This is a genomic window from Devosia sp., from assembly GCF_028290435.1.
GTDB lineage: Bacteria > Pseudomonadota > Alphaproteobacteria > Rhizobiales > Devosiaceae > Devosia.
This window is the reverse complement of the sequence record NZ_JAQGJV010000040.1, coordinates 1-45,358: the sequence shown is the minus strand read 5'-3', so window position 1 is coordinate 45,358 and position 45,358 is coordinate 1. Positions and strand designations below refer to the sequence as shown.

Annotated in this window: 49 protein-coding genes and 1 other RNA gene; 28 read left to right on the top strand and 22 right to left on the bottom strand. The window is 62.8% G+C overall.

Going from position 1 to position 45,358, the window contains the following annotated elements; translation table 11 throughout:
• The 7 genes from JWP26_RS10500 to JWP26_RS10470 form a co-directional block, all read left to right on the top strand.
• A partial coding sequence (locus JWP26_RS10500) for a MucR family transcriptional regulator (protein ID WP_367184113.1) occupies nucleotides 1-520 on the top strand: 520 nt, incomplete at its 5' end.
• Between the two features lie 125 nt (nucleotides 521-645).
• Nucleotides 646-1,383 carry a hypothetical protein gene (locus tag JWP26_RS10495; protein WP_299726896.1) on the top strand — a complete coding sequence of 246 codons (738 nt, stop codon included), beginning with the start codon at nucleotides 646-648 and terminating at the stop codon, nucleotides 1,381-1,383.
• 44 nt (nucleotides 1,384-1,427) lie between these two features.
• Nucleotides 1,428-3,842: a glucan 1,4-alpha-glucosidase gene (locus JWP26_RS10490; RefSeq protein WP_299726894.1), complete on the top strand. Its 2,415-nt coding sequence runs from the start codon at nucleotides 1,428-1,430 to the stop codon at nucleotides 3,840-3,842.
• Between the two features lie 14 nt (nucleotides 3,843-3,856).
• Entirely contained in the window at nucleotides 3,857-4,867 is a 1,011-nt protein-coding gene (gene gnd, locus JWP26_RS10485) for a phosphogluconate dehydrogenase (NAD(+)-dependent, decarboxylating) (protein WP_299726892.1), read from the top strand.
• A gap of 2 nt (nucleotides 4,868-4,869) precedes the next feature.
• Nucleotides 4,870-6,246, top strand: a complete 1,377-nt coding sequence (gene zwf / locus JWP26_RS10480; RefSeq protein WP_299726890.1) for a glucose-6-phosphate dehydrogenase — start codon at nucleotides 4,870-4,872, stop codon at nucleotides 6,244-6,246.
• A gap of 11 nt (nucleotides 6,247-6,257) precedes the next feature.
• Nucleotides 6,258-6,938, top strand: a complete 681-nt coding sequence (locus JWP26_RS10475; protein ID WP_299726888.1) for an ROK family protein — start codon at nucleotides 6,258-6,260, stop codon at nucleotides 6,936-6,938.
• A 394-nt stretch (nucleotides 6,939-7,332) separates the two neighbouring features.
• Nucleotides 7,333-8,256, top strand: coding sequence for a helix-turn-helix domain-containing GNAT family N-acetyltransferase (locus JWP26_RS10470; protein WP_299726886.1), 924 nt, complete (start codon nucleotides 7,333-7,335; stop codon nucleotides 8,254-8,256).
• Here JWP26_RS10470 and JWP26_RS10465 read toward each other — a convergent pair.
• Nucleotides 8,250-9,188 carry a glyoxylate/hydroxypyruvate reductase A gene (locus tag JWP26_RS10465; RefSeq protein WP_299726884.1) on the bottom strand — a complete coding sequence of 313 codons (939 nt, stop codon included), beginning with the start codon at nucleotides 9,186-9,188 and terminating at the stop codon, nucleotides 8,250-8,252. The two genes, JWP26_RS10470 and JWP26_RS10465, sit on opposite strands and share 7 nt — an antisense overlap.
• A 79-nt stretch (nucleotides 9,189-9,267) precedes the next feature.
• Complete coding sequence (locus tag JWP26_RS10460; RefSeq protein WP_299726882.1) at nucleotides 9,268-10,104, bottom strand: cytochrome c family protein; 837 nt, start codon at nucleotides 10,102-10,104, stop codon at nucleotides 9,268-9,270.
• 254 nt (nucleotides 10,105-10,358) lie between these two features.
• Here JWP26_RS10460 and JWP26_RS10455 point away from each other — a divergent pair, with 254 nt between their 5' ends.
• The 5 genes from JWP26_RS10455 (at nucleotide 10,359) to recR (ending at nucleotide 14,037) form a co-directional block, all read left to right on the top strand.
• Nucleotides 10,359-11,186, top strand: coding sequence for a prephenate dehydratase (locus tag JWP26_RS10455; protein ID WP_299726880.1), 828 nt, complete (start codon nucleotides 10,359-10,361; stop codon nucleotides 11,184-11,186).
• Between the two features lie 45 nt (nucleotides 11,187-11,231).
• Nucleotides 11,232-11,327, top strand: an RNA gene (gene ffs, locus JWP26_RS10450) — signal recognition particle sRNA small type.
• Between the two features lie 54 nt (nucleotides 11,328-11,381).
• On the top strand, nucleotides 11,382-13,121 hold the full coding sequence (locus JWP26_RS10445; RefSeq protein WP_299726877.1) for a DNA polymerase III subunit gamma/tau: 1,740 nt from the start codon (nucleotides 11,382-11,384) through the stop codon (nucleotides 13,119-13,121).
• The gene (locus JWP26_RS10440; RefSeq protein ID WP_299726874.1) at nucleotides 13,118-13,441 is read left to right on the top strand and encodes a YbaB/EbfC family nucleoid-associated protein; all 324 of its coding nucleotides are present in this window, start codon (nucleotides 13,118-13,120) and stop codon (nucleotides 13,439-13,441) included. Before JWP26_RS10445 ends, JWP26_RS10440 begins: the two co-directional genes overlap by 4 nt.
• Before the next feature lie 2 nt (nucleotides 13,442-13,443).
• A complete protein-coding gene (recR, locus tag JWP26_RS10435; protein WP_299726871.1) occupies nucleotides 13,444-14,037 on the top strand; it encodes a recombination mediator RecR in 594 nt (197 codons plus the stop codon).
• 6 nt (nucleotides 14,038-14,043) lie between these two features.
• Here the strand turns inward: recR and JWP26_RS10430 are convergent, their stop codons facing one another.
• On the bottom strand, nucleotides 14,044-14,535 hold the full coding sequence (locus JWP26_RS10430) for a hypothetical protein (RefSeq protein WP_299726868.1): 492 nt from the start codon (nucleotides 14,533-14,535) through the stop codon (nucleotides 14,044-14,046).
• Between the two features lie 130 nt (nucleotides 14,536-14,665).
• Between JWP26_RS10430 and JWP26_RS10425 the strand changes: the two genes are divergently transcribed.
• On the top strand, nucleotides 14,666-14,881 hold the full coding sequence (locus JWP26_RS10425) for a DUF2945 domain-containing protein (protein WP_299726865.1): 216 nt from the start codon (nucleotides 14,666-14,668) through the stop codon (nucleotides 14,879-14,881).
• A gap of 66 nt (nucleotides 14,882-14,947) precedes the next feature.
• Nucleotides 14,948-15,529, top strand: coding sequence for a hypothetical protein (locus JWP26_RS10420; protein WP_299726862.1), 582 nt, complete (start codon nucleotides 14,948-14,950; stop codon nucleotides 15,527-15,529).
• A gap of 4 nt (nucleotides 15,530-15,533) precedes the next feature.
• On the opposite strand, the gene JWP26_RS10415 is transcribed toward JWP26_RS10420, so the two are convergent.
• Nucleotides 15,534-16,679: a DNA recombination protein RmuC gene (locus tag JWP26_RS10415; RefSeq protein WP_299726859.1), complete on the bottom strand. Its 1,146-nt coding sequence runs from the start codon at nucleotides 16,677-16,679 to the stop codon at nucleotides 15,534-15,536.
• 119 nt (nucleotides 16,680-16,798) lie between these two features.
• Here JWP26_RS10415 and def point away from each other — a divergent pair, with 119 nt between their 5' ends.
• The 3 genes from def (at nucleotide 16,799) to truA (ending at nucleotide 19,112) form a co-directional block, all read left to right on the top strand.
• A complete protein-coding gene (gene def, locus JWP26_RS10410) occupies nucleotides 16,799-17,314 on the top strand; it encodes a peptide deformylase (protein WP_299726856.1) in 516 nt (171 codons plus the stop codon).
• Between the two features lie 139 nt (nucleotides 17,315-17,453).
• A complete protein-coding gene (gene fmt, locus JWP26_RS10405) occupies nucleotides 17,454-18,374 on the top strand; it encodes a methionyl-tRNA formyltransferase (protein ID WP_299726853.1) in 921 nt (306 codons plus the stop codon).
• Complete coding sequence (gene truA / locus JWP26_RS10400) at nucleotides 18,375-19,112, top strand: tRNA pseudouridine(38-40) synthase TruA (protein WP_299726850.1); 738 nt, start codon at nucleotides 18,375-18,377, stop codon at nucleotides 19,110-19,112. It begins immediately after the preceding gene.
• A 215-nt stretch (nucleotides 19,113-19,327) separates the two neighbouring features.
• On the opposite strand, the gene JWP26_RS10395 is transcribed toward truA, so the two are convergent.
• The 8 genes from JWP26_RS10395 to JWP26_RS10360 form a co-directional block, all read right to left on the bottom strand.
• Nucleotides 19,328-19,888, bottom strand: a complete 561-nt coding sequence (locus JWP26_RS10395; RefSeq protein ID WP_299726847.1) for a hypothetical protein — start codon at nucleotides 19,886-19,888, stop codon at nucleotides 19,328-19,330.
• 12 nt (nucleotides 19,889-19,900) lie between these two features.
• On the bottom strand, nucleotides 19,901-20,443 hold the full coding sequence (locus JWP26_RS10390; protein WP_299726844.1) for a hypothetical protein: 543 nt from the start codon (nucleotides 20,441-20,443) through the stop codon (nucleotides 19,901-19,903).
• A complete protein-coding gene (gene dapE / locus JWP26_RS10385; protein ID WP_299726841.1) occupies nucleotides 20,440-21,603 on the bottom strand; it encodes a succinyl-diaminopimelate desuccinylase in 1,164 nt (387 codons plus the stop codon). The genes JWP26_RS10390 and dapE overlap by 4 nt, the downstream gene beginning before the upstream one ends.
• Before the next feature lie 21 nt (nucleotides 21,604-21,624).
• Nucleotides 21,625-22,161: a DUF805 domain-containing protein gene (locus JWP26_RS10380; RefSeq protein ID WP_299726838.1), complete on the bottom strand. Its 537-nt coding sequence runs from the start codon at nucleotides 22,159-22,161 to the stop codon at nucleotides 21,625-21,627.
• Nucleotides 22,162-22,305: 144 nt separating this feature from the next.
• Entirely contained in the window at nucleotides 22,306-22,677 is a 372-nt protein-coding gene (locus JWP26_RS10375) for a DUF805 domain-containing protein (RefSeq protein WP_299726835.1), read from the bottom strand.
• A gap of 120 nt (nucleotides 22,678-22,797) precedes the next feature.
• Nucleotides 22,798-23,349 (bottom strand): DUF805 domain-containing protein, encoded by a 552-nt coding sequence (locus JWP26_RS10370; protein ID WP_299726832.1) that lies wholly within the window; start codon nucleotides 23,347-23,349, stop codon nucleotides 22,798-22,800.
• 28 nt (nucleotides 23,350-23,377) lie between these two features.
• Nucleotides 23,378-24,220, bottom strand: coding sequence for a 2,3,4,5-tetrahydropyridine-2,6-dicarboxylate N-succinyltransferase (gene dapD / locus JWP26_RS10365; protein WP_299726829.1), 843 nt, complete (start codon nucleotides 24,218-24,220; stop codon nucleotides 23,378-23,380).
• Between the two features lie 22 nt (nucleotides 24,221-24,242).
• Nucleotides 24,243-25,136: a DUF817 domain-containing protein gene (locus JWP26_RS10360; RefSeq protein WP_299726826.1), complete on the bottom strand. Its 894-nt coding sequence runs from the start codon at nucleotides 25,134-25,136 to the stop codon at nucleotides 24,243-24,245.
• Nucleotides 25,137-25,251: 115 nt separating this feature from the next.
• On the opposite strand from JWP26_RS10360, the gene JWP26_RS10355 reads away from it, so the two are divergent.
• The 4 genes from JWP26_RS10355 (at nucleotide 25,252) to JWP26_RS10340 (ending at nucleotide 29,497) form a co-directional block, all read left to right on the top strand.
• Nucleotides 25,252-26,109, top strand: a complete 858-nt coding sequence (locus JWP26_RS10355) for an LOG family protein (protein ID WP_299726823.1) — start codon at nucleotides 25,252-25,254, stop codon at nucleotides 26,107-26,109.
• A 38-nt stretch (nucleotides 26,110-26,147) separates the two neighbouring features.
• A complete protein-coding gene (locus tag JWP26_RS10350; RefSeq protein WP_299726820.1) occupies nucleotides 26,148-26,537 on the top strand; it encodes a GFA family protein in 390 nt (129 codons plus the stop codon).
• Nucleotides 26,538-26,639: 102 nt separating this feature from the next.
• Nucleotides 26,640-28,058: a Si-specific NAD(P)(+) transhydrogenase gene (sthA, locus tag JWP26_RS10345; protein ID WP_299726817.1), complete on the top strand. Its 1,419-nt coding sequence runs from the start codon at nucleotides 26,640-26,642 to the stop codon at nucleotides 28,056-28,058.
• Between the two features lie 59 nt (nucleotides 28,059-28,117).
• Nucleotides 28,118-29,497 (top strand): FAD-containing oxidoreductase, encoded by a 1,380-nt coding sequence (locus tag JWP26_RS10340; protein ID WP_299726814.1) that lies wholly within the window; start codon nucleotides 28,118-28,120, stop codon nucleotides 29,495-29,497.
• Between the two features lie 153 nt (nucleotides 29,498-29,650).
• Here the strand turns inward: JWP26_RS10340 and JWP26_RS10335 are convergent, their stop codons facing one another.
• The 9 genes from JWP26_RS10335 to JWP26_RS10295 form a co-directional block, all read right to left on the bottom strand.
• Nucleotides 29,651-30,484, bottom strand: coding sequence for a sugar phosphate isomerase/epimerase (locus tag JWP26_RS10335; protein ID WP_299726811.1), 834 nt, complete (start codon nucleotides 30,482-30,484; stop codon nucleotides 29,651-29,653).
• Between the two features lie 62 nt (nucleotides 30,485-30,546).
• A complete protein-coding gene (locus JWP26_RS10330; RefSeq protein WP_299726808.1) occupies nucleotides 30,547-30,999 on the bottom strand; it encodes a MaoC/PaaZ C-terminal domain-containing protein in 453 nt (150 codons plus the stop codon).
• Entirely contained in the window at nucleotides 30,999-32,126 is a 1,128-nt protein-coding gene (locus JWP26_RS10325; protein ID WP_299726805.1) for an extracellular solute-binding protein, read from the bottom strand. The genes JWP26_RS10330 and JWP26_RS10325 overlap by 1 nt, the downstream gene beginning before the upstream one ends.
• Nucleotides 32,123-33,280, bottom strand: coding sequence for a CaiB/BaiF CoA-transferase family protein (locus JWP26_RS10320; protein ID WP_299726802.1), 1,158 nt, complete (start codon nucleotides 33,278-33,280; stop codon nucleotides 32,123-32,125). Before JWP26_RS10320 ends, JWP26_RS10325 begins: the two co-directional genes overlap by 4 nt.
• Before the next feature lie 3 nt (nucleotides 33,281-33,283).
• On the bottom strand, nucleotides 33,284-33,835 hold the full coding sequence (locus tag JWP26_RS10315) for a MaoC family dehydratase (RefSeq protein ID WP_299726799.1): 552 nt from the start codon (nucleotides 33,833-33,835) through the stop codon (nucleotides 33,284-33,286).
• A complete protein-coding gene (locus tag JWP26_RS10310; RefSeq protein WP_299726796.1) occupies nucleotides 33,832-34,896 on the bottom strand; it encodes a Gfo/Idh/MocA family oxidoreductase in 1,065 nt (354 codons plus the stop codon). The genes JWP26_RS10315 and JWP26_RS10310 overlap by 4 nt, the downstream gene beginning before the upstream one ends.
• 80 nt (nucleotides 34,897-34,976) lie before the next feature.
• On the bottom strand, nucleotides 34,977-35,306 hold the full coding sequence (locus tag JWP26_RS10305) for an L-rhamnose mutarotase (RefSeq protein WP_299726794.1): 330 nt from the start codon (nucleotides 35,304-35,306) through the stop codon (nucleotides 34,977-34,979).
• 1 nt (nucleotide 35,307) lies between these two features.
• Nucleotides 35,308-36,129, bottom strand: a complete 822-nt coding sequence (locus JWP26_RS10300; RefSeq protein ID WP_299726791.1) for an amidohydrolase — start codon at nucleotides 36,127-36,129, stop codon at nucleotides 35,308-35,310.
• Between the two features lie 12 nt (nucleotides 36,130-36,141).
• Nucleotides 36,142-36,915: an IclR family transcriptional regulator gene (locus JWP26_RS10295; protein ID WP_299726788.1), complete on the bottom strand. Its 774-nt coding sequence runs from the start codon at nucleotides 36,913-36,915 to the stop codon at nucleotides 36,142-36,144.
• Nucleotides 36,916-37,125: 210 nt separating this feature from the next.
• Here JWP26_RS10295 and JWP26_RS10290 point away from each other — a divergent pair, with 210 nt between their 5' ends.
• The 6 genes from JWP26_RS10290 to JWP26_RS10265 all read left to right on the top strand — a co-directional run bounded on the left by JWP26_RS10290 (nucleotide 37,126) and on the right by JWP26_RS10265 (nucleotide 43,390).
• Nucleotides 37,126-38,460: a sugar ABC transporter substrate-binding protein gene (locus tag JWP26_RS10290; protein WP_299726785.1), complete on the top strand. Its 1,335-nt coding sequence runs from the start codon at nucleotides 37,126-37,128 to the stop codon at nucleotides 38,458-38,460.
• A 267-nt stretch (nucleotides 38,461-38,727) separates the two neighbouring features.
• Nucleotides 38,728-39,594 (top strand): carbohydrate ABC transporter permease, encoded by an 867-nt coding sequence (locus tag JWP26_RS10285; RefSeq protein WP_299726898.1) that lies wholly within the window; start codon nucleotides 38,728-38,730, stop codon nucleotides 39,592-39,594.
• Nucleotides 39,591-40,448, top strand: coding sequence for a carbohydrate ABC transporter permease (locus JWP26_RS10280; protein WP_299726782.1), 858 nt, complete (start codon nucleotides 39,591-39,593; stop codon nucleotides 40,446-40,448). The genes JWP26_RS10285 and JWP26_RS10280 overlap by 4 nt, the downstream gene beginning before the upstream one ends.
• Nucleotides 40,449-40,457: 9 nt before the next feature.
• Nucleotides 40,458-41,543 (top strand): ABC transporter ATP-binding protein, encoded by a 1,086-nt coding sequence (locus JWP26_RS10275; RefSeq protein WP_299726779.1) that lies wholly within the window; start codon nucleotides 40,458-40,460, stop codon nucleotides 41,541-41,543.
• A complete protein-coding gene (locus JWP26_RS10270) occupies nucleotides 41,543-42,649 on the top strand; it encodes a mandelate racemase/muconate lactonizing enzyme family protein (RefSeq protein WP_299726776.1) in 1,107 nt (368 codons plus the stop codon). Before JWP26_RS10275 ends, JWP26_RS10270 begins: the two co-directional genes overlap by 1 nt.
• 9 nt (nucleotides 42,650-42,658) lie before the next feature.
• Nucleotides 42,659-43,390, top strand: coding sequence for an SDR family oxidoreductase (locus tag JWP26_RS10265; protein ID WP_299726773.1), 732 nt, complete (start codon nucleotides 42,659-42,661; stop codon nucleotides 43,388-43,390).
• A gap of 2 nt (nucleotides 43,391-43,392) precedes the next feature.
• Here the strand turns inward: JWP26_RS10265 and JWP26_RS10260 are convergent, their stop codons facing one another.
• The gene (locus tag JWP26_RS10260) at nucleotides 43,393-44,184 is read right to left on the bottom strand and encodes a GGDEF domain-containing protein (RefSeq protein ID WP_299726770.1); all 792 of its coding nucleotides are present in this window, start codon (nucleotides 44,182-44,184) and stop codon (nucleotides 43,393-43,395) included.
• A 128-nt stretch (nucleotides 44,185-44,312) separates the two neighbouring features.
• On the opposite strand from JWP26_RS10260, the gene JWP26_RS10255 reads away from it, so the two are divergent.
• The coding region (locus JWP26_RS10255) for an enolase C-terminal domain-like protein (RefSeq protein ID WP_299726767.1) at nucleotides 44,313-45,358 on the top strand (1,046 nt) is incomplete at its 3' end.

Genomic DNA, 45,358 nt, shown 5'->3' with positions numbered 1-45,358 from the left:
GCCGTGCCGGGCGCAACACCGCCCGCCTATTTTGCGAGAAGGCCAATCCTTGATGAACGATGTGATCGACGATGCGATGATAGATGCTGACCTGCTGGACCAAGTGGCTGAGATCGTTTCAGCTTACGTTTCGCACAACTCTATTTCGACGGCGGACCTGCCGGCGTTAATTGCAAGCACTTACAGCGCCCTGCGCTCGCTTTCCGAAGCACCCACCGTTGAAGTTGCGGAAGACCTTAGGCCCGCGGTGCCGGTAAAGAAGTCGATCACGCCAGACTTCATCATCTGCCTCGACGATGGCAAGAAGTTCAAATCGATGAAGCGGCATTTGGCCGGTCTGGGTATGACACCCGACGAATATCGGGCAAAGTGGAACCTGCCATCTGACTATCCCATGGTGGCGCCGAGCTATTCAGTCGCGCGCTCTTCCATGGCTAAGAGCATTGGACTTGGGCGCAAACCTGCGGCACACGCGTCGGCACCAGCGAAGAAAAGTCTGACATCCAAAGTCGGGGCTTAGGTGGCCTGTTGAATTGCCTCCTTGATGTCGAGTTTGGGGGCTTGCGTTTGGGCAGAGTTGACGCACCAGCAGCTTAGTACCACGCAGGCCGTCACAGTCGGGTAGGCGCCTACGGCGCCACGGACATGACCATTGTCGATGGTGGCAAAGTAAAGGCGACTTCCACTGCTATCGGTGACAGCGCCGGCGTGACCGGTGTCGTGACAATCACCGGCGCCAATTCGATACTGTTGAGTACGAACCCCCTCAATCTCGGCGGGGCGGGCACCGGCGTGATCAATCTTGGGTCGGCTGCGGGAGCCGCCGCGAGCGAAGCCGGGCAGATCATCGGCCCACGGATGACCTTCGGGGCGTCGGGGGGAACAGGCACCCTGGTATTCAACCATACCGGGGCTGGCTATGACTTTTCCCTGGCGATGGCGACCGGCTCCTCGGGTAGCGCGAACAGGATTCTGCAAGTCGCCGGCACGACGCTGTTGTCTGGAGACAGCTCTGCATTCAATGGTATAACAAATGTCTCTGGCGGTTCGCTACGGGTGAACAACAAGCTCAGCGGCACAGTCAATGTTGACGGCGGCAGCCTAGGCGGCACCGGGCAGTTGCTCGGTGACGTCACCGTGGCGTCCGGTGGCACACTTGCTCCGGGCAATTCGATTGGTACGGTCAATGGCGCGGGGACCGTGGATTTTTCTTCTGGTTCGACTCTCGCGGTGGAGGTCGATTCCGTCGGCAATGCAGACAAGCTGTTGATCGGTGGCACGGCAACTATCGCCACTGGCGCAAATGTGGCTGTAAGCGCTGCAGCAGGCAGCTACGCACCTCTGGTCCAAGCCCTCCATGGGCGTCCGAAATCGTCCGACTAAGAACCGCCACAATGGGGGACCTTCTCCTCCATCGGCAATCGCGAATGGACAATGACGTGAACAGGCTTATCGACTTTGCTGTCGGCGCCCCAGGCATTCCGGCGCGCTGGACGTCCAGTGCCAAAAGCGGGGTCGGAACCGCCTTGTCGGCGAGTTCGCCGGTTTGGTTCACCTTGAGCCACGGCATTCTCAACGAGGTCTATTATCCGCGCACCGACAGCGCCTGTATCCGCGATCTTGGCCTGCTAATTACCGGTCCAGACGGGTATTTCTCCGAGGAGAAGCGCGACTGCACCACGGTGACCACACATCTGGAGGATGGCATACCGGCCTTTCAGGTGGTCAACACAGCCAATGACGGCCGCTATCGCCTCGACAAGCTCATCATTTCCGATCCTGCCCGCCCCAGCGTGCTGCAGCGTATCACCTTCACCCCGCTGGTGGGCAAGCTGTCGGATTATCGGGTCTATGCCTTGCTGGCGCCGCACCTGGTCAATGCCGGGATGAACAACTGTGCCTGGATCGGTGAGCAACACGATGTGCCCCTGCTGTTTGCCAGCGGCCGGTCGCGCTATCTGGCGTTCGGAAGCTCGCTGCCGTGGGGGGCGCGCTCAGTCGGTTATGTCGGGCAATCGGACGGTTATCATCAATTGTCCAAGACCGGCGTGATCGAGCCGCAATATCAGCGTGCCGACGATGGCAATGTCGCCCTGGTCGGCGAAATCGGCTTTTCCGAGGATCAAAATACCGCCGTGTTGGCGCTTGGCTTCGGCCAGTCGGAAACCGAAGCGGGCGCCCACGTGCTGTCCAGCCTGCGCGATGGGTTCGACGCCGCATTGCTGGCCTACTCAGCCAATTGGCGGGCATGGCAGCAGAGCCTGCAACCGCTGGATCGAGGGCGAAGCGGCACGGCCTATCGTGTGTCCACCGCCGTGCTGGCGACGCATCGCGCAGCGGATCGTCCGGGCGCCGTGGTGGCCAGTCTGTCCATCCCCTGGGGGGCGAGCAAGGGCGATGACGATCTGGGGGGCTATCACCTGGTCTGGCCCCGAGATCTGGTTGAGACCGCCGGAGGATTTCTCGCGGCTGGTGACGACAGGGAAGCGCTGGCGATCCTGCAATATTTGCGTGACGTGCAACTGGCCTCGGGCCGCTGGCCGCAAAATATGTGGCTTGACGGGCGACCCTATTGGTCCGGCGTGCAGATGGACGAATGCGCCCTGCCGATCCTCTTAGCGGATTTGTTGAACCGCCGCGATCATCTGACCGGCAAGCTGCTCGACCGCTTCATTCCGATGATCCGTCGCGCGGCGGGTAATATTGTCGCCAATGGACCGGCAACCAGCCAGGATCGCTGGGAGGAGGATGGCGGCTATAGCCCCTTCACGCTGGCGGTCGAGATTGCGGCATTGCTGGCAGCGGCCGACTTGCTGGAACAGCGCGATGACGCTGCGGCAGCCCAGCACCTGCGCGAAACGGCCGATTGCTGGAACGAGCAGATCGAGGACTGGACCTATGCCGGCGACCCCGACATTTGCGCCGCTGCGGGTGTCGCGGGCTATTACGTGCGCATCAGCGGCAATGCCATCACCGACGTGGCGGGCGCGATGGAAGGGCAGACGCCGATCCGCAACCAGATCACGGATAAATCGAGGCTCCCAACGCGCGATGTGCTGAGCCCGGATGCGCTGGCGCTGGTGCGCTTCGGCCTGCGCGCCCCGGACGATCCGCGAATTCTCGACACGGTCAAAGTCATCGATCACGCCTTGCGCGTGGAGTTGCCGCAGGGCTCGCTCTGGTATCGCTATACCGGCGATGGCTATGGCGAAAATCCTGATGGCAGCCCTTTTGACGGTATTGGGCAAGGGCGCGCCTGGCCATTGTTGGCGGGGGAGCGGGCGCATTACGAACTGGCAGCGGGCAATCGGGAAGCGGCAGAAAAGCTGCTGGCGACGCTTGAGGCCTCGGCGAGCGTGGAAGGGCTGCTGCCCGAACAGAGCTGGGACACGGCGGACGTGCCCGAGCGCGAACTGTTCCGGGGCGGCCCCACCGGCAGCGCCATGCCGCTGGTCTGGGCGCATGCCGAGCACATCAAGCTGTTGCGCTCGCTGGCCGATGGCGCCGTGTTCGATATGCCGCCGCAGACCGTGGCACGCTATGTGACCCGCCAGACGCCCTCGACGCTGCGTATCTGGCGGTTCAACAACCAGCTTTCGCACATTCCCCACGGCAAGATGGTGCGGCTGATCGTGGGCGAGCCGGCAATGGTGCATTGGAGCCTAGATTTCTGGCACAGCGCGACGGACACGCCAACTACGCAGACCGCCTTTGGCAGCCACGTGCTGGATCTCGATACGAGTTCGCTCGCAGCGGGGTCCGCAATAGTGTTCACATTCCAGTGGCTCGATGGACCGCGCTGGGAAAACGCTGACTTTGAAGTCCACGTCATCGCCAAATAGAACAGGAGTTGCCAATGCAACTGGGAATGGTCGGGCTGGGTCGCATGGGCGCCAACATGGTGCGGCGGCTGCTGAAGGCGGGGCACCAATGCGTGGTCTATGACGTCAATCCGCAAAGCGTGGCGGCCTTAGTGGCCGAAGGCGCCATCGGCGCTGCCAGCTATCCGGAGTTTTTAGGCAAGCTGACCCAGCCGCGTGCAGTCTGGCTCATGCTGCCGGCCGCCATCACCGGCCGGATCGCTCGCGACCTCGCCGCACAGATGAGCGCCGGCGACATCCTCATCGATGGCGGCAATTCCTACTACCGTGATGCCGTTGACCTCGGCGCCGAGCTCGGCCCGCGCGACATTGCCTTCGTCGACGTGGGGACCAGCGGTGGCGTCTGGGGACTGGATCGCGGCTATAGCCAGATGATCGGCGGCGCCAAGGCAGCGGTGGAACGGCTCGACCCGATCTTTGCCGCGCTGGCGCCCGGCGCGGATGGCACGGGCGGCACGCCCGGCACCGCGCAAACCGCGGGGCAAGGTTATCTGCATTGCGGGCCCACCGGCGCCGGCCACTTCGTCAAGATGGTCCACAACGGCATCGAATATGGCATGATGGCCGCCTATGCCGAGGGGCTCAATATTCTCAAGGCCGCCGACGCGGGCAATGAAACGCGCGATGCCGACGCCGAGACCGCGCCGCTGCATGATCCGCAATATTACCGGTTCGACCTGGACCTTGCGGCGGTCACCGAAGTGTGGCGGCACGGCAGCGTCATCGGGTCGTGGTTGCTCGATCTGACGGCCACGGCCCTCAAGCAGGATCCGGAACTGTCGAAGTTTGGCGGCCGGGTTTCGGATTCCGGCGAGGGAAGATGGACGCTGCGGGCCGCGGTGGAAACCGGAGTGCCGGCGCCTGTCCTGTCCTCGGCGCTGTTCGGCCGGTTTGCCTCGCGCGACAATAATGAATTCGCCAACAAGCTGCTATCGGCAATGCGCTACTCCTTCGGTGGCCACACCGAAAAGCCCGAGGGGAAGTGAGCATGGCGCAGAAGCGGTCTGATGCGTTGGTGGTGTTCGGGGCCACCGGCGATCTGGCGCACAAGATGATTTTCCCCTCGCTGTACCAGATGGTGCGGCGCGGCCATCTCGACGAGCCGATCATCGGCGTTGCGCTGGGTGACTGGAATGTCGAGCAACTGGCGGAACGGGCGCGAGACGGCATTGCCAATCAATTCGGCACGGTGGATGAGGCGGTCTTCGCCAAGCTCAAGGGGCTGCTGCGCTATGTGAGCGGCGACTATAAGGACGCGGCAACCTTCGTGAAGCTGCGCGACACGCTCGGCAAGGCCCGGCGCCCGCTCTACTATCTGGCCATCCCGCCCAGCCTGTTCGGCACAGTGATCGATGCGCTCAAGGCGGCCGGGATTGCCGAAACGGCGCGGCTGATGGTGGAAAAGCCGTTCGGCCACGATCTGGCATCGGCCAAGGAACTGAACGGGGTCCTGCGCGCCGTGTTCGACGAAGAGGCGGTGTTCCGCATCGACCATTTCCTAGGCAAGGAGGCGGTCCAGAACCTGATCTATTTCCGTTTTGCCAATGCGTTTCTCGAACCGGTGTGGAACCGCACGCACGTCGAAAGCGTGCAGATCACCATGGCCGAGGATTTCGGCATTACCGGGCGGGGCAAATTCTACGACGAGGTGGGCTGTATCCGCGACGTGATCCAGAACCATCTGGTGCAGGTGCTTCTGCTGCTGGCCATGGAGCCGCCGGTGAGCAGCGAGTCCGATGACCTGAGCGACGAGAAGGTGCAAATTCTCAAGGCCATCCGGCCCCTGACCCGGAAAAACCTGATCCGAGGACAGTTCGAGGGCTATCTCGACGAGCCGGGCGTCGCCGCAGGCTCGACGGTGGAGACGTTCGCCGCCGTGCGGCTGTTCGTAGATACCTGGCGCTGGAAGGAGGTGCCCTTTTATATCCGCGCCGGCAAAAGCCTGCCGGTACGCGCCACCGAAGTCGTGGTGCGCTTCCGCCGTCCACCGGTCGCCCTGTTCGATACTGTGCCAACGACCGATGCCAACTATGTGCGCTTCCGGGTCGGGCCGCAGGTCACCATCGGTATCGGCGCGCGCCGCAAGGCGCCAGGTGGCGACATGATGGGCGAGAATGTTGAACTCGATGCCGTCGATGACACCACCGATGACATGATGCCCTATGAACGGCTGATCGGGGACGCCATGAACGGGCGGCGGCAGTTGTTCACGCGGCAAGACGCGGCGGAGCTGGCCTGGCGGGTGTTCGACCCGATCCTCGACCTGACCGACAAGCCGGCGCCCTATGCCCCCGGCACCTGGGGACCGCTGGACGCCATGAAGGGCTTCGCCCCGCCAGGCGGCTGGGTCGATCCACAACCTTAGGGAATTGACGCATGGATGACGAACCCAAGATCGTCCTCGCCATCGATATCGGTGGCTCACATGTCAAGATCATGAGCAGCGCTGGCGGCGAAGAGCGCAAGGCCCCTTCAGGGCCGGACATGAACGCCGCGGCCATGGCCGACATGGTCGAAAAGCTGGCCTCCGGCCTGCACTACGACGTGATCGCCATGGGGTATCCAGGGCCGGTCGTCCACAACCACATTCTCTCCGATCCGCACAATCTGGCGCCGGGATGGACGGGGTTCGATTTCGCGCAGCGCTTCGGCAAGCCGGTCCGCATCATCAACGATGCACTGATGCAGGCCATCGGCAGTTATGAAGGCGGTCGCATGCTGTTTCTGGGGCTAGGCACGGGCCTGGGTGCCGCGATGGTCGTCGATAATGTGGCCCAACCGATGGAGCTGGCGCACTTGCCATACAGGAACGGTCGAACTTTTGAGGACTATCTCGGCGAAGTAGGGCTGCTGAAACGGGGACAAGCCAAGTGGGAGAAACACGTTTTTGCAGCGGTGGAACAACTGAGTGCGGCTCTCGAGCCCGACTACGTGATGATCGGCGGCGGTAATGTAGAGGTGCTGAAAACCCTGCCGCCAAATGCGCGTCGTGGTGACAATGCCAACGCCTTCAAAGGCGGTTTCGCGCTTTGGCTGGACAAGAAATTGCAGACTTAACCGTGCTGGTTAGGCGCAAACTGCCCGTACTGAATTGGCTGGCTGTCTAGCGTCTGGAATAATCAGGGTTTGATCAACATCCGAAAATGGGTACCTGCCTCAGTGAGCCAAACTGTCCCAACTTCGGGGCCACGCGCCGTAAACGGGAAGGTACAGACGGCTTTTGGCTCCACATAGACCGTCGGTACGGCAGTGTCTGCTTCCGGCAGCCCGACACCTAAGACCTGCCAGTCAGCCTTCGGCCCCATTTCAGATTGCGTTCTGATTCTGAGGATCGCCCATAGGTCTTGGCGCTAAAACAGCGGACAGCGGCCATAGCCGTGCTTGGTTGCCACGACAGTTGACTTTGACAACTAAATAATTGACTATCTCAAGCATCAGCGCGAGATAGCTCATGACCATGGCCGACGACATTGCCGCGATGCGAGCGTTCAACCGGTTTTACACCCGTATTATCGGCCTGCTCGAAGAGGGGATGCACAGCAGTCCCTATGCGCTGAGCGAAGCGCGCGTAGTCCATGAAATCGGCAAGCGCAGCGCCACCACGGCCAGCGAACTGTGCGAGGCTTTGGCGATGGACCGTGGGCAGATGAGCCGCCTGGTCTGGCGCCTCAGCGATCTGGGCTTGCTGGCGAGCCTGCCCGGCGCCGACAAGCGCTCCAACAATCTGGCGCTGACCCCGCAGGGCGACACGGTCTATCGCGACCTCAACGCGGCCAGCGACACGGATGCGGAAAACCTGCTGACCCCGCTCGATCCGCTTGGCCGGCTGGATCTGGTCGCCGCCATGCGCCGCATCGAGGCCATTCTGGCCGGACCGATGCAGGGCGGCACACTCACCCTGCGGCCGCCCCGCATTGGCGAAATCGGCCAGTTGATCGCACGGCAGGGCCTGCTCTATCACCTCGAACAGGGCTGGAACCGCGAGTTCGAACTCCTGATCACCCGCATCTATGCCGAGTTCGATGCCGCGCCAGACCCTGCCACCAAGGCGCTGTGGGTTGCCGACTACGCGGGCGAGCTGGCCGGCTCCATCTTCGTGTTGCCGGCCCCGGGCGAGGAGCGCACCGCGCAGTTGCGCATGCTCTATGTCGAGCCAGCCTTTCGCGGGCTGGGGATCGGAAAGACGCTGGTGGATGAGGTGGTGCGCTTCAGCCGCGCCGCCGGCTATCGCCGCATCATCCTGTGGACCCAGGATTGCCTGGCCTCAGCACGCCGCATCTATCAGGGAGCTGGGTTCGAGCTGGTCGAGGAGGAAAAGCACCATTCTTTTGGCGCGGACCTCAACGGGCAATATTGGGCGCTGGACCTTCAATAACCCCGGCTGCGATCCACCACGTTGATCAGCGGCTTGCCCGCCTCATGCGCCTTGATGATTGCCGCGTAATAGGCCACCCCCGCTTCTTCGTTCGAGATCGCCGCGATATGGGGCGTGATGTAGCAATTGGGGATATCCCAGAGCCGGCTATCGGCGGGCAGGGGTTCCACCTCGAATACGTCGAGGCTGGCTGCGCCCAGCGTGCCATCGCCGAGGGCCCTGACGATATCGGCCTCGCGCTGATGCCCGCCCCGCGCCGGATTGACGAGCACCGGCCCGCCATCGAGCCCGCCGCGCCGTAGCTTGCCGAAGGTTTCGGAGTTCAAAATGCCTGCCGTGTCTGGCGTCAGCGGCAGCAGATTGACCAGGATATCGGTACCGCCCAGGAACGCGTCGAAGCTCTCGGCTCCGGCAAAACCCTCAACGCCCTCGATCGCCTTGGGCGTCCGGCTCCAGCTCCGCACGGTGAACCCCAGCGGCAACAGCCGTCGCGCGGCGTCCTGCCCCAAAACGCCCATGCCCATGATGCCGACGACGGTCTGCGACGCGGCCGGCGGATAAAGCTGCACCCAGCGCCGCGCCGCCTGATCGGCCTGGAACCGTGTGTGGAGGCGGTGGTGCATGGTTACATGCGCCACCACATAATCGCTCATCCGCTGGCTGAGATCCTCATCGACGAAGCGCACCACTGGTGCAGCCGGCAGGCGCGGATGCTTGAGCAGCGCATCGACGCCCGCGCCGAGCGACAGGACGGCCCTGAGGTTATCCAAACCGTCGAACGCGTCGGGCTTGGGCTTCCACACAAAAATATAGTGCACGGCTTTGGGATCGTAACTGTCGCCGCGCCGCACGACGGGGTAGGGGGCCAGCGCCGCACGAAATTTTTCGGCCCAGCTCGCCTCGTCGACATCGCTCAAATGCAGCAGCAGCATTGTGGTCTCCCCAGCTCAAACAAATAGAGCCGCGCCCAGGGGCGCGGCTCTCAAAATACTATGAAGTCTCAACCCGGCCTTACGGCGTGGCAGGGGCCGCAGCCGGAGCCGGAGTGGCTGCCGGAGCAGGCGCTGCCGGAGCAGGCGTTGCGGCGGGAGCTGGCGTCGCTTCGGTGGTCGCCGGAGCAGGCGCAGCCCCGGTAGTGCCACTGGTGGTGGCAGTACCTTCGACCGGCGTTTCGCTCTGCGTCGTAGTGGGTGTCGCAGTAGCGTCAGCCGGAGTGGCCGCTGCTGGCTCGGCACCGGCCGCCGGGGCGGTCGCATCGGCCGGTGCCGCAGGGGCATCGGCCGCGGGAGCGGCGGCGTCGGCAGTCGGGAACGGTACCGGTGTGGCCGACAGCGTCTGCAGATAGGCCAGGATGTCGGCGCGTTCTTCCGGTGATTTCACGCCGGAGAAGTTCATCTTGGTGCCTTCGACATAGGCCTTGGGCGCGGTGATGAAGGTGTTGATGTTCTCATAGGTCCAGATATCGCCTTCGGCGTTATGGGCCTTCATGCCGTCCGAATAGGCGAAATCGGCGATGCTGCCTTCGGGACGGCCGACCACACCATAAAGATGCGGACCCTGCTTGCTGGGCTCACCCTCGCCGAAATTGTGGCACGACTGGCACTTGCGCACGGCGGCTTGGCCGCGCGTGGCGTCGGCGCTGGCCAGCAGCGTCGCCAGCGGCACAGCGGCTACTGCCGGTGCGCCAGCTTCGGCAGCCACAACCGGCTCAGGCTCGGGCAGGGCATAGCCCGGCCCAACGTCTTCACGCGGTGCATAAATGGCTTCGGCAACGAAGCCGACGCCCATCACGAACAACAGGGTGCCGAGGACGGCGCCGATGATCTTGTTAAATTCGAACGAATCCATTTGGTCTCTCTGCCAGTCCATCCCCTGCGGACGATGCGCCGATACCGCTAAACTTTCGATTCCGCATGCGAAATCGCCTCAACAACGAGCCCGGCGCGCGCGGAAGATAGTATCTAGGAACGCCCCGCGCAACAGCCCTTTCCTACCTGCGACAATTCCCCACCGCCGATTAGCCATCGTCCGGGAGGCGCGCTCAATTGACTCGCTATCCCACCGGGTTCAAAAGCCTGCCCATCAGATCAGGATGCGTGTGAATGACCTATAAGATTGCCTTTCAGGGTGAGCCCGGTGCCTTCAGCCATGCGGCCACGAACAACCTGTTCCCCGGACAAGAAGCGATCGGCTGCGTCACTTTCGAGGAAACCATCGCCGCCGTGCAGACTGGCAAGACCGATTTCGCCGTCGTCCCGGTGGAAAATTCGCTCTATGGCCGTATCACCGATATTCATCACCTGCTGCCCAATAGCGGTCTCTATATCGTCGGCGAGACCTATCTGCGCGTCGAGATGACACTTTTGGCCGTGCCCGGCGCGACCCTGGACGATATCAAATCGGTACAGTCGCTCTCGGTCGCCTTGGGCCAGTGCCGTAAGTTCATCGCCGATCACGGCTTCCGCACGATCAACTCCATCGATACCGCCGGCTCCGCCCGCGAAGTCTCCCAAAAGGGCGACAAATCCGTCGCCGCCATTGCGTCGCGCTTTGCCGGTGAGCTCTACGGCCTCAACGTGCTGGCCGAAAACATCGAGGACGCCGCCCACAACACCACGCGCTTCCTCGTGCTGTCGCGCGAAAAGACCGAGGCCGCCCCGGCCCCGGGCGTCAAGACCACCTTCGTGTTCCGCGTCCGCAACGTGCCCGCCGCGCTCTATAAAGCCATGGGCGGCTTCGCCACCAATGGCGTCAACATGACCAAGCTGGAAAGCTATATGGTCGGCGGCGCCTTCACCGCCACGCAATTTTACGCCGATATCGAAGGCCACCCCAGCGACCTCAGCGTCCAGCACGCCTTCGAGGAATTGGGGTTCTTCACCGACCAGTTCCACATTCTGGGCGTCTATCCGGCCGCGAACACGAAGTAGCGCCACCCTCTTGCCTTCGCCGCATTTCTCTCACATATAGCCGTTGGGAGGTTGGCGCGGACGTGTTCCTCGCCAACCGGGTCAGGTCCGGAAGGAAGCAGCCCCAACGAGACCTTCACGGGTCGATGCCAGCCTCCTACTATGCTCCAATGACAGCGAGCAGATTCTCCCCCACAGTGGTCGCGAAAGGGCAATATGGCTTCGCCTGACACGCCATCGTCGCCCTATCTGGTCCTGGCGCGCAAATACCGCCCGGTCAGCTTTTCGACGCTCATCGGCCAGGACGCGATGGTCCAGACGCTGGGCAATGCGTTCAAGCAGAACCGCATCCACCACGCCTTCATCCTGACCGGCGTGCGCGGCGTGGGCAAAACCACTACGGCCCGCATTCTCGCCCGCGCTTTCAATTATGAGGACGCCTCCGGCAAGCACCCGACGCTCGATCTCGATGTCGAAGGTATCCACTGCCGCGCCATCATCGAAGGCCGCCATGTCGACGTCATCGAAATGGACGCCGCCTCCAATACCGGCATCGGCGACATTCGCGAGATCATCGACTCGGTCAAATACGCGCCGGCCTCTGCGCCCTATAAAGTCTACATCATCGACGAAGTGCACATGCTCTCGACGGCGGCTTTCAACGGCCTGCTGAAGACGCTTGAAGAGCCGCCGCCCTATGTGAAGTTCATCTTCGCCACCACCGAAATCCGCAAAGTGCCGGTCACCATCCTCAGCCGCTGCCAGCGCTTCGACCTGCGCCGGGTGACGCCCGATGTGATGACGCGGCATCTGGAAGACCTGCTGGCCAAGGAGGGCATTCCCTCCGAGCCCGAGGCCTTGTCGATGATCGTGCGCGCCGGCGAAGGCTCGGTGCGCGATAACCAATCCCTGCTTGATCAGGCAATCGCCCATGGCGATGGCGCCGTCACCGCGCCCACCGTCAAGGCCATGCTCGGCCTGGGCGATCGTGCCCGGATTATCGATCTGTTCGAAGACCTGCTGGGCGGCCGCATCGGGGAGGCGCTCGATACCATGCGCGCCCTCTACGATGCCGGCGCCGATCCGCAGACGCTAGTCGCCGACCTGGCCGATTTCACTCATCTGGTGACGCGCATCAAGGTCGTGCCTGCCGCGGCCGACGATGTCTCGCTGACCCCAGACGAGCGCAATCGCGGCGCTGACCTTGCTGGCAAGCTGCCGATGCGCGCGCTCACCCGCGCCTGGCAAATCCTGTTCAAGGGCTATGACGAGGTCGCCCGCGCCGGCAACGCCATCCAGGCCGCCGAAATGGTGCTGATCCGCCTGGCCTATGCAGCCGATCTGCCCAGCCCCGACGATGTGATCGCCAAACTGTCCAACCAGCCTGCGCCCGCTCTGCCGCAGATGGCGCCATTACCGCCGCGCGGACCCTCTGGCGGCTCGTCAGCCATGCGGCAGGAAGCCCCGCAACAACAGCAGGCACCCGCAATTTCCGCGCCGGCGCCGCAGCCGACGGTTCCCTCGGCTCTGGCCCGCATCGAATCCTATGCCGAACTGATCGCCTTGGCGGGCGCCAAGCGCGACATCGTGCTCAAGATCGCGCTGGAATCCACCATGCGGCCGGTTTCGTTCGGCCAAGGCAGCATCGAGGTGGCGCTGGTGGACGGCACCGATCCGGGCATCATCGCCACGCTGTCGGCGCGGCTGCAGGCCTGGACCGGTGAGCGCTGGCTGGTCAACGTCTCCAACAAGGCGCCCGAGGGCAAGACCGTCCGCGAGGAACGCGTCGCCCGCGAAAAGGCCGCTCATGACCAGGCTCATGAAGACCCGCTGGTGCAGGCCATTCTTGAGACATTTCCGGGCGCCAAGGTCGTCAACGTCAAGTTGCGCGACGACGCGGTGGTCGTTGCGCCCGAAACCGTGGCCCCGCCAGAACCTGAAGAGGACGACGAATGAAAGATCTCATGGGCATGATGAAGGCCGCCGGCGAGATGAAGGCCAAGATGGAAACCATGCAGGCCGAACTGGCCGACATGGTCATCGAAGGCCGCTCCGGTGGTGGCCTGGTCACCGTCTCGCTTTCGGGCAAGGGCGATATGAAAAGCCTCAAGATCGATCCGTCGCTGTTCAAGGAAGACGATGTCGGCGTGCTGGAGGACTTGATCCTTGCCGCCCACAATGACGCCAAGAGCAAGGTGGAGTCAGAGACCCAGTCGCGCATGGCCGAAGTCACGGCGGGTCTCCCCATTCCCCCAGGTATGAAGCTGCCGTTCTAATCATGGCCGGCGGACCCGAAATCGAACAACTGATCCAGCTCCTGTCCCGCTTGCCGGGGCTGGGGCCGCGTTCGGCGCGTCGCGCTGTGCTGCATCTGATCAAGAAGAAGGATCAGTTGATGATCCCGCTTTCGGCCGCGCTCGACCGCGCCGTGCTGGCTGTCCGCGTCTGCGAAGTCTGCGGCAATGTCGATACCCAAAGCCCCTGCGCCATCTGCGCCGATCCGCGCCGCGCCGAAACCGGTATGCTGATCGTGGTCGAGGATGTGGCCGACCTGTGGGCGCTCGAACGGGCTGGTGTCGGCGCCGTGCGCTACCATGTGCTGGGGGGCGTGCTGTCCCCGCTCGACGGCGTTGGCCCGGACGATCTCTCCATCGACCAATTGCTGGCCCGCGCCCCAGACTATCGCGAGGTCGTTCTGGCGGTGAATGCGACCGTCGAAGGCCAGACCACGGCCCACTACATCACCGACCGTCTCGGTCCCGACGGCCCAAAAATAACCCGCCTTGCCCACGGCGTACCCGTGGGCGGCGAGTTGGATTACCTTGATGAGGGCACGCTGAGCCAGGCCCTCAAGGCGCGCACGCAGATTTAAGCAACTTTAGTGTACGCCGCGCTCGGGCTTGAAGTCGTAGCCTTCGTCCCACTCGGTCTCATCGAGAATGCCCGGCTCCTCGGCCTCGTCATCGAGATAGACGTCTTCGTCGGGGCCCTCGATCGCTTCGCGCGCCTCGACATCGTCAGGCGATAGGCTCTCCAGATCCGCCTCCTGTTCCAGCGCCGGCGCCAGATTGGCATAGTCGTCTGTGTCGTCGGCATTATCCTCGTCGGTGGTCAGAGCGTCGATCGCGCGATCAACCTCCCCCAGCAGTGCGGCCGGGTCTTCGTCGCCCCAATCGGCACTTTCGCGCCCGGCAAGTTCGCTGCGAATGTCACGCAGCCGCTGCAAGCGCTCTTCCACGGGGCGGTCGTCGCCAAACAGCAATTCCTCAATTTCGGTCTGGCTATAGGGCTGCGAAATACCGGGCTGGTCGGAATTATCGAAGTTGATTTCCTGCGGCATCATGCTGCCGTGATTATGATTTTGGCTCATGCTGGTCGTCCCTCGCTGGTGAGCTATCGAGCAGACAGAACGCCCCAGACCGCCCGAAGGTCGCAAAATAATTGGCCGCGGAACCAAGGCGCGGCCCAAAAGTTGGTCTCCCATCAACCCGGAGCACACCATGGCCAACCTGCGCAAAGGCTCAAAAGTCAGCTGGACTTGGGGCGAACACCAGGCCCATGGCAAGATCGTCGACCGCTTCACCGCGAGGGTGACGCGGACGCTGCAGGGCACCAAAGTCGTGCGCGAGGCCAGCAAGGATGAGCCCGCCTACCTGATCGAGCAGCTAGATGGCGCCAAGGTCATCAAGTCCGCCAGCGAGCTTAGCGCCAGCTGATCGCGTTCAGCCACAGTTCACGCGCCGAAGCCCAAATGCAGCCACAACTGCAATGGGGATTTTGTCATGCTGGGCCGTACAATCTGGATGTCTGCTGTCGCCACGATGCTCTTGCCGCTGTTCTCAGTGCCGACTTTTGCCGACGAGCCGTTTCGCCTGTTCGGGTGCAGCGTTGGGGATTCGCAAAGCGACTTCATCTCGCTCTACGGCGTCGAGCAGGATGATGGCACCTGGACCAGGCTGCAATTCCTCATCGCGAAAAATGGCATTATTGCCGCCCTGGTCCCCGGCCAACCCCTTGCTGGCTCAGGACCATTCTATTTCTCCAATTCGGATGGTCCTGAAGGCTACTATGCGCAGGTCCGCTTCAACTGGGATGGGCGCGACTATCTCCTGCACATGCTCGATATTCCGCCGGAGCCGGGCCAGGACGATGATATGGGCGGCCGCTGGGCCGGCGTACAGATCACGGAGCCGACGGGCGCCAGTTATGATCTGCCGTGCGGAGAAACCGACGAATATATCGGCTACATGGCCCGGGCGATGAATTGCGACATGACCAACCGCTACGGCGCCGCCGGCTGCGATTTCGACGTGCGGCCCGAGCGTGCCGCCGATGACAAATTGCCCGAGGGTTCTGCGCCCTAGGTTCCTATTCGCCGGCCAGCCGCTGTGGCTCTTCGAAATCCATCTCGTCGATCCTTTTGCTGCGACCTGTCACCTTGCCCGTCGATGTCAGGATTTCGCCGATATCGTCATTGGCCTGGCGGAAATGGGTCTGTAGCTTCTTCACCCGCTCATCCAGCCGACCCACATCGGCCAGCAGCTCCCGCACTTCTTTCTGGATCAAATGTGCCTGTTCGCGCATTCGCACATCGCGCAGCAGCGCCTGGATCACCTGGATCGACAGCATCAGCAAAGCCGGAGACACGATCACCACCCGCGCCCGGCTGGCGCGCTGCACCACATCCTCGAAATGCTCGTGGATATCGGCGAAGATCGACTCCGAGGGCACGAACATGAAGGCCGTGTCCTGCGTCTCGCCGGGGATCAGGTATTTTTCCGAAATCGCCCGCACATGCACGGCGATATCCTGCTTGAAGCCGCTCTGTGCCGCCCGCAACGCCTCAGGATTGTCCGCCGAGGCAATCCGCTGCCAGCTTTCCAGCGGAAACTTGGCGTCGATGACCAGGCTCGGCGCATCATTGGGCATGATGATCAGGCAGTCTGGCCGATAGCCGTTCGACAGCGTCGACTGAAACGAATAGGCGTTCGGCGCGAGGCCATCGCCGACGATCGCCTCCATCCGCCCCTGACCAAAAGCGCCACGCGTCTGCTTGTTGGACAGAATCGATTGCAGCGACACGATCTCGCTCGATAGCGACGTCATGGTCGATTGCGCCCGGTCGATCACCGCCAGCCGCTCATGCAGCTTGTTAAGCCCCTCGTCGGTCTTGGCCCGGGTCTCCTGCAAGGCCTGGCCGACGCGCTGGCTGGTCGTATCCAGCCGGTCATTGACCATCTGGCTCAACTCGGCCGTGCGCGAGCCGAACATCTCGGACATCGACTGCACGCGCCCGGTCATTTCCGACTGCACCTGCATCAGCCCGGCGATATGCCGCTCCATGGCGGCCGAGCGATCCAGCGCCTCCTCGGCCTCCTGCGCCCGCGCTGCGCCGGCTCGGATCGCCGCAATCAGCATGATGACCAGCAGCAGTCCGATCAGCCCGACACCACCCGCAATGGCATAGCCGAGCGTGACCGAAAATTTCCCGAGCGTGAACAGCACAGTTTCCATCCGACCATGCATAAAGCGATTCGCTTGTTCGCGGAATGTTCCAGTTTAGTCCAGCGACGGTTGACCGCGCGGCGGAAAATACCATATCGAGAGGCAACACCCCATTTGGACGCTCCTTCATGGCTATCCGCCCTATTCTCGTTTTGCCTGATGCGCGCCTGCGCGCCGTTGCCGATCCGATCGACGCGGTCGACGACGACATCAAGGCCCTCGCCAAGGACATGCTCGACACCATGTATGATGCCCCCGGCATTGGCCTGGCCGCGCCCCAGATCGGCGTCATGAAGCGTATCGTCGTCATGGACCTCGCCAAGGAAGGCGAAAAGCCCGAGCCGATGGTGCTGATCAATCCCGAAATCACCAAATTCTCCGACGTGGTGCAGACCACCGAAGAGGGGTGCCTGTCGATTCCGGAGCTGTATTACGACGTCGAACGGCCCGATGCCGTCACGGTCAAATATACCGATCTGGATGGCAATGAAGTAGTTAAGGACGCCGAGGGGAAGCTCGCGGTCTGCATCCAGCACGAACTCGATCACCTCGATGGCGTGCTCTACATCGATTACCTGTCCCGCCTGAAGCGCGACCGCGTCATCAAGAAATTCGACAAAGCCGCCAAGCGCGCCGCCGGTTAAGGCGAGCGCCGAGCCCTAACCCTCGCCCCTGTCGGGAGAGGGTGCCCGAAGGGCGGTGAGGGGTCTTTCCACATCAACCCCTCATCCGGCGCTACGCGCCACCTTCTCCCCAGAGGGGCGAAGGGAGAAGGAGCCACCTATGCGCATTGTCTTCATGGGTACGCCCGATTTCTCCGTCCCCACCTTGCTCGAAATCATCTCGTCTGGTCATGAGGTCGTCGCGGTCTATACCCGTGCGCCCAAACCGGCCGGGCGTGGTCAGGCCGAGCGCAAGTCGCCGGTGCATCTTGCGGCCGAAGCGGCCGGCATTCCTGTGTTCACGCCGCGCTCGCTCAAGGGCGCCGATGAGCAGGGCGTATTCGCGCTGCACGATGCCGATCTCGGGATCGTCGTGGCCTATGGCCTGCTGCTGCCCAAGCCCATCCTCGATGCGCCGCGTCTCGGCTGTCTCAACCTGCATGGCTCGCTGCTGCCGCGCTGGCGCGGTGCCGCGCCCATCCAGCGCGCAATCATGGCCGGCGACGCACAGACCGGCGTCTTGGTCATGCAGATGGATGAGGGCCTCGATACTGGTCCCGTCGCGCTGGGCGAAGTCATCCCCATCGGCCCCGATATGACGGCCGGCGAACTGCATGACGCCATGATGCGCATCGGCGCCGACCTGATGGGTCGTGCGCTTGCGGCGCTTGATCGCGGGAGCCTGGATTTCAAGCCGCAGCCTGACGATGGCACGATCTACGCCAAGAAGATCGAGAAGGCCGAAGCTCGCATCGATTGGAACCAATCTGCCGAGGCGGTCCACAATCACATTCGCGGCCTGTCGCCGTTCCCCGGCGCGTGGTTCGAGCTGGAACTGGCTGGTAAGCCGGTGCGGGTCAAGGCCTTGCGCTCGACGCTGGCAGCCGGCTCAGGCGCTCCCGGCACATTGCTGCCCAACCTGACCATCGCCTGCGCCACGGGCGCTGTCCGGCTGGTGCAGATCCAGCGCGAAGGCAAAACTCCGATGGACGCCGCGACCTTCCTGCGCGGGGCAGGGGCCATGCCCGGCACAGTGCAGTAGATGCCCCGCTATCGCGTCACCGTGGAATATGACGGAACCCCCTTCAATGGCTGGCAGCGCCAGCCGCATAGCCCATCCGTGCAGCAGACCCTCGAAACTGCGATTCAAAACTTCTCCGGCGAAACCGTCACCACCCAGGCGGCCGGGCGCACCGATACCGGTGTGCACGCGCTGGGCCAGGTGGCTCATTTTGATCTTATCCGCGAATGGGACCCGTTTCGCATTCGCGAGGCGCTGAATTTCCACCTGCGGCCCAACCCGGTGGCGATCATCGAGGCCGAGGCCATTCCCGATACCTTCGAGGCGCGCTTCTCGGCCAAGGCGCGGCATTACGAATATCGCATTCTCAACCGCCGGGCCCCGGCGGTGATCGAGGCCAATCACGTCTGGCACCTGCCTATGGACCTCGATGCCGAGCCGATGCACGCCGCCGCCCAACTGATCCTGGGCACGCACGACTTTACCACCTTCCGCGCCGCCGAGTGCCAGGCCAAGTCGCCGATCCGAACGCTGGATCGCTTCGATGTCCGGCGCGAGGCCGACCACGTCGTCATCACCGCCAGTGCTCGCAGCTTTCTGCATCATCAGGTGCGCTCGCTTGTTGGTTCGCTCAAAATGGTAGGCGAAGGCAAATGGCGCCCCACCGATTTTCGCGCGGCGCTCGATGCAAAGGATCGCCGGCGCTGCGGCGCCTTGGCGCCGTCGAGGGGGCTCTATCTCATGAAGGTGGATTACTAAGCAGCCGCTGCGCTTTTCGTGGCGCACCGCGCATCCACCTTCCCTCCCGCGGACTTGATCCGCGGGCCTCTATCGGCATGGCCCAAGCGGTGAGTGGCCCGCGGGTCAAGCCCGCGGGAAGGCAGTGTTGGGGATGGGTAGGACGTTAGGGGATGGGAAGAGTGGTTGAGGACGCGAAAACCGGGGTTGGAAACGGATCGCGCCAATGCCGAACTCTAGACGCCTGGCATCGCCACCATGCCGCCCAGCAATAGCAGGCCAATGCCCGACCCGACCAGTTGGGCCACGATGAACATGGCGATCTGCAGCGGCGGCAGGGTGACGATCAGCCGGGCGATGTTGATCTCGACGATGATCACCACGATGCCGATAGCGATGATCACCACGTCGGCCGGCAGGCCCAATAGCAACAGTCCCAGCGACAGGATCGAGGTGAAGAACGTCGCCCAGTTGTCGGCCACAAGGAACGGCACGAAGCCGTCCAGCCGTCCCATCTGCCGTAGCACCAGGTAAGATACTGCGAGCTGGATCACGAACAGCATCCCGCCCAGGATCACCGCCTGCGTCGCGGCGCCTGGAGCGCTCGCCACGCCAAAAAGCTGCGGACCGTAAGCGCCCAGGGCGCTCGCGACCACGAAGGCGATGAACGAGCCGATCAGCCCGCGCTGGCTGAAATCGAAATTGGTGGGCGCTTGCCGGTTGCCGGTGAGCAGGGCGAAGCAGCCACGCGCCGCATTCACCAGCTCATCGAGAAAGGTCGAGGAATTCTGAGACAAACTGCTACTCGATCAGATTGGGGAACCGGCGGGATTGTTCAGCATGTAGAGCGTCAACGGCATGCCGACAAGCAGCACGACGGTTAAAACCGCAAATGCCAGCGCCACCCCGATCGACCAGCCGCCCGCGGCGCGGCCCAGGCTATTGAGCAGGAAGACCAGGCCCAGCAGCACGATGGGCACCGTCTCGATGCTGATCGCCGCCAGCACCGACCCTGCGACCAGGTAGAACACCATGCCGTAAATCCCCGGCACCAGCACGCGCCGCAGCGGCACCTCGGACTTCACCGCCAGCTTGGTCACCACGATGCCGATCAGCAGCGCCACCAGCCCCAGCGACTGCACTAACAGGTTGGCGAGCAGCCCGGGCAAGGACGGCATGCCGCCCTGCACCGACCCCATGGCGATAGCCAAAAAGGCGAACAGGAAAAAGATTACCAGCGCCTTGGCCAGTGCGCCGAACGAAAAGCCGAATCGGTCCTGCCAGCCCGGCCGTAGCCGCACGATATCGACCCAGCCCAGCCATGCGTCGCGCAGCGCTGCCCAGAGTTTCATGTCGTGTGCCCAAAAAATCGCGTCATGAATGCCGCGTAGATCGCGGTCAATCCGGTGACGTCGGCGATCAGCACATGCTCGTCGGCCTTGTGCATCGACGGGCCGACCAGCCCGCATTCCACCACCGGGCCATACTGCGCCACGAAGCGCGCATCCGAGGTGCCGCCGCCGGTCGAGAGGGTTGGCCGGCGCCCGGTCATTTCAAAAATGATGTCGCCCAGCGTATCCACCGCCGGCCCCAGTGGCGACAGGAATGACAGCGACGGCACGCCGGCCACCGCGAACGTCACCTTGACGCGGCCCGCGTCCACCGTGGCGATCCGCCCGCGGACCCGGTCGGCCAATGTCTGCGGCGACCACAGGTCATTGTAGCGGATGTTGAACTTGAGCGTGCCCCTGGCGGGGATCACATTGCCGGTCGGGTTGCCGACATCGATTGAGGTCACTTCCAGATTGCTGGCCGGAAAATGCGCCGTGCCCTGATCGATGGTTTCCCCGCTCAGCGCCGTCACGATGGCGGCGAGCACCGGCAGCGGATTATTGGCCTTTTCGGGATAAGCTACATGCCCCTGCACGCCCTCGACCGTCACCACCCCGCTCAGCGATCCGCGCCGGCCGATCTTGATACTGTCGCCCAGTTCGGCCGCCGAACTCGGCTCGCCCACAATGGCAAAATCGAAAGTGTGCCCCTGCGCCTTGGCCCAGGCCAGCAGCTTTTCGGTGCCGTTGACGCCGTCGGCTTCCTCGTCATTGGTGATGGCCAGCATGATGGTGCCGGCCTGGGTGGGAATCTGCGCCGCCGCGGCCACGAATGCCGCCACTCCACTCTTCATGTCGGCCGCGCCACGCCCATAAATCTTGCCGTCGGCCTCGCGCGGCACGAACGGGTCGCTGGTCCAGTTCGCCAAATCCCCCGGCGGCACCACGTCGGTATGGCCCGCGAACAACAGGCGTCTGCCGCCGCCGTTGCGGATCGCGAACAGGTTGTCGACCGGATAGGAGCCATCGCCCTCAAAGCGCAGCCGCGTCACCTCAAAGCCCAGCGTGGTCAGCGCGCCTTCGAGCACAGCCAGCACGCCTGCATCCTCGGGCGTCACCGAGGGGCAGGCCATCATGGCTTTGAGCAGGGGGACGGGATCGCCCGTGGAAATATCAGTCACGGTCATCCCGTCCTTGTTGTCTTAAGCCGCTGGAGCCCAGGTCCCGCCCGCCGGATCGGCGCCATAGGAGTTGTTGCCCACCGTGCCGCGCAGAAAACCCAGCACGATCAGGATATAGATGGCGAAAGCCGCAAGGGCTAGCGACAGCAATGCCAGTCCGCCCAGGATCGGCCCGATCATCGAGGTTACGGCTGCGGCGTCGACCGGAGCGGCCGACTGAGGTGTGACCACACCCAGCAGCGTGAGCACGAAGCCCAGGCCAAACCAGATTTGAAAATCGATGCCACTCTTGTCCCGGTCATGCCGGCGCTTGATCGACAGGCAATATGACGGATAGGCCAGCAGCACGAAGACGACCAGGTTGCCCAGTGGATTGAGCCCTGCGCTGGCTGTCGTCACATTCTGCTCGCGCACATACGTCGTCGCGCCAAGCCCGACCAGCGAGAAGATGATGGTCAGCACAATGCCCGCTACAAACAAACCGATTACGCCAAGCCACCAGGTCTTGCGCGAAACGCGCCCGTCGCGCGTCAGGTAGACCGACCGTATCCAATCCATTTTTCCCCCAGAAGCCACAATGCCGAACCCCTCGCCGGCATCCTCAGCATAGGTGAATCGCCCTGCGCTCGCCAGCAGCACAAAGCAACGCGCCCACCCCGGTCTCCGGGGTGGGCGGCTGGCAGGTCAGTTCGGCTGAGGCGATCAGGCGGCGACAGTGCCGCCGAGAGGGTTCTGGCCATACTGGTTGGCTTCCGGAACGCCTTCCTTGATGCCCAGCATGTAGATCATGTAGATCGCGCCGAGCAGCGGAACCAGCGCAATCAGCGTCCACCAGCCGGACTTGGACTGGTCGTGCCAGCGCTTGGCATAGAGTGCTACGGCCGGATAGATCAGGATCAGCGAACCGATAGTCGCCAGGTACTGCAGCGGCCCAAAGATCATGCCCAGAATAGAGCCGAGAATGGCCAGGACGATATTGGCGCCGATCAGCAGCAGCACGCCGGCCCAGAAAGGCTCGCGATTGATACGGCCGTCGAAGCTCGTGAACAGATACTTCCAGTCTTGATTGAACATGTGTGTCCCCAAATCTTGATGAAGCGGCCCTCAAACTGCCGCGGTACTCGGTATCGGGAGTATTCCCGCCCCTGTCCGTCTTCTATGGATAAGAAAATGAACGCTCAATGACTAGCCGGTTCAGTCTGTCAGGGGCCTAGCCGGCGATTCCCCTCCCAATGGATCCGCCCCATGAACATTGGAGCCAGGACGCCCAGAAAGGCAACCCAGAACGACGAACAGATAAAGTCCATACAATGAAAACAAGCCGTTGGCCGCATCCAGCCATCGCTCCTGGCTCGGAACCACCACGCCCTGGCCAAGATCAACCATCGCGAAACCAACGCCAAACACGGCCGGCAGGCTGATCAGTCCCCATGCCACCAGGTAACCCAGGACCTCCCAGCCCCCCTTATCGCGGTCATGCTGGCGCTTCACACCCAGGCAATACAGCGGATAGGCGGTAATTCCCAACAGGATCAGCGACCCCGAGCCAACGGCACGGATCAGGTTCAAGATGCCAGTGCCAAAGGTGGCGCTCGTCGGGGCACCCAGGCTTGCCATCATGGGCCAGGCCACCGCACTGAGCCAAACTAGGCCCAGCACGACGCCGATTACCGCCAAGCCGATCATGCCGCGCCACCATTGCCCACGGGCAATACGGCCCCGGGTCGAGAAATACAGCGAAATCATCATCCCCCCTGATGATTGGCAGCGTGGTTCAGTCGCGCAGCAGCTCGTTGATGCCGGTCTTGCTGCGGGTTTGCGCGTCCACGGTCTTGACGATCACGGCGCAATAGAGCGACGGCCCCCAATTGTGCCCCGGCATCGGCTTGCCCGGTAGCGAGCCCGACACTACCACCGAATAAGGCGGCACCTTGCCGATATGGATTTCGCCCGTTGCCCGGTCGACGATCTTGGTGGAGGCGCCGAGGAACACGCCCATCGAGATCACCGAGCCTTCGCCCACCACCACGCCCTCGACCACTTCGGAGCGCGCGCCGATAAAGCAATTGTCCTCGATGATCACCGGCCCGGCCTGCAGCGGCTCCAGCACGCCCCCAATGCCGACGCCACCCGACACATGCACGTTCTTGCCGATCTGCGCGCAGCTCCCGATGGTGACCCAGGTATCCACCATGGTGTTCTCACCCACATAGGCGCCCAGATTGACGAAGCTGGGCATCAGGATCACGCCCTTGGCGATATGGGCCGAGCGGCGCACCACGGCGCCCGGCACGGCGCGGAAGCCTGCCTCACGGAACGTATTGTCATCCCAGCCCTCGAACTTGGTGGGCACCTTGTCCCAATAGGACGAGCCGCCCGGCCCGCCGGGGATCATCACGTTCTCATTGAGCCGAAAGCTGAGCAGCACGGCCTTCTTGAGCCACTGGTTGACCTGCCAGGTGCCATCGATCTTTTCGGCGACGCGGGCCTTGCCGCTATCGAGCAGCGCCAGCGCGTCCTCGACTGCCTCGCGAACTGCGCCCCTGGTGGCGGAGTTGACGTCGGCGCGCGCCTCGAAAGCGTCGTTGATGGTCTGGGCGAGATCGGTATGCGACATGGCGACACTTTCGGTGGGGGCGTTATGTGCTGGGGACATTACCCACCAAAGGGGTGGTGTCAATTGTGCGCGCAAGCGGCTGCGGCCGGTGCACCGCGGTCACGAGGACTACCGAAATCGTCATCAACAAATACCACGACCCCAGCTTCTCCCATGAAACCAGCGCCCAGCCGTCCTGCTGGTTTGGATAGATCCAGGCATGCGACCAGGTGCCGATGTTTTCGGCGATCCAGATGAACAGCGCCACCAGGAGGAAGGCCAGCAGGATCGGCATCGAGAACCGATAGCGGAGCACTCGATAATGCATCCAGGTCCGCCCATAGAGCAGGGCCAGCGCGCCGAACAGTACCCAGCGCAGGTCCACCATATAATGGTGCGAGAAGAAGTTGATATAGATTGCCCCGGCCAGCACTGCCGTCATCCAGAAGGGCGGATAATGCGCGAAACGGATATCGAAAATTCGCAGGATACGCGCCATGTAGGAGCCCACGCAGGCATACATGAAGCCTGAAAACAGCGGCACGCCGGCGATGCGAAACACCGCCTCTTCGGGATAGAGCCACGAGCCGGCCCCGGTCTTGAACAGCTCCATCGCGGTCCCCACCACGTGGAAGATGAGGATGACCTTGGCTTCGTCCAGCGTTTCCAGCTTGAACGCCAGCATGCCGGCCTGGATCAGGCAGGCGGCCACGAACCATAAGTCGTAGCGCGCCAGCCCGATGCCGTCCGGCCACCACAGCCGCGTCAGCGGCATCATGGCCAGCATCAGCCCGCCGAACAGGCAGGCCCACCCCTGCTTGATGCCGAACACCAGAAATTCCACCAGCGCACCGGCCGGCCCGCTCTGCGGCAGCATGGCCAGCACGCGATGCGCCGCGGCATCGATCCGTGCTTCCACACTTGTGAATTGCCCCATCCCCGTTACCCTTGCCCCTCGGTCGCCGCGCCGTTATGCCGTTCACAAGATCTCGGAATTGTGGCGCAACTGATTTGCTCCCCGCTAATCCGCGCGACCTCACCGGAGAGCCGTCTTGGCCAAAGCCCCACCGACCCCGTTACGCACCGCCGGCCAGGATGTCGCCGCCGCCAAGCGCGCGCCGCAGACGCCCCAGACCGAGTCGCCGGCATTTCGCCTTGCCTATGCGGATGCCGAATTTCTCGAGGCCGATGAAACCCGCGGCATTCGCTTCCAGCTCGAATATCTCAAGACCCAGACCCGGCTGAATGAGGCCGGGATCAATTCCACCGTGGTGCTGTTTGGCGGCGCCCGGATTCCCGAGCCCGGCAAGCCCGCCTGGGCCGCCAAGAACGATGTGCAGAAAGCAAATCTGGAAAAGGCCTCGCGCTATTACGACGAGGCCCGTCGCTTCGCCCAATTGGCCGCGCTGACCTCCAAGTCGCTCGGCTTCAAGGACTATGTCGTCGTCACCGGCGGTGGCCCCGGCGTCATGGAGGCCGGCAATCGCGGCGCCAGCGATATCGGCGCGCCCTCGATCGGGCTCAATATCGTGCTGCCGCACGAGCAGGCCCCCAATCACTATGTCACCCCGGCGCTGAGCTTCAATTTCCATTATTTCGCCACGCGGAAAATCCACTTCCTGCTGCGCGCCCGCGCCGTGGCGGTGTTTCCCGGCGGTTTCGGCACGCTCGACGAGTTCTTCGAAACCCTGACCCTGATCCAGACCGGCCGTATGGAGCGCATCCCCCTGCTGTTGTTCGGTGCCGAATTCTGGGGCAAGGTCATCAACTTCGAGGCACTCGCCGAAGCCGGCACCATCGCCCCCACTGATCCCAGCCTGTTCAGCATTGTCGACAGCGCGGAAGAGGGCTGGGACGTGATCCGACAGTTTTACGACCTGCCGGACGTAGGGGACGCGCCGGGGTGGTGATTAGGCAGCACTAAGTCTCGTAGGTGAGGAGCAAGCCGATGGCGGTCAATGTCATCCGGACTGGCGGATGTCTGTGCGGAGCGGTCAGGTATCAGGTCCAAGGCGAGCCCTACATATCTGGGCTCTGCCACTGCGCGACATGCCGCAAGCTGACGGGCTCGCCTTTCTCGGCGACCGCCAACTGGCATCTGTCGCAATTTCAAATGACCGGCGAAATCCAGACCTACGAGCGCCGATCATTTTGCCCGACATGCGGTTCGCGCCTGTTCTTTCTGTTCGAAGGCGGTGTGGAGCTATTCCTCGGCACTCTGGACGCAGCCCCGAACGGCATCGAGCCGGCGGTTGAAGTCTGGACGATTCGCCGAGAGCACTGGCTTCCGGTCGTTCCAGGGGCAATTTCCTACCCTGAAAACCCGTCTGAACTGTAGATTTGCGCATCGCAGCCTTTCACTGAACCCCGTTGTAACGATTGCAATGGCAGTGTCACACTCGCGCTGTAACGCCTGCCTGGGCGTGATTTGGGGATAGTCTTGGAAACGTTTGATCTCGTCGTCATCGGCAGTGGTCCCGCCGGCCGCCGCGCCGCCATTCAGGCGGCCAAGCTCGGCAAATCCGTACTGGTCGTGGAAAACCGGCTCCGCCTAGGCGGCGTCTCGGTGCATACCGGCACCATTCCATCCAAGACCCTGCGCGAGACCGTGCTCAACCTGTCCGGTTGGCGTGAACGCGGCTTCTACGGCCTTGCCTATCGGGTCAAGAAGGACATCGAAGGCAAGGACCTCGGCGCTCGCCTGCGCATGACGCTGGATCACGAAATCGAGGTGCTTGAGCACCAGTTCGCCCGCAATGGCGTGCGCACCCTGAGCGGCAAGGCACGCTTTGTCGATACCAACCATATCGCCGTCACCACCGCCGAGGGCGATGAAACCAAGATTGGTTTCGGCGCCGCGGTGATCGCCGTCGGCACCGCCCCCTACCGGCCGGCCAATATCCCGTTCAACGACCATTCCGTGCTCGATAGCGACAGCCTCGTCGCCGAACCGCGCGTGCCGCGCAGCCTGACCGTGGTCGGCGCCGGCGTCATCGGCATCGAATACGCCACGATTTTCTCGGCGCTCGACGTACCCGTCACCATCATCGAGCCGCGCGACACCATCCTCGATTTCATCGACCGCGAAATCATCGAGGAATTCACCCACGAGATGCGCAAGCGCGGCATGACCATCCGCTTCGGCTCCAAGGTCGATCATGTCGAATTGGACGAACAGGGCTGGGCCGTCGCCGTGCTCACCGACGGACGCCGCATCCGCTCCGACATGTTGCTCTATGCCGCCGGCCGCTCTGGCGCCACGGCCGATCTGGGGCTCGAGAACTGCGGCATCGCCGTCCACGACCGCGGACGCATCAAGGTGGATCCCATCACCTTCCAGACCAATGTCCGAAATATCTATGCCGCTGGCGATGTCATCGGCTTTCCCTCGCTCGCCTCGACCTCGATGGAGCAGGGGCGTATTGCGGGCCTCCATGCCTGCGGCGCCGCCATGCCGCCCGCGCCCGAATTTTTCCCCTATGGCATCTATGCGGTGCCCGAAATCTCCACCATCGGGCTCACCGAACAGCAGGTCCGCGCCCAGGGCATCCCCTATGAAAACGGCATTGCGCGCTTCCGCGAAACCTCGCGCGGCCACATTATGGGCCTGCAGTCGGGCATGATGAAGCTGATCTTCTCGCTCGAAACCCGCAAGCTGCTCGGGGCCCATATCGTGGGCGAAGGCGCGACCGAACTGATCCACATCGGCCAGGCCGTGCTCAATCTCGGCGGCACGCTGGATTATTTCGTCGAGAACGCCTTCAACTATCCGACGCTAGCGGAGGCCTACAAGATCGCGGCGCTGGATGCGTGGAACCGTATGCCGCGGGATATCCCGCTGGCGCCGTTGTCGGAGTGAGGGCGCTGGCGCAAACCCAGCCACCGCCATAAGCTCACCTCAAACAACGGGGCACCATCATGAGCGAAGCCTTCGACGCCATCATCATCGGTGCCGGTCAGTCCGGCCCGTTCCTCGCCGCGCGCCTGGCCACCGCCGGCTGGAAAACCGCGCTGATTGAGCGCACCCATTTGGGCGGCACTTGCGTCAATGATGGTTGCACCCCCACCAAGACCCTGGTCGCCAGCGCCCGCGCCGCATGGTCGGCGCGCCACGCCGCTGATTGGGGTGTCACCGTCTCGGGCGGCGTCACCGTCGACATGAAGGCCGTCAAGGCGCGCAAGGACAAGGTGGTCAACGCCTCGGTCCAGAGCCTGACCGACTGGCTCGGCGGCCTCGAACATCTCCAAATCATCCGCGGCTCGGGCAGCTTCGTGTCGCCCACCGAGGTGACTGTGAATGGCCGCACCCTGACCGCGCCGAAAATCTTCATCAATGCCGGCGCCACTGCCAGCGTGCCCGATTGGCCGGGCCTGTCCTCGGTACCGTATCTGACCAATACGACGATGATGGATATCGATACGCTGCCCAATCACCTGGTGATCGCCGGGGCCAGTTACATCGGGCTCGAATTCGCCCAGATGTACGCGCGCTTCGGCAGCAAGGTCACCGTCATCGAGCGTGGCCCGCGCCCCGCATCGCGCGAGGACGAGGACATCTCCGCCTCGATCCGCCAGATCCTGGAGGCCGACGGCGTCTCCTTCCTGTTCGACACCACCGTTGAATCAGTGGTCAAAGCGGGGCAGGGCGTGCTGTTGTCGCTCAATACCGACGGCCGCCTTGCCTCCACCGAGGCCAGCCATCTGCTGATCGCGCTCGGCCGCACGCCCAACAGCGCTGACCTCAACCTTGCGGCAGCGGGTCTATCCACCGACAAGCGCGGCTATATCCCGGTCGATGATAACCTGCACACCAGCGTGCCGGGCATCTGGGCCATGGGCGATATCAACGGCCGCGGCGCTTTCACCCACACTTCCTATAACGACTTCGAAATTGTCGCCGATAACGTGCTGGACGGTGGCAGCCGCTCCATCGCCCATCGCATCCCGGTCTATGGCCTGTTCATTGACCCGCCTCTGGGCCGCATCGGCATCTCCGAACACGAGGCCCGCGCCTCCGGCAAAAAGGTGCTGATGGGCATCATGCCGATGTCAAAAATCAGCCGCGCCAAGGAAAAGGGCGAAACCCAGGGCCTGATGAAAGTGCTGGTCGACGCCGAGACCAAACGCGTACTCGGCGCCGCCATCCTGGGCATTGGCGGCGACGAGGTCGTCCATTCCCTGCTGCAACTGATGGCCGGCGACCTGCCCTACACCGTGATGCAGCAGACCGTGCATATCCACCCCACGGTCAGCGAACTGATCCCGACCCTGCTGGCCGATTTGAAGCCGCTGGCCTGACCGCCATCCCGCCTATCTATCCCCACCCACCGCGCTTCCGCGGGCCTGACACGCGGCCCACTCTCGGCCGGCACCAGGCCAGCGCGGTGATCGCGCGGCCGATCTTGGTGGCATCAGCCCCGACGCCAGGGCGCTTCATTCACAAGTGAGTGCCTACTTGAGCAGTTCCTCGATGAATTCCTTCTCGGTCTCGACGCCGGCCCATTCATCGGGACTGTCGGCCTGGAACACCAGCGTATAGGGACCCTTGTAGCCCGCCTCTTCGGCTGCCTGCAGGCATTGGCCATAGTCCGCCTCGTCCATCTTGCCGTCGACGAAATCGGCCTTGGCATGGCAGGTCTCGGCGCGGCCGAAAATGGCGCGCAGGTCGTCATACTTGGTGGGGCCACCCCAATTGCCGAAATCGCCATTGAGCCCGATGCGTCCGTCCAGCTTGTCGAGCAGGTAATGCACATGCGCCGGCTCGGCGAGCAGATCGAACCAGTTCTCGGTGGTCAGTCGCACCTTGGAGCCGGCATTGCGTTCCGCCAAGGTGGTGAGCGCCTTGACCGAGAGGTCCAGCGCATCACGGGTCGGTTTCTGCTTGCCGGCGATGACGCGGGCGCGTTCGGCACCGAGCTGGTTGGCGATCTCGATCCAGCTCCAGATCCATTCGGTATCGCGGGCGCTGGTCGCCGGATCGCTGATATCGCCGGCGTCGATCAACAGCGTCTGCAAGGTCACTTCGGCATTGCTCAGCGCACTACGCAGCTCGCCCAGATAGATCGGGTCTTTGCTCGGCAGGTGAAACGACACCAGTTCCAGCCGGTTGATGCCGTGATTGGCGATGGCCGAGGGAATGTCGAGCAGCGACTCGTCGACCTCGCCATAGGTCTCCTCTACCGGCCCGATTTCCCGACTATCCAGGTTGTGCGGATAGGTAGTGCCCAGCATCCGGTGCAGCGACCAGGTGGAAACCGCGATACGGTCGGCGGAGTTGAAAGCCATCAGAAGCGTCCTCATTCGTGTTGAGGCCGACACTGCCCCGGCGCGATGGCCGGTTCAAGGCGTTAAGCGGAGATATTCCGCCGCTGCGCCAGATAGATGTGATCACACGCCAGCACGGTCTCACCGCGCTGGTTGAGCACCCGCACTGCCTCGGTGATCCGCCCATGATCGGCCCGCTTGGGATCGGGATCGAGCCCGGTAATGGTCAGCGTGGTATGGATGGTATCGCCGATGAATACCGGCTTGGGGAACCGCAACCGCTCATAGCCATAGGAAAACGCCAGCGGATTGATCTCGCTGGCGGTGAGGCCAATACCGATGGCAAAGGTCATGGTGCCGTGAGCGATACGTTGGCCCCAAGGCGAATTCCTCATCGCCTCGGCATCCATATGGTGCGGAAAGAAATCCCCCGTATGACCGGCATGCACCACGAAATCGGTCTCGGTAATGGTGCGCCCATAGGTCTTGCGGGTTTCGCCCAGCAGGTAATCCTCGAAATGGCGTGGCCGCTCCATCAAAAACTCTCCCGATACAGGCGATTGATCTCGGCGATGATCAGGGCAGGGCTCTCCTTGCCCAGCAGCCCGGCATTGAGCCGTTTGCTGGCCGCGTCCTGAAAGCCCATATAACCATTGTGTCGCGGCCGCACCCAGCTCGCTTCCAGCGTCCGCCGCGTGTCGCGATAAAACCCGTCCACCGCCGCGTTCACGGCCTCATCTTCCCAAGCAAGGCCATGACCTGGTTGCCCGCCGGACTCGGCATAAATCGTGCCCTGGATGCCGCCGCTGGCGACCCAATACGCATAGTCGATCGCCGCCTCGCGGTCCGCTGAAAATGCGGAAACCGCAATCCCCGTTCCCCCCAGCGCCGATCCCACAGGTCCCAGCCCACCGGCATCGGGGATATCAGCGAATTTCAACCGGCCGGGCCGGAAACCTTTCAGCGCATAGCTCAGATAGCCATAGCCATACGGCATCACGCTCACGACGGGATGTTCGTGCGCCATCGCCTCGGATGCCGCAATCGGGTCCATGGCGAAATTGCTCGGCTCGATCAACGCCACCAATTCGCGCAGATGCTCGATCACTTTGGCGCCGGCTTCCGCCTCGATCAGCTCGCCTTGGCCGGTATTACACGCATGTCCCAGATTGCCGGCCAGCGTATAAAACGTCATCAGGCTGTGCGGCGCCAGCATCGGCAGCACCACCTGCCCCGCCTTCGCCAGCCCGATCAGATCGCCCCAACTGGTCGCCGGTCCCTCGACGATATCGGCGCGATAGGCCTGCACCTGCGTCGCCGCATCGATGGGGAACGCCCACTGATGCCCGGCCCAATTATAGCTCGGATAGGATTGCCCGACGCTGTACCGCGCCATCTCGTCCCGCTCGCTTTCGCGTCCCAGCACATCCAGCGGCGCGAGGCACCCTTCCTCGGTGATCTGACCAACGTGAGGGTGGTCGATGACGATCAGGTCATATTCCCGCGCCAGTTCCTCCACCGGAAACGTCTCGAAATCCTGCAGGCTGCGTTGATCCCAGTCGATCTGCACCCCGGTCTTGTCGCGCCACAGCGCCGACGTCGCCACCATCGGATCGAACCCGCGCGGATGCTTCCAGGTCATGCCCTTGAGGGTAATGCTCACAGCCCGAACTCCGCGCGAATCTTGGCGCTCTGCTCGCCGACCAGCGGCGCGGCCCGCGTGGTCTGCGCCCGCTTGCCATTGATCCGCAGCGGCGACTTGGTGGTGGTGATCGACACATTATCCTCGCGCGTCACTACCTGCAGCATGTCCAGCGCCTTGAAGCCCTCGCTCGCCATCAATTCGGGCCAATCCAGCACCTTGGCGCACCAGATATCGGCCGGCTCCAGAATACTCAGCCAATGCGCAGTGCTCTGCGTGGACAGTCGCTCGGCGATCAACTGCTTGATCGCATCGCGCGCCGTGAACCAGCTTTTGGGATCGGCATAAGCGCACAGCGCCTCGATCTCCAGCAGCTTTTGCAACTTGCCCAGCGGCGTCATGGCGATCGCCAGATACCCATCCGCTGTCGGATAAACCCCATAGGGCGCCGACAGATAGGCGTGCGCCGAGCGGAATTCGCTGCGCTTGGGCACCCGCCGCCCATCATTGAGATGGGTGGTCAAAACCTCGAACTGGAAATCCACCAGCACTTCGAGCAGGCTCGTCTCGATATGCGCGCCTTGCCCGGAAATCCCCCGCCGCACCAGCGCCGCCAAAATGCCCTGCGCCACGGCGGCCCCAGCCAGCATGTCGGCAATCGCCAGCCCGAACGGCACCGGCCCCTGATCGTGATCGCCGTTGAGCCACATCACGCCGGAACGTGCCTGCGCCAGCAAATCCTGCCCCGGCCGATCCACCCACGGACCTTCGTCGCCATAGCCGGTGATCGAGGCATAAACGATCCTCGGATTGATCGCCTTGACCGCCTCGTAATCCAGCCCCAGCCGCTCGATCACGCCCGGCCGGAAATTCTGCAACACCACGTCGGCCTTGAGCAGCAATTTGCGCAAAGCCGCCAGATCGTCCGCATTTTTGAGGTCGAGCGCCAGGCTCTCTTTGCTGCGGTTGATGGCGTGGAAAATCGTCGAATCCCCGCCAATCTCGGTATCGCTCAGATACAGCCGCCGGCTGAGATCGCCCCCATCCGGCCGCTCGATCTTGATCACCCGCGCGCCCAGGTCCTGCAACCGCAGGCTGGCATAAGGCCCGCTGAGGAACTGGCACATGTCGACCACGACAAGGCCGTCGAGCAGCTTGGTTTCGATATCGCTCATGGCTTATTTCTCCGTCTTGCCGACGAAGTCAGCCGGATTTCTGTAGAGGACGGTCTGGATATGCTCGCAATACAGCACCAGTTCGCCCTCGCCCTTGAACACCTCGTAGCTGGCGCGGATCAGGCCCAGCTTTTCGTATTTCGGCGATTTTTCCAGATTGGTGCGGATCGTATAAATGGTGTCGCCGATAAAGGTCGGCTTGATGAAGCGCAGCCGGTCATAGCCATACGAGAAGGCGTTGACGCAATTGGTCGCCACCAGCCCCAGCCCCGCCGAGAACACGAACGCCCCCGCCACCAGCCGTTTGCCGAATTGCCCCTCGGTCTGGGCGAAAATATCGTCCGCCACATAGGGGTGCATGTCGGTCACGAGCGCATTGAACGCCATCGATTCCCCCTCGGAAATCGTGCGGCGCAAGGAGCGAATTTTGTGGCCGACTTCCCAGTCCTCGTAGAACCAGTTCTCCGCATTCCACACCGGAATATCGGCATGGGCCTCGGGCATGGTCTTGGGATGGGTGGAATGGACGCCGACGGTGGGTGCGAATTCGCTCATGGTTGTGCCTGAACCTGGGTTGCGGGCGCTGCTGCCGAGGCGAATGCTGCTTCGGCCAGCGCCATGGTGTGCCACGCGTCTTCGACTGAACTGACGAGAACGTCATCCTCGCCCGCCGCGAAGCGCTGCAGATTGTTCATCGTCCCGATAAACGCATGCGGGAACCAGCCGCCCGAGAGGGACACCTGGCTCCAGTCCTCGCCCTTGCGGGTGATCCAGAGTTCGTCTGGCTCGCCCTTGGGATAGTTCAGCAGCAGCCCCAGCTTGACCATTGCCGCGCCTTCGGTGCCTTCGAAGCGGAAGCTCGCATCCTGGAATTTGCGGCCGAAATCGTGATTGTGGTTGATGCTCATCGTGGTGCGCACCCCGTCCTCGAAATCGATCAGCGCCGAGGTCCGCGTCTGCGCCAGTTCGGTTGATGGATGTCCCATCGTCCGCGCATGCACGCCCACCGGATTGCCCAGCAGATGCCGGATCAGATCGAGATAATGGATCGAATGCACCGCGATCTCGACGCGCGGCGCGCCCTTCAGAAACGGAAACAGCTCCCACGGCGTCACCAGGTTCAGGTGCACTTCCGTATCGATCAGCTTGCCCAGCCAATCACGCTGCAGCGCGTCGGCCACTGCCAGCATCATCGGAGAAAACCGCAGCTGGAAGTTGACCGCCGCCACCAGCTTCTTGGCCCGGCATAGCGCCAGGATGGCGGTGGCATCGCTCAAATCCCGCCCCATCGGCTTTTGCAGCAAAACCGCCGCGCCATCGGACAGCTTGGGCAGCACATCGAGATGCGCCACCGGGGGCAGGGCGAGGTCATAGACCGCATCGGGCGTCGCAATCGCCTCTTCCAGCGTCGCAAAGGCCGGAATATCCCATTTGGCTGCCAGCGCCCTCGCCTTGTCGCGGTCGATATCGAACACGCCCGCGACCGGCAGGTTCGCCAGCCGATAGGCCGGCAAATGCGCGTCGTTGACGATACCGCCGGCCCCGATGATCACGATCGGGCGCGGCGCGCTCGGTCGTGGCCAGCTCTGGCGCAATGCCGAATAGTCCGTGGGCACTCGCCCCTCCCTCACGACGGACAAAGCACCGTCATTCTTATGTGAATAATCTTTTCACATACGAGGAAGGCTTGCAAGTCTCAGTCGACGTGGAAAACTTCTTCCGTTCCCACCCACCATTCGCCCTCGGCGCGCGTTTCCAGCGGGGCCTGCATCGGCATGCACACAGCCCACCACTCCTGCGTGCGCGGATCGGCAGCCATCGCTGCCATGTCGGCGTCGTGGTCGGTGCCCACATATTCGTAATAGGCGAACAGCAGGTTTTCCGGCTCGCGCAGGAAAATCGAATAATTGGCAATCCCGCTGGCCTTGATCTGCGCCAGCACATCCGGCCACACGGCCGCGTGGACCCGCTTGTAGTCAGCGATCTGCTCGGGCTTGAGCCCGATGACCGAACCGTAGCGTTTCATTTTAAACCCCGTAAATCCGTTCAGCATTGCCATGCCACAGCTTGGCCTGCTCGTCCTCGCTGGCACCTTTGACGATTTCGCGCGTCGCCTCGACCCAGCGCGTGAGCGACCCCGTCAGCGTCACCACCGGATGATCCGAGCCCCACACCACACGGTCCCAGCCAAAACTCTCGATGATATGCTCAACGAACGGCCGCAAATCCGCAGTGGTCCAGTCCGCCCCCGCATAGGCCACGATCCCCGACACCTTCGCCGCCACATTGGGCAGTTTGGCCAGTTCGGTGATATAGCCCCGCCACGGATCGAGCCCTTTTCCCGCCACATCCGGGACCCCGCAATGGTCAAGGATGAACTGCACATCCGGCGCCCGCTGCGCCAGCATGGTGCCGATCGGCAATTGGTCGGCCCGCACGCAGAGGTCGAAGCTCAGGTCATAGTCCGGCAGGTGCCGTATGTTCTCGACGAACAGATCGCTCTGGCTCAATTCATCCGGTGCCTGGTGCAAAATCCGCCGCACGCCCTTCACATGGGCATGCTCGCTCAACTGCTCGATCTGGTCGACAAATCCCATGCCCTCAGGCCGGCAGGCCGCAATCGCCCCCACAATGCCCGGCAGGGTCAGCATGAACTCCGTCTCCTTGACGATATCGGCGTCCGCGACATCGACTTCCATATGCAGCGCCCCGGTGATCCCGAGCCCGCGCGCCTCGGAAAAGTAGTTCTCCACCGTCCAGGGCCGATTGATCGCGGGTGCGCCCTCCAGCCACGGATAGGAGAACTTGTCGGGATAAACGAGATGCAGATGGGTATCGAGAATGCGCATGCGTCGTTCCTCCTAGGCGCTTGGCGTTGAGCGCCGCGATAATTCCTGCCCCGCCTCGCGCAGCAGGTTCAGGACCTGCTGCGTATTGGGGGCGTCGAGCTTGTCGAGCCGTTGTGTATAGGGGCAGGTCAGCACGGCGATCACCGACCCCATTGGCCCGAAAATCGGCACTGAAAGGTTCAAAACGCCCGGCGTCTGGGCGCTGGGCATATTTTCGTAACCCTGCTGGCGCACCCCGTCGAGTCGCGTGATCAGCCCTTTGGGCATCTTTTCGGGTGTGCCCATATCCTGCTCTTCCATCATCAATAGGCGTTCTTCGGGCGTCGAAAACGCCAGGAACACATGTCCTGAGCCGGTATTGACCAGGCTGATTCGCGAGCCCACCCGGATCGATACGTTCCAATAGCCCGGGCTGTCGACCTGGGCGATGACCACCAGGATATTGCGGTCCTGCACCACCAGATGCACCGCCTGTTCCGCCTTGATCGCAAACTGTCGCAACACTGGCGTCGCCTGGCTGATCAGCCGGCGCATCGGTGGTCTTGCATGCCCCAGTTCGAACAGCTTGAGGGTCACCTCATAGCGGTCCTCCGGCGTGCGCCGCACATAGTCGCGCCGCACCAGCCGGTCGAGCATACGGTAAATTTCATTGGGCGATCGGTCGAGCGCCTTGGCGATCTCGGCTTGGCTCAGGCCGTCATCGGTGGCCGCCAGCAGTTCAAGAATATCCAGACCCTTGTCGAGCGCCGGCGCGCGATAGCGATCGGCATCTTCCGCAATACTCACCGGTAGAACTCCCCTCCACTCGCGCTAACGATGCTAGCCATTCACCTGCAAATTGCTAGCGGCCTGTTAGCATTCGGCACCGTATTCCGACCGCTGCAGCCGTTGACGGGGCAACAAGAATTGTGCTTACCTACGAATAGACTTTTCAAATATGGATGATCAAGCCTCGAGCGAGGCGGCATCGGAAGGTCCCCTGTGGAGGAGAAATCAATGGCAACCAAGTTCCTGGCCAAGGCCCTACTGGCCTCGGTCGCGCTGGCGACGCTGTCCGGCGCTGTCATGGCGCAAGAATTCGATTACGGCTCGTTCCCCGGCTACACCCTCAAGGTGAAGCTCATCGGCGGTACGCAGTACGAAAAGCTCTATACCCGTATTCCCGAGTGGGAAGCGTTGACCGGCGCCAAGGTCGAAATCGTTTCATCCAAGAACCATTTCGACCTGGACCGTGAAATCAAGCAGGACATCGCGTCCGGCCAGATCACCTGGTGCGTTGGCTCCAACCACACCAGCTTCGCGCCCCAGTATGGCGATCTCTATATCGACCTGGCACAGTCGATCCCGGCGTCCGAGCTGGCTAAGTACGTCCCCGGCACGCTGCAGGCCTCCATGGTCGATGGCCGTCTGGTGCAGTTGCCGCGCGTCACCGACGTGTCCAACCTCTACTATCGCAAGGACCTCTATGAGGACCCGGCGAAGATGGAAGCCTACAAGGCCAAGTTCGGCACCGATCTGGCGCCGCCCAAGACCTTCGACGAATTCAAGCAGCAGATCATTTTCTTTGCCGATGCTCCGAACCTTTATGGCACCGCATTCGCCGGCAAGGACGAAGGCATGTCCGGCCGCTTCATGGAAATCCTGCGCGCCAACGGCGGCGACCTGTTCGACGCCAACTGGAAGCCGACCTTCAATTCGCCTGAAGGCGTAGCGGCCCTGCAGTGGTTCAAGGACATCTATGACGCCGGCGCCGTGCCGGCTGGTACCGTCAACTACACCTGGGACGAAATCGGCCAGGCCATGGCCGCTGGCCAGTTGGCTGTCGATCTGGATTGGCCGGGCTTTGCCGGCTTCTACAGCGATCCGACCGCCTCCAAGATCGCCGATCACCTCGGCTTCGCCGTGGCGCCTGTAGGCACCTCCGGCAAGCGTGGCGGCTGGTCCGGTTCGCACTCGTTCTCGGTGACCGAAGCCTGTGACAACAAGCCGGCCGCCGTTTCGCTGGCCGTCTTCCTGACCAATGACGACAGCGAACTGATGGAAGCCGAAGCCGGCAACCTGCCGACCCGTTCCGCCACGTTCGACCAGGCCGTGAAGTATTTCAACGAGAACGGCAAGACCGCTCTGGCTGAGATGTTCCCGATCTGGCAGGCCAGCCTTGCCGATGCCCGGACCCCGCCATTGATCCCGCAGTGGATTGAAGTCAGCAACGTGCTCTGGCCCCAGCTCCAGGCCGCCATCGTGGGCGAAAAGACCCCCCAGGAAGCGCTCGATCAGGCCGCTGCCGATGCGACCACCATCTTGGAAGACGCTGGTATCCTCAAGCAGTAAGCCAATCGCCGCTTCGGGGCCTGCTCCGAGGCGGCAACTCCCACGATGTCTTCCGGCGCAGGCCGGAATCCATCCTGAGATTCATTCAGACAAACGCATCTCAGGATGGACCCCGGCCGGTGCCGGGGTGACACTGTGGCGGGTCTCGGACACGAGGCCGCCGCTCACGATAGAGGCCTGTCCTTGACCACAGACGTTCAAACCCTTTCGCAGCCGCGAACCAAAGACCGGGTGTCTTTCTTCGCCTCGCCGCGCGCCATTCCCTATATGCTGCTGCTGCCGGCGATCGTGGTTATCCTGTCGGTCGTACTGGTGCCGCTGCTGGTCTCGTTCTGGACCAGCTTCACCGCCTATAACCTGACCAAACCCGCGACCCTGTTCCAGTTCGTCGGTCTGCGCAATTACCAGCGCCTGCTGACCAATGCGGATTTCTGGTGGGCTTTCGGGCGCACCTTCGTTTTCGTCACCATCACGCTCAATCTGGAAATGCTGCTCGGCCTGGGCCTGGCGCTGCTGGTCAACAAGATCACCTGGGGCCAGCGCACGCTGCGCACCATCATGATGTTTCCCATGATGTTCTCGCCCATCCTCGTGGGTTTCCAGTTCAAATACATCTTCAACGACTCGATCGGGCTGCTCAACAACGCCCTGTTCGACCTGCACATCATCAGCCAGCCCATCCCGTGGCTGGTCGATGGTACGCTGGCCAATTTCTCCATCATTTTCGCCGAAATATGGATGTCGACCTCGGTGTTCGCCATTCTGCTGCTGGCGGGCCTGATGGCGCTGCCCAAGGAGCCGCTGGAGGCCGCGCGCGTCGATGGCTGCAATCCGCTCCAGGTGTTCCAGCACATCACGCTGCCGTTCCTGATGCCCTTCGTCTATATCGCCATGACCATTCGCTCGCTGGACGTGGCGCGCGCCTATGACATGGTCAAGATCATGACCAATGGCGGCCCCGCCGGCCGTACCGAGCTGCTGTGGACGCTGATGACCCGCACCGGCTACCAGAACAGCCAGATGGGCATGGCCAATGCCATGGGCTATGTGTCGATCATCCTGTCGATCGTTTTCACCTTCTATTTCTATCGCAAGCTGGTCGCCGCGCGCACCTTCATGGGAGGCGCACAATGAGCCGGTTGACCATCGAAAAGCCCTGGCAACGCTGGCTGATCCGCTTCGGCGTCTTCGTCGCCATGGCCATCCTGACCGTGCCCGGCCTCTGGGTCGTGCTGACCGCGTTCCGGCCGAATATCGAAGTGCTGGCCCGCCCCGCCGTGTGGATTCCGCAAAACCCCACGCTGGACAATTTTGCCCGCCTGTTCGGCCTGTCATCGGCCCAACAGGGCCTGCCGGTGCTGCAATATTTCACCAATTCGCTGGTGATTTCGATCACCTCGACCTTTGTGGCCGTCGTCATCGGCATGGCCGGCGGCTACTCGTTCGCCCGCTTCAGCTTCAAGGGCAAGGCGACGCTGTTTCTGGCCTTCATGCTCAGCCGCACCGTCCCTGGCGTGGCGCTCAGCCTGCCGCTATTCATCATCTGGGCGCGGCTGGGGCTGATCGATACCAGCTTCGGGATGATCCTCGTCTATATGGCGGTCAACATCCCCTTCACCATCTGGCTCACCGATGGTTTCTTCCGCCAAATCCCGGTCGATCTCAGCGAAGCCGCCCAGATCGATGGCTGCACCCGCTGGCAGGCATTCTGGAAGGTGGAATTTCCGCTGGCCCGCTCGGGCCTAGCCTCGGCCGCCATCTTCGCCTTCCTCACCTCGTGGAATGAATATGCGCTGGCGAGCCAACTGACCCGCACCACGGCCTCCAAGACCATGCCGGTGGGCCTGATGGATTTCACTGCCCAATTCACCGTCGACTGGACCGGTATGAGCGCCATGGCCGTGCTAATCATCATCCCGGCTTTGGTCCTCACCTTCGTTGTACAGAAACACCTGATCGCCGGCCTGACCTTCGGCGGCGTCAAGTAAGGATATCCCATGGCTCCCGTTCGCCTGGAAAAAGTCGTCAAGACCTATGGCAAGATCGAAACGGTGCACGGCATCGACCTCGATATCGCCCACAATGAATTCGTCGTGCTCGTCGGCCCCTCTGGCTGCGGCAAGTCCACCACCCTGCGCATGATCGCCGGGCTCGAGGAAATCACCGCCGGCACGATTTCCATCGGTGATCGCGTGGTCAACGACCTGCCGCCGCGTGCCCGCAACATCTCCATGGTGTTCCAGAGCTACGCGCTCTATCCGCATATGACCGTGCGCGACAATCTCGGCTTCGGGCTCAAGATCGCCAATATGCCTGAGGCGGAAATCAAAACCCGCGTTGATGACGCCGCCGAGATTTTGGGCCTTGGCCCCTATATGGATCGCCTTCCTGCGAACCTCTCGGGCGGCCAACGCCAGCGCGACGCCATGGGCCGCGCCATCGTGCGCAATCCCGACGTGTTCCTGTTCGACGAGCCGCTCTCCAATCTCGATGCCAAGCTGCGCGGCCAGATGCGCGTCGAAATCAAGAAGCTCCACCAGCGCGTTAAGACCACGGTCATCTACGTCACCCACGATCAGGTCGAGGCCATGACCCTGGCCGACCGCATCGTCATCATGCGCGACGGCCATATCGAGCAGATCGGCACGCCCTCGGATGTGTTCGAGTACCCGGTCAACACCTTCGTCGCCGGCTTCATCGGCTCCCCGCCGATGAATCAGCTCGATGCGGTAGTGAAGGCCGGCAAGGCCGTGCTGACCGACGGCGTCGAAGTGCCGCTGCCGGCCGATAGCGCCGTGACCGAAGGCCAGTCCATCATCCTCGGCTTCCGCCCCGAAAGCTTCGCGCCGGCAGGCCATTCCCTGCACGGCACCGAAAACGCCATCTCGATCAACCGCACCATCGCCATCGCCGAACCACTGGGCACTGAGACCATCCTGTTCACCGAACTGGGCGGCAAGGAAATCCAAGGCAAGATGCTCAATCCCCGCGTCGTCAAGCCGGGCGAGAGCCTGGATTTCACCCTCGACCTGACCCGGCTGCACGTCTTCGACAAGGCCAGCGGCAAGAGCGTGAGGGCATAATGGCCAAAATCACCCGCATCGAACTCCTGATGGTTGACCTGATACCCAAGGTCAAACGCGTCGACGCCATTCAGAGCTTCGTCAGCCAGGAAACCCCCATCGTCCGCATTACGGACAGCGATGGCGTGGTCGGCACCGGCTACAGCTACACCATCGGCACCGGCGGCCATTCCGTCATGGAGCTGCTCAACCGCACCCTGTGCCCCGCCATCATCGGCCGCGACGCCTATGACATCGAGTCCATCTGGCGCGACCTGCTGTTCCTGACCCACGCCACCACTATCGGCGCCATCACCGCCATCGCCATGGCGGCGATCGATACCGCGCTGTGGGACCTCAAATGCCGCAAGCTCGGCCTGCCGCTGCATAAGCTGGCCGGTGGCGCACAGTCCGAAATCCCCCTCTACACCACCGAAGGCGGCTGGCTCCATCTGGAGCAATCTGCGCTGGTCGAAGACGCCCTGCGCGCCAAGGCCGACGGCTTCAAGGGCGCCAAGCTCAAGGTCGGCCGCCCCATCCACGAGGACGTCGCCCGCATCACCGCCGTGCGCGAGGCCGTCGGTCCGGGCTTTGAAATCTTCACCGACGCCAACCAGGCCTTTGCGGTCGATGAAGCCATCCGCCGCGCCCGCGCCTATGAGCCGCTCGATATCGGCTGGCTCGAAGAACCGCTCCCCGCCGACGATATCTCCGGCCATGTCCGCCTTTCCGAACATACCAGCCTGCCCATCGCCGTCGGCGAGAGCCTCTATTCGGTCAGCCACTTCCGCGAATACCTGCAGCGCCATGCGGCCTCGGTGATCCAGGTCGATGTCGGTCGCATCGGCGGCATCACGCCCTGGCTCAAGGTCGCCCACATGGCCGAGTGCTTCAATATCGTCGTCAGCCCGCATTTCCTCATGGAGCTGCACGTCTCGCTCTGCGCCGCCGTGCCCAACGCCCGCTGGGTCGAATACATTCCACAATTGGATGACTTGACCACCGAACGCATGACGATCCAGAACGGTAAGGCTCGGCCTTCCGACGCCCCCGGCCTCGGCATCGCCTGGGACTTCGCCGCCATCGACCGCCAAGTGGTCGAAGGCAGCCGTTCCATCATTCAATAGGAATCAACCATGTCCGATATTTCCGGCAAAATCGTTCTCATCACCGCTGCCGCCCAAGGCATTGGCCGCGCCTCGGTGGAGGCGTTTGTCAAAGCCGGCTGCAAAGTCATCGCCACCGATATCAATGCCGAAAAGCTCAAGGAGCTGGATGGCACGCCCAACGTCACCACCCGCATCCTCAACGTGCTCTCGACCGATGACGTCAACAAAGCCGTCGCCGAAATCGGCCGCATCGACATCCTCTTCAACTGCGCCGGTGTGGTTCACAACGGCACCGTGCTGGAGATGAGCGACAAGGACCTCGATTTCGCCCTGGACCTCAATGTCCGGGCCCAGGTCCGCACCATTCAGGCCGTGCTGCCCCAGATGCTCGAGCGCAAGGATGGCGCGATCATCAACATGTCGACGGTGGCTTCCTCGGTCAAAGGCGTGCCGAACCGCGCTGCCTATTCCATCTCCAAGGCCGCTGTGATTGGGCTGACCAAGTCGATTGCCGCCGATTATGTCACGCAGGGCATCCGCATCAACGCTATCGCCCCTGCCACGGTTGATAGCCCCTCATTGCACGAGCGCTGGCATGCCACTGGTGATTTCGAAGCCGCGAAGAAGGCTTTCATCGCCCGCCAGCCCATTGGCCGCATCGGCCAGCCCGAGGAAATCGCCGACCTCGCCGTCTATCTCGCCGGCGCCACTTACACCACCGGCCAGGTTCACGTCATCGACGGTGGCTGGACGGCCTGAGGTCAGGACGCCAGGCGGGCCTCCGGGCCCGCCATCATTACCCGGTTGCGGCCGGCGGCCTTGGCGGCATAGAGCTGCCGGTCGGCTTCATTGAGGATATCATGCAGGCTAGCGCTGCTCGCGAGATAACCAGCGACACCAAGGCTGATCGTGACTGCGGGCGGCATCCGGTTCTCGAACGCCAGCGTCGCCACGGTCTCGCGCAGAACTTCCGCCATCGCCAGCGCCTCGGCATGGTTGGTCATTGGCAGCAGCGCGATGAACTCCTCCCCGCCAAACCGCGCGAAGCAGTCGCCTTGGCGCAGCGCCGCCTTGCAGGCCTGCGCCACATCCCGGATCACGTCGTCGCCGACGCCATGGCCATGCGTGTCATTGATCGCCTTGAAGTGATCGATATCGGCCATGATGACGGCGAAGGATACTCCCGTCGAGCGAGCGCCCAGGAAGGCAAGTTCGGCCTGCACCATGAACGAGCGGCGATTGGCTATCCCCGTCAGCGCGTCGGTTTCCGCGGCCAGCGTCAGGGCCGTCTGGGCCGTGCTGAGCTGAAATGCCATTTTGAAGGCGACGGAGCCAAGCCCCGGCGCCGTCAGGGCAGGGGACACCACGGCAACGATCATCCCGTACCAGAAAAAGTCGTTGGGGCCGGGAATCAGCAGCAGCAACACAGCCGTGGTCACGACCGAGCCCGTAATGGCGATCAATGTCGCCAGGAGCACGGTGCGCGTCATGCCCAGCGTCAGCAACCAGGCGTAGTAGCGCCGGTAGCTCTGCGCGATGAATTTGCTCGTCACTCTGTAACCTCGTCGTCCGGATGTGGGGGCGGCGTATCCGAACAATCTCACGACCGCCGTTCAGCCAGGTTAACCGGCATGGTTAACGCATCCTTCCATCTCCTGTTATCAGCTCTACTGAGTACGCCATGACCAAAATCACCGCGCTGCGCACCCACGATCTCCGCTTCCCCACCTCGGACGCCCTCGACGGCTCCGATGCGATGAACCCTGATCCCGACTACTCTGCCGCCTACGTCATCCTGGCCACGGACGGCGCCCACGAAGGCCATGGCCTGACCTTCACCATCGGCCGCGGCAATGAAGTCGTCGTCGCCGCCATCAAGGCGCTGACCTCGCGCGTCGTCGGTCTCGACCTCGCCTGGATCGCCGAAAATCCCGGCCGCTTCTGGCGCCACGTCACCGGCGACAGCCAGCTCCGTTGGATCGGCCCCGACAAGGGCGCCATGCACCTGGCCACCGGCGCCGTGGTCAACGCCGTCTGGGACCTGCTCGCCAAGCACGCCGGCAAGCCGGTCTGGCAATTCGTCGCCGACATGACCCCCGAACAGCTCGTCTCCATCATCGATTTCCGCTACCTCACCGACGCCATTACGCCGGATGAAGCCCTCGCCATTTTCCGCAAAGCCGAAGCCGGCAAGGCCGACCGCGTCGCCACCCTCAAGGCCGAGGGCTACCAGTGCTACACCACATCGGCGGGCTGGCTGGGCTATTCCAATGAGAAGCTGACCCGCCTCGCCACCGAGGCCGTCGCCGGGGGTTTTAACCACATCAAGATGAAGGTCGGCCGCGATCTCGACGACGATATCCGGCGCCTCGAAATCGTTCGCTCGATCATGGGGCCAGATCGTTTCCTGATGATCGACGCCAACCAGGTCTGGGAAGTCGACCAGGCCATCGACTGGGTCAAGGAACTGTCCCGCTTCAATCCCTATTTCATCGAGGAGCCAACCAGCCCCGACGACGTCTCCGGCCACCGCGCCATCCGCCAGGCCATCGCGCCCGTGAAGGTCGCCACCGGCGAGATGTGCCAGAACCGCATCCTGTTCAAGCAGTTCATCAAGGACGGCGCCATCGACATCGTCCAGATCGACGCCTGCCGCATCGGCGGCCTCAACGAGGTGCTGTCGGTGCTGCTGATGGCCGCCAAATACAACCTCCCCGTCTGGCCCCA

Excerpts from the sequence above, each read along its gene's own strand:
- JWP26_RS10490 (WP_299726894.1), top strand. The coding sequence starts at position 1,428 with ATGGACAATGACGTGAACAGGCTTATCGACTTTGCTGTCGGCGCCCCA.
- JWP26_RS10430 (WP_299726868.1), bottom strand. The coding sequence starts at position 14,535 with ATGAGCCAAAATCATAATCACGGCAGCATGATGCCGCAGGAAATCAAC.
- JWP26_RS10465 (WP_299726884.1), bottom strand. The coding sequence starts at position 9,188 with ATGCTGCTGCTGCATTTGAGCGATGTCGACGAGGCGAGCTGGGCCGAA.
- JWP26_RS10460 (WP_299726882.1), bottom strand. The coding sequence starts at position 10,104 with ATGGATTCGTTCGAATTTAACAAGATCATCGGCGCCGTCCTCGGCACC.
- JWP26_RS10420 (WP_299726862.1), top strand. The coding sequence starts at position 14,948 with ATGCTGGGCCGTACAATCTGGATGTCTGCTGTCGCCACGATGCTCTTG.
- JWP26_RS10285 (WP_299726898.1), top strand. The coding sequence starts at position 38,728 with ATGCTGCTGCTGCCGGCGATCGTGGTTATCCTGTCGGTCGTACTGGTG.
- gnd (WP_299726892.1), top strand. The coding sequence starts at position 3,857 with ATGCAACTGGGAATGGTCGGGCTGGGTCGCATGGGCGCCAACATGGTG.
- JWP26_RS10350 (WP_299726820.1), top strand. The coding sequence starts at position 26,148 with ATGGCGGTCAATGTCATCCGGACTGGCGGATGTCTGTGCGGAGCGGTC.
- JWP26_RS10320 (WP_299726802.1), bottom strand. The coding sequence starts at position 33,280 with ATGAGCGATATCGAAACCAAGCTGCTCGACGGCCTTGTCGTGGTCGAC.
- JWP26_RS10495 (WP_299726896.1), top strand. The coding sequence starts at position 646 with ATGACCATTGTCGATGGTGGCAAAGTAAAGGCGACTTCCACTGCTATC.
- JWP26_RS10290 (WP_299726785.1), top strand. The coding sequence starts at position 37,126 with ATGGCAACCAAGTTCCTGGCCAAGGCCCTACTGGCCTCGGTCGCGCTG.
- zwf (WP_299726890.1), top strand. The coding sequence starts at position 4,870 with ATGGCGCAGAAGCGGTCTGATGCGTTGGTGGTGTTCGGGGCCACCGGC.
- JWP26_RS10265 (WP_299726773.1), top strand. The coding sequence starts at position 42,659 with ATGTCCGATATTTCCGGCAAAATCGTTCTCATCACCGCTGCCGCCCAA.
- truA (WP_299726850.1), top strand. The coding sequence starts at position 18,375 with ATGCCCCGCTATCGCGTCACCGTGGAATATGACGGAACCCCCTTCAAT.
- JWP26_RS10340 (WP_299726814.1), top strand. The coding sequence starts at position 28,118 with ATGAGCGAAGCCTTCGACGCCATCATCATCGGTGCCGGTCAGTCCGGC.
- JWP26_RS10360 (WP_299726826.1), bottom strand. The coding sequence starts at position 25,136 with ATGGGGCAATTCACAAGTGTGGAAGCACGGATCGATGCCGCGGCGCAT.
- JWP26_RS10370 (WP_299726832.1), bottom strand. The coding sequence starts at position 23,349 with ATGATTTCGCTGTATTTCTCGACCCGGGGCCGTATTGCCCGTGGGCAA.
- JWP26_RS10300 (WP_299726791.1), bottom strand. The coding sequence starts at position 36,129 with ATGCGCATTCTCGATACCCATCTGCATCTCGTTTATCCCGACAAGTTC.
- fmt (WP_299726853.1), top strand. The coding sequence starts at position 17,454 with ATGCGCATTGTCTTCATGGGTACGCCCGATTTCTCCGTCCCCACCTTG.
- JWP26_RS10380 (WP_299726838.1), bottom strand. The coding sequence starts at position 22,161 with ATGGATTGGATACGGTCGGTCTACCTGACGCGCGACGGGCGCGTTTCG.
- JWP26_RS10280 (WP_299726782.1), top strand. The coding sequence starts at position 39,591 with ATGAGCCGGTTGACCATCGAAAAGCCCTGGCAACGCTGGCTGATCCGC.
- JWP26_RS10440 (WP_299726874.1), top strand. The coding sequence starts at position 13,118 with ATGAAAGATCTCATGGGCATGATGAAGGCCGCCGGCGAGATGAAGGCC.
- JWP26_RS10270 (WP_299726776.1), top strand. The coding sequence starts at position 41,543 with ATGGCCAAAATCACCCGCATCGAACTCCTGATGGTTGACCTGATACCC.
- JWP26_RS10425 (WP_299726865.1), top strand. The coding sequence starts at position 14,666 with ATGGCCAACCTGCGCAAAGGCTCAAAAGTCAGCTGGACTTGGGGCGAA.
- JWP26_RS10470 (WP_299726886.1), top strand. The coding sequence starts at position 7,333 with ATGACCATGGCCGACGACATTGCCGCGATGCGAGCGTTCAACCGGTTT.
- JWP26_RS10455 (WP_299726880.1), top strand. The coding sequence starts at position 10,359 with ATGACCTATAAGATTGCCTTTCAGGGTGAGCCCGGTGCCTTCAGCCAT.
- JWP26_RS10275 (WP_299726779.1), top strand. The coding sequence starts at position 40,458 with ATGGCTCCCGTTCGCCTGGAAAAAGTCGTCAAGACCTATGGCAAGATC.
- JWP26_RS10475 (WP_299726888.1), top strand. The coding sequence starts at position 6,258 with ATGGATGACGAACCCAAGATCGTCCTCGCCATCGATATCGGTGGCTCA.
- JWP26_RS10445 (WP_299726877.1), top strand. The coding sequence starts at position 11,382 with ATGGCTTCGCCTGACACGCCATCGTCGCCCTATCTGGTCCTGGCGCGC.
- dapD (WP_299726829.1), bottom strand. The coding sequence starts at position 24,220 with ATGTCGCATACCGATCTCGCCCAGACCATCAACGACGCTTTCGAGGCG.
- JWP26_RS10415 (WP_299726859.1), bottom strand. The coding sequence starts at position 16,679 with ATGGAAACTGTGCTGTTCACGCTCGGGAAATTTTCGGTCACGCTCGGC.
- def (WP_299726856.1), top strand. The coding sequence starts at position 16,799 with ATGGCTATCCGCCCTATTCTCGTTTTGCCTGATGCGCGCCTGCGCGCC.
- JWP26_RS10305 (WP_299726794.1), bottom strand. The coding sequence starts at position 35,306 with ATGAAACGCTACGGTTCGGTCATCGGGCTCAAGCCCGAGCAGATCGCT.
- JWP26_RS10335 (WP_299726811.1), bottom strand. The coding sequence starts at position 30,484 with ATGGCTTTCAACTCCGCCGACCGTATCGCGGTTTCCACCTGGTCGCTG.
- JWP26_RS10330 (WP_299726808.1), bottom strand. The coding sequence starts at position 30,999 with ATGGAGCGGCCACGCCATTTCGAGGATTACCTGCTGGGCGAAACCCGC.
- recR (WP_299726871.1), top strand. The coding sequence starts at position 13,444 with ATGGCCGGCGGACCCGAAATCGAACAACTGATCCAGCTCCTGTCCCGC.
- JWP26_RS10390 (WP_299726844.1), bottom strand. The coding sequence starts at position 20,443 with ATGAAACTCTGGGCAGCGCTGCGCGACGCATGGCTGGGCTGGGTCGAT.
- JWP26_RS10375 (WP_299726835.1), bottom strand. The coding sequence starts at position 22,677 with ATGTTCAATCAAGACTGGAAGTATCTGTTCACGAGCTTCGACGGCCGT.
- JWP26_RS10315 (WP_299726799.1), bottom strand. The coding sequence starts at position 33,835 with ATGAGCGAATTCGCACCCACCGTCGGCGTCCATTCCACCCATCCCAAG.